Consider the following 53814-nt stretch of genomic DNA (forward strand, 5'->3'; position numbering starts at 1 on the left):
GCTGGAGCCGGGCAGGCTCTACAACATCGGCTTCGCCATCCATGATGATTACAGCGCCGCCCGCTGGCACCACGTGTCGGTGGGCTACAAGCTGGGGCTCGACAACCCCGACGCCGAGATCAATGTCACGGCCCAGTAACCGTGTCCGGTCCGGCGATCCGCTCCCCGCGGATCGCCGGGACCACCGGCAGGAGAGGCGGAACGAACCGCCCGAACACCACAGGAGGTACAGCCAGATGATCAGAATGTCTCCGACACTGCTGTGCGGGATGCTGCTGGTACTCGCCACCGGGGTCCGGGCCGGTGGTGAGCCGGTGGAGATCACCATTCGCGACTACGCGTTCCAGCCCGCGGCGATCACCGTGCCGGCCGGCACCACGGTGCGCTGGGTCAACCGGGAGAAGCGCCAGTATCACAGCGTCTGGTTCGAGGCGCTGGGCGAGCCGGAGCCCGACTACATCTTCCCGGAGGAGTCCTACGAGCGCAGCTTCGACTCGCCGGGCGAATTTCCCTACCGCTGCGGACCCCATCCGGAGATGCGCGGCATGGTAACGGTGAGCGAGTGAGCGGGTGCCCGGCATGATCCCGTTGCGACTTGCCCGCCCGGGCGTCGCCCTGCTGCTGCTCGGCATCGCGGCCGCCGGCGTGGCCGGGCCGGCGCCGGCCCGGCAGGCGGAGCTGCTGCACATGCTGCGCCACGACTGCGGCTCCTGCCACGGCATGACCCTGCGCGGCGGGCTGGGACCGCCGCTGCTGCCCGAAACCCTCGGTCCGAAGGACCCCGACACGCTCACCGCCACGGTCCTCCATGGCCGGCTGGGCACACCCATGCCGCCCTGGCGCGGCATCCTGACCGCCGACGAGGCGGCCTGGCTGGTGAAGATTCTGCGCGAAGGAGTTCCCGATGCCCCGTAACCTGTCCGGACTGGCCCTACTGTTGCTCCTGGCCCTGTTGGCCGGCGGCTGTGCCACCCACCCGGTCTCCGAAGCGCCGGGCCTGCGCGCCACCGGCGACCTGGGCCTGGTCATCGAGCGCGCCGCGGGCCGCGTGGCACTGGTGGAGACCACCGGGCGCACGAAGCTCGCCGAGATCGAGGGGCTGGGGGATCTCTCCCACGCCTCCATCGTCTACTCCCGCGACGAGCGCTACGCCTACGTCTTCGGCCGCGACGGCGGCCTGACCAAGGTGGATCTCCTGCGCCCGGGCATCGTGCGCCGGATCATCCAGTCGGGCAACAGCATCGGCGGGGCCATTTCCCAGGACGGCCGGCTGGTGGCGGTCTCCAACTACGAGCCGGGCGGGGTGAAGATCTTCGATGCCGACACCCTGGAGCTGAAGCTCGACATCCCGGCCACCTACGGCAGCGAGGGCAAGCGCTCCAAGGTGGTGGGGCTGGTGGACGCCCCCGGGCGGCGTTTCGTCTTCAGCCTCTATGACGCCGGCGAGATCTGGATCGCCGACCTGTCCGACCCGGCGCAGCCCGAGGTGCGCCGCTTCCGGGATATCGGGCGGCTGCCCTACGACGGGCTGGTGACCCCCGACGGCAGGTACTACATCGCCGGCCTGTTCGGCGAGGACGGCCTGGCGCTGCTCGATCTCTGGAATCCCGATGCCGGCGTGCGGCGCATCCTGGCCGACTACGGCCGCGGCAACGAGAAGCTGCCCGTCTACAAGATGCCCCACCTCGAAGGCTGGGCCATGGCGGGCGGCTATGCCTTCCTGCCGGGGGTCGGTCATCACGAAGTGCTGGTGATAGACCGCGACACCTGGACCCAGGTGCGGCGCATTCCCGTCCACAGCCAGCCGGTGTTCGTCATGGGCCGCCCCGACGGCCGCCACGTGTGGGTCAACTTCGCCTTCCCGGACAACGACACCGTCCAGGTCATCGACGTGGCCACGCTGGAGGTGATCCATACCTTCAGGCCGGGCAAGGGCGTGCTGCACATGGAGTTCACCCCCCGCGGCGAGGAGGTGTGGGTCTCCGTGCGCGACCTGGACCGGGTGAAGGTCTACGACACGCAGACCTTCGAGCAGCTCACCGAGATCGAGGCCGACAAGCCCAGCGGGATCTTCTTCACCCCCCGGGCGCACCGGATCGGCCTGTAGCCGAGGCTTCACAGTCCGGGGACCGCGCAGCGGGCCCGGTACGGAGGGAGAGCGGAATGGGACATGCCGGCAGCAGAACACCGGAACCGCGGGAGACGCCCGCGGCCTGGGCCGGGCTGAGCGAGCTGGAGCGCCGCCTGCTCAACGATTTCCAGCGCGACTTCCCCCTGGTGCCCGAGCCCTGGGCGGAGCTGGCCCGGACCCTGGGAACGGAGGCCGCCGTGGTCACCGAGGCGCTGTGGCAGCTGCGCGGCCAGGGCATGGTGAGCCGCGTCGGCCCGGTGTTCCGGCCCCACAGCGTCGGCACCAGCACGCTGGCCGCCATGGCGGTGCCGCCCGAGCGGCTGGAGGCGGTGGCCAGGCAGGTCAGCGCCTGTGCGCAGGTGAATCACAACTACGAGCGCGAGCACCGGCTCAACCTCTGGTTCGTCGTGGCCGCGGCCGATGAGGCGCAGCTCGAACGCTGTCTCCGGGACATCACCCGGGAGACGGGCCTGGAGGTGCTCTCGCTGCCCCTGCTGGAGGCCTATCACCTGGACCTGGGCTTCGACCTCCACGGCAAGCGTCGCCGCCGGCAGCCGCCGCCCGGGCACGCCGCACCGGCGCGGACCCGCCTGCGGGATCCGGCCGATCTCGCCCTGGTGGCGGCCGTGCAGCAGGGGCTGCCCCTGGTGCCGCGCCCCTTCGCGGCCGTGGGCGCCCAGGCCGGGCTGGCGGAGGCGGAGGTCATCGAACGGCTGCGGGCCTGGCATGCGGGCGGTGTCATCAGCCGCATCGGCGTGGTGGTCCGTCACCACGAGCTGGGTTTCCGCGCCAACGCCATGGTGGTGTGGGACATACCGGACGCACGGGTGAGCGAGACCGGCTGGTGCATGGCGGGCTTCGACTTCGTCACCCTCTGCTACCAGCGGCCGCGGCGGCTGCCCCGGTGGCGCTACAACCTCTTCTGCATGATCCACGGCCGTGACCGCGAGGAGGTCCTGGAACAGGTGGCGGAGCTGGAGCGGGGCTGCGGGCTCGAAGCCGCACCCCACGAGGTGCTGTTCAGCGTCCGCCGCTTCAAGCAGTGCGGCGCGCGCTACCAGGGCTTCGGCAACGGCGCGCGGCCGCAGGCGCGCAGCGCATGAAGCTGGACGCCCTCGACCGGGCCATCATCAACGGTCTGCAGGGCGGATTCCCCGTCTGCGAGCGGCCCTACGCCGCGGCCGCCGCGCGGCTCGGCACCACCGAGGCGGAGCTGATCGAACGGCTGGAGCGGCTGCTCGAAGCGGGACTGCTGAGCCGTTTCGGCCCCATGTACCACGCTGAGCGCATGGGCGGCGGGCTGACCCTGGCCGCCCTGCATGCCGGGCCGGAGGCCTACGAGCGGGTGGCCGAACAGGTCAACGCCCACCCCGAGGTGGCCCACAACTATGCCCGCGAGCACCACCTCGACATGTGGTTCGTGCTGGCCACCGAGACTCCGGAGCGCATCGCCGAGGTGATCGCGGCGATCGAGGCGGAAACCGGCTGCCGGGTGTTCAACCTGCCCAAGCTGGAGGAGTTCTTCGTCGGGCTCCGGTTCGAGGTCTGAGAAATGCCTGGCCACAGAGGGCACATAATGCACAGAGAGCAGCGGGAAGACGGAGGATGGGGGTCCCGGATGGGGCCGCCCCACCGGGGGGAGGCGCCGGGGATGGGCTGCGGCGTCATGGGTGCGGATGCCGCGGATTTCCTCCGTGCACTCTGTGCCCTCGGTGGCACAGCATGGCCCAACCCGCGGGTATCGGCCAAATGGCGTTGAGCGAAGCGCAGGATGATCGCGCCATAGACGCGCTGGACCGGGCCATCGTCGCCGCCACCCAGGCGGGGCTGCCGCTGGTGCCGGAGCCCTACCGCCAGGTGGCCGAGGCGCTCGGGGTGGAGGCGGAAGAGGTGATGGCACGCCTGCGGCGCATGCTGGAGAGCGGTGTCATCCGCCGCATCGGCGTGGTGCCGAACCACTACGCCCTGGGCTACCGCGCCAACGCCATGGTGGTCTGGGATCTCCCGGACGCGCGCATCGCCGAGCTGGGGCGGCGCATCGGGGCGCTGGAGTTCGTCAGCCACTGCTACCACCGCCCGCGCCATCCGCCCGAGTGGCCCTACAACCTCTTCACCATGGTGCACGGGCGCAGCCGGGAGGAGACCGAAGCCAAGGTGGGCATGATCGCCGCGATGCTGGGCGAGGCCGACCGCGGCCACCAGCTGCTCTACAGCAGCCGCATCCTGAAGAAGACCAGCCTGCGGCTGGGCGGCTGAGGCTTTCACCCCACGACTTGACCTGGGTAAAGGCGGATAGCGCCGCAGTACACTAGATCACCATACACGGGCGAACAGGCCGGAGGGACCATGTTCCGGGTCACACAGTATCTGCAGTATCTGGAGAATCCCACCCCGCCGGGGCCGCTGCGCGCCCCGCCGGGGCCGGTGGTGATCTGGAACCTGGTGCGGCGCTGCAATCTCACCTGCAAGCACTGCTACTCCATCTCCGCCGACACCGATTTCCCCGGCGAGCTCTCCACCGACGAGGTCTACCGGGTGATGGACGACCTCAAGGCCTTCGGCGTGCCGGTGCTGATCCTCTCCGGCGGCGAGCCGCTGCTGCGCCCGGACATCTTCGACATCTCCCGCCGCGCCAAGGCCATGGGGTTCTACGTGGGGCTGTCCAGCAACGGCACCCTCATCGACGCCGGCGCCATCGACGCCATCGCCGCGGTGGGCTACGACTACGTGGGCATCAGCATCGACGGTCTCGAGCAGACCCACGACCGGTTCCGGCGCAAGGAGGGCGCGTTCCGGGAGGCCCTGCGCGGGGTGCGGCTGTGCCGGGAGCGCGGGCTGAAGGTGGGGCTGCGCTTCACCCTCACCCGCGACAATGCCCACGATCTTCCGGCGCTGCTCGACCTGATGGAGGCCGAGGGGGTGGACAAGTTCTACCTCTCCCACCTCAACTATGCCGGCCGCGGCAACAAGAACCGCGGCGACGATGCGGTCCACCGCATGACCCGCGAGGCCATGGATCTGCTGTTCGACACCGCCTGGCGCCAGATCCAGGCGGGGCGGCCGCGGGAGTACGTCACCGGCAACAACGACGCCGACGGCGTCTACCTGCTGCAGTGGGCGCGCAGCCGCTTCCCGGCGCGGGTGGTGGCGGGGCTCGAGGAGCGCCTGCGCCGCTGGGGCGGCAACGCCTCGGGAGTGAACGTGGCCAACATCGACAATCTCGGCCACGTGCATCCCGACACCATGTGGTGGCACCACGATCTCGGCAGCGTGCGCGAGCGTCCGTTCTCCGACATCTGGATGGACACCCGCGACCCGCTGATGGCCGGTCTCAAGCAGCACCCGCGCCCGGTCACGGGCCGCTGCGGCCGCTGCCGCTGGCTGGCGATCTGCAACGGCAACACCCGCGTGCGCGCCCACCAGCTCACCGGCGACTACTGGGCCGAGGATCCCGGCTGCTACCTCACCGATGCGGAGGTGGCGCCGGAGCAGCCCGAACCGCGGGTGCGGGCGGGATGAGGCCCATGCCGCGAAGAGCCACCCAAGGCGGCAGCCGCTCCGGGAATGCGCCGGCAGCGGCGCGGGCGCCCCTGCGCGAACCCGGGGAGGGCTGAAGGTGGCCGGCCGGGAGCACTGGGAGGAGGTCTACACGGCGAAGGCCGAGGACCAGGTGAGCTGGTTCCAGGAGCGGCCCACCTGCTCCCTGGAGCTGATCCGGGCCACCGGCCTGGGCCCGGCGGAGCGGCTGGTGGACGTGGGCGGCGGCGCTTCGCGGTTGGTGGATGCCCTGCTGGAGGAAGGCTACCGGGACATCACCGTGGTCGATATCGCCGGGACGGCCCTGGCCCAGGCCCGCGCCCGCCTGGGCGCGCGGGCGGCGGCGGTCGCCTGGCGCGCGGCCGATGTCCTGGCCGGCGGCCTGGGCGGTCCCTTCGCGCTCTGGCACGACCGGGCGGTATTCCACTTCCTGACCGCTGCGGAGCAGCGGGCCCGCTATCGGGAGGTCCTGGAGGCGGAGGTTCCACCGGGCGGCCAGGTCATCATCGCCACCTTCGCCCACGATGGGCCGGAGCGCTGCAGCGGCCTGCCGGTGGCGCGCTACACCCCGGAGGAGCTGGCGGCGGAGCTCGGTCCCGGCTGCGAGCTGCTGGAGACGCGCGCCGAGCGGCACCGCACGCCGGCCGGGGCGCTCCAGTCGTTCATTTTCTGCCGTTTCCGGCGCCGGTGAGGGCCCATCGAGCCGCCCCCGGTCCACGCACTGAGAGAGGGTTATGAGGTTTCCACTGATGCGTATCCTGATCCTCCTGGGCGGGCTCCTGGCCGCGGCGCCGGCCTGGAGCACCCCCGACGCCCACACCCTGTTCCTGCAGCACTGCGCCGCCTGCCATGGCGGTGATCGCCTGGGCGCCATCGGCCCGGCGCTGCTGCCGGAGAACCTCGGCCGGCTGCGGCCGCAGGAGGCGGCCAGGGTCATCGCCGAGGGACGCCCCGCCACCCAGATGCAGGGCCTGGGCAAGGTGCTCGACGCGGCGGAGATCGAGGCGCTGGTGGCATACATCTACAGCCCGCTGCCCGCCGTCCCGGAGTGGGGCATGGATCAGGTCCGCGCCAGCCAGGTGGTGCACGTCCCGCCCGGGAGCCTGCCCGACCGCCCGCTGTTCGACGCCGATCCCCTCAACCTGTTCGTGGTGGTGGAGCTGGGGGATCACCACATGACCCTGCTCGATGGCGACCGTTTCGAGCCTATCCACCGCTTCCCCACCCGCTTCGCCCTCCACGGCGGGCCCAAGTACACCCCGGACGGCCGCTATGTCTTCACCGGCTCCCGCGACGGCTGGGTGAGCAAGTTCGATCTCTACAACCTCCAGCTGGTGGCGGAGGTGCGGGCCGGGGTCAACCTGCGCAACATCGCCGTCTCCGCCGACGGCCGCTACGTCATCGCCGCCAACTACCTGCCCCACACCCTCACCATTCTCGATGCCACGGACCTCGCGCCGCTGAAGGTAATCCCGGTCACGGGCGCGGACGGCAAGAGCTCACGGGTCAGCGGCGTCTACACCGCTCCGCCCCGCAACAGCTTCGTGGCCGCCCTCAAGGACCTGCCCGAGATCTGGGAGATCTCCTACGCCGACGAGCCGCGCGCGGGCTTCGCCGGCGGCTGGATCCATGACCACCGGGCCGACTCCGGCGATGGTGCGCCGGCGGAGCGGTTCCCCGTGCGCCGCATTCCGCTCGACGATTACCTGGACGACTTCTTTTTCGATCAGGACTACCTGATGGTCATCGGCGCCTCCCGCGACGGCGGGCGGGGGCAGGTGGTGGATCTGGACACGGCGCGGAAGATCGCCACCCTCGACATCCCGGGCATGCCCCACCTGGGTTCGGGCATCACCTGGGAGCGGGACGGGCACACCGTGATGGCCACCCCCAATCTCAAGGAGGGCTCGCTCAGCTTCATCGACATGGGGAGCTGGAAGGTGATCAAGCGGCTGGAGACCCTCGGCCCCGGCTTCTTCCTGCGCAGCCACGAGAACAGCCCCTATGCCTGGACCGACGTCTTCTTCGGGCCCAACCGCGACGCGGTCCACGTCATCGACAAGCAGACCCTGGAGATTGTCAAGACGCTGCGTCCGGCGCCGGGCAAGACCGCCGCCCACGTGGAGTTCACCCGCGACGGCCGCTACGCCCTGCTCAGCATCTGGGACATGGACGGCGCGGTGGTGGTCTACGACGCGCGGACCCTCGAGGAGGTGAAGCGCATCCCCATGGTGAAGCCATCGGGCAAGTACAACGTCTGGAACAAGACCCGCTACACCGAGGGCACCAGCCACTAGGCGCCTGTCGCAGTCGAGGCCGTTGCGCGGCCCAAACAATTTCCTGCCATCGCTCGAGTCCGACGGGCTTCCGGCCCCGGGGTGCAACACGGTGCACTAGACTTTCAGATGAGATTTCTCCGCAAGCGGGGTCAGGTATGGACAGATGTTGCCGTCGGGGCCCGCTGGCAGCGGCTATCCTGCTGTGCGCCGGTATTGCCGCCGCCGATGAACCGCCCGGGGTGACCCTCGGCGCCACGGTCATCTTCAACACCAAGTGCGCCAACTGCCACGAGGGGGAGTGCAGCGGGCGGTTGAGCTTCTATGACCTGCCCAAGGAGTCGGCGGACAACCATATCCGCCGCTATGCCGGCAAGGTGAAAGGCCCCGTGGTGCGTCAGCTCCAGTATCTGCTGGAGCAGATGAAGACGACCTGTCGCTTCTATCCCATGCCCGTGGCCACCCCCCCGGGGCAGCGCTGGGAGGCCAGGGCCCTCGACCAGCTGGCGCTGCCCGACGGGCTGTGGCACTTCGTCCCGCTCGGCCCCCTGGGATGTGGGTCATGGCGGGTGGAAGTCACCGTGGCCACCAATGCCATCATGCGCGCCGAGATCATCGCTGCCGATTTCGACTTCATCGATGACGAGTATCTCTACCTGCGCGCCGGCACCACCGGTGTGCTCGCCTTCGACGTGGAGCGTCCCCAGGCGCATTACCTGCGCATCGAGGCCCGGGTGCCCGTGGAACTCTCCTCCGTTGCCGTGATTCCGGCGGAGTGAGGATGCCATCCGCCGTGGAGAAACCCGGATTCGACCGGCACGCCCCGCCATGATCACCGTTGGCCTGCTCGGCTGCGGCAACATCGCCGGCCTCATCGCCGCCCACCGGCCGGGGAACATCCGCATCGCCGCGGTCTACGACCGTCACGTCGAGCGTGCCGACGATCTCGCCGGGCGCCTCGGCGCACTCGCCTGTCACGATTTCAATGAATTCATGGCCGCCGACTACCGGGTGGCGGTGGAGGCCGCCTCCATCGGCGCGGTGGTCGACCACGGCGAGGCCCTGCTCGACTCGGGTCGCGACCTGGTGTGCCTGAGCGTCGGGGCCCTGGCCGATACCGCCCCGCGGGAGCGGCTGGTGGCGGCGGCTCGGCGTGCGGGACGGGTGCTGCGGGTGCCGAGCGGCGCCCTGTTCGGCCTCGACAACGCCAAGGTGGGGCGGATCTCGCGGCTCACGCGGGTCCTGCTGCGCACCACCAAGCCGCCGCGCGCGCTGGGCCTGGAAGCCGGCGCGCGGCAACTGCTGTTCCGGGGCGCGGCGGGCGAATGCATCCGCCGCTATCCGAAGAACGTCAACGTGGCCGTGGCCCTGTCGCTGGCCACCGGCCGGGAGGCGGAAGTGGAGCTGTGGGTGGATCCGGCGGTGGAGCGCAACACTCACGAGGTGGTGCTCGAGGGCGAGTTCGGCGCGGTCGTAATCACCGTGCACAATTTGCCGAGCCCCGACAATCCCGCCACCAGCAGGCTCGCGGCGCTGTCCGTCCTCGCCCTGCTTTCGGATCTGGACAACCCGCTGGTGGTCGGTACCTGAAATGCCCTGTACCTTGACCCGTCTACCGCTGCACCCTTTACCGTGCCCGCTTCCGACAACCACACGACGAGGTGATGAGCATGAGTGAGGAGGTGATGAACAAGGAGCGCTGGGTCGAGGTCTTCGTGGCCGCGGGGCTGGACGAGCCGCAGATGCGGCGCTGGCACGCCGAGTTCGAGCGGCGCTACCCGGCCGGCCACCGGGATTTCCTCGAGTGGCTGGGCCTGCCAGCCGCCGAGGTGGCCGCAATCCGCAGCGACATCGGCTGAAAGAAGCGGGGCGGTGCCGCCCGGTGCCGCCCCGCCGTCCTCGGGAGACGACTCATGTTCACCATTGGCCGGCTGGCGCGGCGGTTCGGGCTGTCCCGTGCCACGCTGCTCTACTACGACCGGATCGGATTGCTGCGTCCCGGTGCGCGCTCGAGTGCCGGCTATCGGCTCTACACCGCGGCCGACTGCCGGCGCCTGGAGCAGATCCGCCTCTACCGGGAGACGGGGCTGGCCCTGCAGGAGATTCGCCGGCTCCTCGACGCGCCGGGTGGCGCTCACCGCGGCGTGCTGGAACGGCGGCTGTTGCAGCTGAATGCAGAGATGCAGTCCCTGCGTCGCCAGCAGCGGGTTCTGCTCGGACTCCTGCGCGGTGGCGGCGCCACCCCCCCGGCGCGGGCCATGGACAAGGGGCGCTGGGTGGCCCTCCTGCGGGCCGCCGGCATGGGCGAGGCGCAGATGCGGCGCTGGCACGTGGAGTTCGAGCGCGCGGCGCCGGAGGCCCATGCCGATTTCCTCGAGTCCCTGGGCCTGGATGCCGGCGAGGTGGAGGCGATACGGGCGTCATCGCGCGCGGGGTGATGCCGGCAGCCGTTGCGGCGGCGGTCCAGGGCGGGAGGGAGGCTCACGCGCGGTGCGGTCACGCCGGCGGCGGCTCCTCCGCCGCCATCTCCCGCAGTCCCCGCAGCGCCGTGTCCAGGGCCTCCGCCCGGTTGTGGAGGGGGTAGACCACGTAGGCCGGCATGGTGAATACCGGGCTGTTCGCCACCTGCCACAGCCGCCCCTGTTCCAGCAGGGGGCGGACCATGCGGGCCGGGAAGTAGGCGGAGCCGCCGTTGCGCAGCAGGTACTGCATGGCGAGCCAGCCGATGTTGGCGGTGAGTGCCGGGGGCGGGGTATCCGGGTAGCGGGTGGTGAACTGGGCGTGGAACTCCTGGCCCCAGTCGATATGGACGTAGTCCGCATCCGGCCAGCCGCGTTCGGGCGCGGTGCCCACCAGCAGCAGCGATTCGTCGAACAGCCGCTCGGTGCCGAGCCCCGGCCGGCTCTCGGGGGTGTACATGACTCCGATGTCGACGGTGCCCTGCACCAGCCCCTGGATCATCTCCTCCTCCATGCCGATCTCCATGCGCAGGGAGATGTCCGGCGCCATGCGCCGCATCCACTGCGCCCAGCGCGGCAGGAAGCCCTCCCACAGGGCGATGCGTCCCGCCAGGGTCAGGCTGCCGCGGAAGCCCGCCGGGAGGCCCACTTCGTGACAGGCCTGCTCGAGGGTCTGCACCAGGGCCTTGGCGTGGCGCAGGAAACGCTGCCCGGCGGGGGTGAGCTCGGCGCCGCCCCGGCCACGCTGGAACAGCCGTGCCCCGAACCGGTTTTCCAGCGCCTGGATGCGCGCGCTGACCGTGGACTGGGTGACGTGCAGGCGGGCGGCGGCGCCGACGAAGTTGCCGGCGGCAGCCACGGCGAGGAAGGTGCGGGCGAACTCGATGTCCATGGCGGCTTCTCACTTGTATCGTATATTCCGATATTAAAATACAAAAGATATCGTTTGTCCGATGAAAGTGCCGATCCTACCCTGTGCCCAATGAATCACCGGCGGATGGTTGCCGGTCGGACAGAGCGAGGAGGGTTGAAGATGATTGCGGATACCAGCGGAAACACGGTCGTCACCGACGACGAGGGCTACCTGGTGGACCCGGCCGCCTGGGACGAGACGGTGGCCAGGCAGCTTGCGGACCAGGAGCGGGTGGATCTGACGGACGAGCACTGGCAGGTGCTCCGCTTCATGCGCGGCTACTACGAGGAACACCGGATTATACCGGACGCCCGTTTCGTCATGCGCTTCCTGGCCGATGAGCTGGGTTACGGCCGCAAGGCGCAGAACTACCTGTTCAAGCTCTTCCCCTACGGCTACGTGAAGCAGGCCTGCAGGATCGCCGGGATGAAGCGCCCGCGCGCCTGGAGCACCGGCTGACCTGCCGGGCCCTCGGGGGCAGGCCGCACAGGCAATCGGCGCCTGCCAGGCCGGGACATCCGGATGAACCGGCACTCCCCCAGGCGGCGGGTGAGGTTCGGTTGCACGAGGCGGTCGCGCGGAGATCCAGCGCCGGGCCGGATTGAACCGGCGGCGGTCCGCTGTTGTCGATCCAGCCAGGGCCCTCGCCATTTTCCAGTGCGCAGGGGCGGGTCCGGCGCAAGGCCCGGGGGCATTCCCAGGGCCTTGCGCCGGCAGGACGACCACAACTCCAGGGAGACCGCATGGGCGCCACCCAGAAGCTGCGCGAGATCGGGCAGAGCCTATGGCTCGACAACATCACCCGCGGGCTGCTGACCCGCGGCACCCTGCGGCGCTACCGCGACGAACTCGGGGTGACGGGCCTGACCTCCAATCCCACGATTTTCGACCACGCAATCCGCAACGCCGACTTCTATGACGAGGCCATCGGCCGGGAGCGCGCCGCCGGCAGGTCCGGCGAGGCGCTGTTCTTCGCCCTGGCCCTGGAGGATCTGGGGCGGGCCGCGGACCTTTTCCGCCCGGTGCATGACGCCACCGGCGGGGTGGACGGCTGGGTATCGCTGGAGGTCTCGCCGCTGCTGGCGGACGATACCGCCGGGACCGTTGCCGCGGCGGCCGCGCTCCATGCCCGGGGCGGGCGGCCCAATCTCTTCATCAAGATTCCAGGCACTCCCGCCGGCATTCCCGCCATCGAGGAGGCGATCTTCGCCGGAGTGCCGGTGAACGTCACGCTGCTCTTCTCCCGCGAGCACTACCTGGCGGCGGCCGAGGCCTACCTGCGCGGGATCGAGCGGCGCATCGATGCCGGTCTCGATCCGCGGGTGGGTTCCGTCGCCTCGCTGTTCGTCAGCCGCTGGGACGTGGCGGTGCAGGAGGAGGCGCCCGCCGGTCTGCGCAACCGCCTCGGCATCGCCGTCGCCAGGCGCACCTACGGGGCCTACCGCGAACTGCTCGCCTCACCGCGCTGGGACCGGCTGGCCGCGGCCGGCGCCCGACCCCAGCGCCTGCTCTGGGCCAGCACCGGCACCAAGGACCCCGGGGCCCCGGAGACCCTTTACGTGGAGGCGCTAGCGGCACCGGACACCATCAACACCCTGCCCGAAAAGACCCTGCTCGCCTTCGCCGAAGGGGGGGCGGTGAATGCCGTACTGCCGGAGGACGGTGGCGATGCCGAGGCGGTGCTGGCCGAATTCGCGCGCACCGGCATCGACGCCGCCGCACTGTCCGAACGGCTGCAGCGGGAGGGCGCCCGGGCCTTCGTGAAATCCTGGAACGCCCTGCTGGCCCTGCTTGGGGAGAGGGCGCCGACGTGATCGGGACGCCGGGCTCGCGCTGAGGGTGGCTGCGTCCGGAACCGGGGATCGCCGCCGGCGCCGCCCCGGGCCCGGGCCTGGTGACGTTGCCCCATGACCGGGCACGGTCCGGTCCCGACGCAATCCACGTTCGATCCCGGAAGTGTCCCTTACTCGCCCTTGCCGGTGAAGCGGACGATGCGGCGGCGGTCCTTCTTGCTCGGGCGGTGTGCCGGTGCCGGCGCCGAGGCCGCCAGGAAGCGGCGCTGCTCGGCCAGCGCCTCGCGGGCGGCGATGCTCTCCGGGGTCTCCTCGTAGAGCTGCCGGGCGCGGCTGGCCGGGCCGCGGCGCTCGTCCAGCCCGCGCACCACCAGCGTCCGCCGGCAGGGGTCCTGGGTCACCTCGATGGTGGCGCCCTCCTGCACCAGCCGGCCCGGCTTGCTGCGCTCGCCGTTGTAGTGGACCTTGCCGCCCTCGATGGCTTCCTGGGCCAGGGCCCGGGTCTTGAAGAAGCGGGCCGCCCACAGCCACTTGTCCAGGCGCACCCTCTCCGGCGCCGGGCCGGCGGGGGCATGGTCGTGTTTCCTCTGGTGGATCTTCTGGCGGGGCATGGTTTCGTGAATGCGTGAATGCGTGAATGCGTGAATGCGACGTGGTGGTGGGGCTTTCCCGCCCCGGCGTTCGTTCTCCAGGCGGGTTTCGATCGGCCCCGCTACTCCTGGACCTTGCCGTAGAGGCGGGCGTAGAGGCCGTCGGCGCGGATGAGCTCGTCGTGGTGGCCCTCCTCGATGATGTGTCCGGCGTCGAAGACATAGACCCGGTCGGCCTGCCTCACCGCGCTCAGGCGGTGGGCGATGATGAGGGTGGTGCGCCCGGCCAGGTACTCCCGCAGGGCCGCATGCAGACGCGTTTCGGTCTCGGTGTCGAGCGCCGAGGTGGCCTCGTCCAGGATCACCACCTTCGGATCGGTGAGCACCATCCGCGCCACCGCCAGGCGCTGGCGCTGGCCGCCGGAGAGGCGCACGCCCTGGCGCCCCACCTGGGTGTCGAGCCCGGCCGGCAGCCGCTCCACGAGCGCCCTGAGCTGCGCCACCTCCAGCGCCCGCCACAGGGCGGCGTCGGACGCCTCGCGCCCGAGGGTGAGGTTCATGCGCACCGTGTCGTTGAAGATGGCCGGGTGCTGCAGGACCGTGGCCACGTTCTCGCGCACCACCTCCAGCCCGATCTCGGTCACCGGCACGCCGTCGAAGCAGACCCGCCCGGCGGTGGGGGTGTAGAGCCCCAGCAGCACCTGCACCAGGGTGGTCTTGCCGCCACCGCTGGCGCCCACCAGCGCCACCTTCTCGCCCGGGGCGATGGCGAGCGTGACGCCGTCCAGCACCGGCGGGCCGTCGCCGTAGGCGAAGCTGACGTTCTCCAGCCGCACCGCGGTGGTGAGCTTGCCGCTGAAGGGGTCGCGCAGGTGGGGATAGTGGGGCTCCTCGTGGAGGTCGAACAGGCGGTTGATGCGCCCCAGGGCCCCGGAAGCGGCGCTGTGGGCGTACTGGATGCCGAGCACCTCCTGCACCGGCCCCATCATGAACCAGAGGTAGCCGAACACCGCCATCATCTCGCCCACGCTGAGGCCCGAGAACAGCACCATCAGCATCGACAGCGCCCGGAACACGTCGAAGCCGAACAGGAACACCACGAAGGAGAGGCGGGTCGCCGCCTCGCTCTTCCAGGTGTAGGCCGCCGCGCGGTCGCGGATGGCGCGGGCGCGGCGGTCCACCAGCCCCAGGTAGTAGCGCTCCCGGTTGGCCGCGCGCACCTGCTGGATGGCGTCGAGGGTCTCGGTGAGGCACTCCTGGAACAGCTCGAAGGCGCTGTTCTCGCGCTTCTTGAGCTGCTTCACCCGCCGGCCCATGAGGGTGGTCAGGTAGATCACCAGCGGGTTCAGGAACAGGATGAACAGCGCCAGCTGCCAGTGCATCCACAGCAGGATGGCGGCGGTGCCGGTCAGGGTCAGGACCGCCACCAGGAACTTGCTCAGGCCGGTGCCGAGAAACTGGTCGATGGCCTCCACGTCGGTGACGAAGTGGGAGGCGACGGTGCCGCTGCCGAGGATCTCGTACTCCGCCATGGAGACCCGCTGGAGTCGGCCGAGCAGGTCGCGGCGGATGCGGTAGGTGATGTCCTTGGCCATCACCGCGAACTGGCGCATCTGCCACACGCCCAGCCCCAGGGCGGCGACGCGCAGGACCAGCGTGAGGGCGAGGACGGCGCCGATATAGAGCAGCGGTCCGTGCCAGGCGGCGGGAAAGAGACGGTCCATGAACGCCACCGCCGCCCCCGGTTTTCCCAGCAGGACCTCGTCCACCAGCAGCGGCATCAGCAGCGGGATGGGAACGCTCGCCAGGGTGCCGAGAACGGCGATGAGGTTGGCCAGTATCAGCTCGCGCCGGTGGGACAGCACCAGCTCGCGGATCCGCGCCCACGAATAGGGCGTTCCCTCCGTCGCGGCCGGTACGGGCGGCGGGGCGGGGAAGGGGCGGATGTCGGCGCGGGTGGTCTCCAAGGTTTCGTTCCGGCTGCGGTGGGCGTGTGGGCCCATTCTACCCCCGTCGGTTCCCCGTTGCCGTCCTGGCGGCTTCACGCCCGCGCCCGGCCGGCGGCGGCCGGGGCTTGGCAGCGGCGGCGGGATGTGTCAGCGTGGGCGGAAGAGGAACGGGAGCGCCGATGAACCGGAAACAGACCAGAACCAGCCCGCTGGTGCCGGCCGGGGAGATGACCGCGGAGAACAAGTGCGGCTTCTGCCACGGCAGCAAGTGCTGCACCTACATCACCCAGCACATGGAGACGCCGCGCTCGAAGAAGGACTTCGAGTTCCTGCTCTGGCAGATCTCCCACCGGGGCGTGCAGGCCTACAAGGACGAGGACGGCTGGTACCTGCTCATCAACACCCCCTGCACCCACCTGGAGCCGGACGGGCGCTGCGGCATCTACGCCAGCCGTCCGCAGATCTGCCGCGACTACTCCAACGATTTCTGCGAGTACGACGCGCCGGCGGAGGAGGGGTTCGAGCTCTTCTTCGACGGCTACGAGGCGCTGCTCGCCTACTGCCGCAAACGCTTCAGGCGCTGGGGGGCATGATGTCGCGGAAGCTGGTGATGGCGTCGAACTCGGTGATCTCCCGCAGGGGCTGGCGCGAGTCCGGGCGCCGCACCGCCAGCAGCTGGCCGATGCCGTAGCGGCGCGCCGAGCGCAGTACCGCCAGGCTGTCGTCCACCAGTATCGTGCTCCCGGGTTCGAAGGGCTCCACCGTCTGCAGGTGGGGCCAGAAGTCGGGATTCTCCTTCGGCACGCCGAAATCGTGGGCGCAGACGATGCGATCGAAATCCTCCCCCAGGCGGGTGCGCTCCATCTTCAGGGTCAGGCTCTTGGTATGGGCGTTGGTCACCAGCACCGTCCGGCGTCCACCGGCGCGCACCGCGCGCAGGAAGCTCTCCACGTGGGGGTGGACCTGGATCAGGTGCTCCACCTCCTGCTTCAGCACCGCCACGTCCATGCCCAGCTCCCGGGTCCAGTAGTCCAGGCAGTACCAGTCCATGGTGCCCTCCACCTGGCGGTAGCGGGCCAGCAGCGTCTCCCGCGCCTCCTCCAGGGAGAGGCCGGTGTGCTCGGCGTAGCGCCGGGGCATGTGCTCGAGGAAGAAGTGGTTGTCGAAGTGCAGGTCGAGCAGCGTGCCGTCCATGTCCAGGAGCACGGTGCGGATGGGGTTCCAGTCGATCATGGCGGCTACGGTAACCCGCCCGTGGCGACCGGGCAAGGGTGGTAAAAGGTTTCTGAATAGACAGGATTTACAGGATTGAGACAGGTAAGAGGCCAGCCTTGGGAACGGGTGTGCCGATGCCCGAATCTTCAGCACACCCTTTGAGCAGGCCCACCAATTAATCCCGTCAATCCTGTGAATCCTGTCCATTTCAATATCTTTACCCACCGCGGGCCGGGTCGCGCGCGGCGGTATCCTCCGCCGCCCCGGCCGGGGTAAGATCGCCGCCTCTGGTTGTCACACGAGAGCGGTCCGGGGCGACCGGCCGCCAGCGAGGAGCGGATGCGCGACAAGCCGCAGATACTCGGATCCCGCATCGTGGCCCGCAGCCGGCTGTTCCAGGTCGAGGAGCTCGACCTCCGTTTCGCCAACGGGACGGAGGTGAGCTACGAGCGGCTCCGGGGCGCCGGCCGGGGTTCGGTGCTGGTGGTACCCATGCTGGATGCGGACAATCTCCTGCTGGTGCGGGAGTACGCCGCCGGCGTGCACCGCTACGAGCTGGGCTTCCCCAAGGGGCTGGTGGAGCCGGGCGAGTCCCCGCTCGAAGCCGCCAACCGCGAAATGATGGAGGAGGTGGGCTACGGTTCCCGGGCCCTGGAGTACCTCACTTCGTTCACCGTTGCACCGGGTTACCTCGAATTCAGCACCGACGTGGTGCTGGCCCGGGAGCTGTATGAGCAGCGCTGCCCGGGCGACGAGCCCGAGACCATCGAGGTGGTGCCCTGGCGCCTCAGCCAGGCCGCCGAGCTGCTCATGCGCGAGGATTTCACCGAGGCCCGCAGCATCGCGGCCCTCCTGCTGGTCAAGGAGAAACTCAATCATGGCGGCTGAAGACCGCACCTCCCCCGACAACTGTGCCGAGCTGCTCGATTCCGTGGTCTCGCTCGCCCGTGACGCGGGGGCCCGCATCCTCGCCGTCTACAACCGCGGCGGGGAGCTCGACGTGCAGCAGAAGGACGACCGCTCCCCCCTCACCGAGGCGGACATGGCCGCCCATCACGCCATCGTGGCCGGTCTCGGCCTGCTGACGCCGGAGCTGCCCGTGCTCTCCGAGGAGTCCGCCGCGATCCCGTTCGCCGAGCGTGCGGCCTGGAGCCGCTACTGGCTGGTGGACCCGCTGGACGGCACCAAGGAGTTCATCAAGCGCAACGGGGAGTTCACCGTGAATATCGCCCTGATCGACGGCCACCGGTCGGTTCTCGGGGTGGTCTACACGCCGGTCAGCGGCCTGACCTACTACGCCTGCCGTGGCCAGGGCGCGTTCAAGATCGAGGGCGGCGGCGAACCGGTGCCCATCCATGCCCGGCCCCGCCGCGGCGGGACGCCGGTGGTGGTCGGCAGCCGTTCCCATCCCAGCGAGGCGTTCCAGCACTTCCTGCGGGCCATCGGCGAGCACGAGGTGATCTCCATGGGCAGCTCGCTCAAGTCCTGCCTCGTGGCCGAGGGCAGGGCCGATATCTATCCGCGGCTGGGGCTGACCTCCGAGTGGGACACCGCCGCGGCCCAGTGCGTGGTGGAGGAGGCCGGCGGCGCCCTGGTGGACACCGGGATGCGGCCGTTGCGCTACAACACCAAGGAGTCCCTGCTGAACCCCCACTTCCTGGTGGTGGGCGACCCGGACTATCCCTGGCGGAAGTTTCTCCCGGCGGCCTGATCCGGCAGCGTGGAACATCGCCACCGTCCCGGGGTCAGAGCAGGAGTGGCGCCTGTGGCGCCGCCGCCATGACCGACACAACGGAGGATTTGCGATGTACGGATTCTATGTGACGCTCCCGGGCCCCCTGGAGGCCGTGCAGGGCCGCGTGGTGGAGGCGCTCAAGGAGGAGGGTTTCGGGGTGCTCACCGAGATCGATGTCCAGGCCACCCTGAAGGCCAAGCTCGGCGTCGAGCGCCGCCCCTACCGGATTCTCGGCGCCTGCAACCCGGCACTGGCCAACCGGGCGCTGGAGGCGGATCCCGACATCGGCCTGCTGCTGCCCTGCAACGTGGTGGTCCAGGAACAGGAGGACGGCCAGGTAAGGGTCGGCTTCATGGACCCGGCGGCGGTGCTCAACCTGGTGGAGCAGCCGGGCGTGGACGAGCTGGCCGGCGAAGTGCGCGGCCGACTGGAGCGGGTCCGCGACCGGCTCGGCGCCTGATCCCGGCGGCCATACAAACGACAACGATGGAGGAGGGTGGCGGATGAACGGCAGAAAGACACTGGCGGGGCTGCTGACAGCCCTGCTGCTGGGCGGGCCGGGCCTTGCGGCCGCGGCCGATGTGCTGGTCTACAAGAGCCCCACCTGCGGCTGCTGCGGCGCCTGGGTGGAGCACATGCGCGCCAACGGCTTCAACGTGGTCACCCGCAACGTGGAGGACCTCGCGCCCCTGAAGCAGCGCCTCGGCGTGAGTCCCCAGGTGGCCAGCTGCCATACCGCGGTGGTGGACGGCTACGTGGTGGAGGGGCACGTTCCCGCCGACGTGGTGGAGAAGCTTCTCAGCGAGCGCCCCGCCGTGACCGGCATCGCGGCCCCCGGCATGCCCGTCGGCTCCCCGGGCATGGAAGTCCCCGGCCAGCCGGCCCGGCCCTACACCGTGGTCAGCTTCGACGACCAGGGCCGCGTGCGGGAATACGCCCGCCGCTGAGCCCTGCTGGTCGCAGTATGGATGTTCACCACGAAGGCACGAAGGACACGAAGAAAAAGCTAAAGGCAATCTACCGCAGATTACGTTGATTTACGTTTAAATCAATATTTGGTGACGTCACCGGGGGAGCCGGGCTGACGTGATTCGGCCGGCTTCTGGCAAGCCCGATCGGACACGCTGCGCGCCCCAGTCGCGTACACATCCGGATAACACACAAAAAATCTGCGTAAATCAACGTAATCTGCGGTAAAAAAATCTTTTCTTCGTGTCCTTCGTGCCTTCGTGGTGAAAGCTTTTCCACCGGCCGGCAGCGACGCCTGCCCTCAGGCGGCGGGGCGGGGGAGGGTGAGGCGCGCCTCGAGGCCGCCGCCGGGGCGGTTGCGGAGGGTGAGTTCGCCGCCGTGGGCGCGGGCGATGTTGCGGGCGATGCCCAGGCCGAGGCCGCTGCCGCCGGTGCTGCGGCTGCGCGAGCCCTCCAGGCGGTAGAAGGGGTCGAAGACCCGTTCCAGCTCCGCCTCCGGGATGCCGGGTCCACGGTCCAGCACGCGGATGGAGAGCTCCGGTCCCGCCTCCTCCAGCTCCACCTCCACCGCGTCGCCGTACTTGCGGCCGTTCTCCAGCAGGTTGCCCAGGCAGCGTTTGAGCGCCAGCGGTCGTCCCGGGTAGGGGGCGGCGGCGCTGCCGCGCACCGCCACCGTGGCGCCGGCCGCCTCGGCGTCCGCCTGCAGGGTCTCCACCAGGGCATTGATGTCCACCGGCCGGGTCGCCTCGGCGGTGTCGGTGCCGCGCATGAAATCGAGCGTGTCGCGGACCATGGCCTCCATCTCGTCCAGGTCGCCGCGGTACTTCTCCTGCAGCGCCTCGTCGGCGAGCAGCTCGGTGCGCAGGCGCAGGCGGGTGATGGGGGTCTTGAGATCGTGGGAGACGGCGGCCAGGACCCGGGACCGGTCGCCGATGAAGCGCACCAGCCGCTGCTGCATGCGGTTGAAGGCACGGGCGGCCCGGGCCACCTCGGCGGGACCGTCCTCGGGCAGCGGCTGGCGCTGCATGTCCCGCCCCAGCTCGTCGGCGGCCGTGGCCAGGGTGGTCAGCGGGCGGGTCAGCCAGCGTACTGCCAGCAGCGCCGTGAGGACAGTGGCGCCCAGCAGGATGGCCAGGCTCGCCAGCAGCTTCCATGGCCAGGTGAAGATCTCCTCGGGCAGACGGTGATCGAAGGTCACCCAGGTGCCGTCGCCCAGCTGCACCTGGGCCAGGAAGGCGGCCCGCCCCGGCGGCGCCAGCCCCGCGGCGGTCATGTGCCGGTACATCATCCCCCCCATTCCCCGGCCGGGGCCCCAGCCCGGGCGGCCGGGCGGGAGGGCGGCCAGGGCGGGCTCGCCCACGGCGACCCGCAGCGGGCGCCCCTCCAGCAGGCGGCCCAGCACGCCCGAGAGAAACACGCCGCGGCTGTCGCCGGCCTCCGCGCCCGCCGGGGGCCAGGCGACCGGTGCCAGGGTCAGGCGCAGGGGCGCAACATCCAGGGCCTGCACCGCGCGCCGGCGCTCATCCGGGCCCATGGGATCGAGCAGCCGGACGATGCCGGCGATGCGCTGGGCCGAGGCCAGGCCGGTGGCCTGGTAGAGCACCGTGCCCCGGTCGGCGAGCAGCACCGCGGCGCTGAGCAGCTGGGCGAGCAGCAGCACGCCCGCGATGAGCAGGATCAGGCGGCCGGACAGGGAGCGGGGCAGCAGCGGGGTCATCTCAGTGCTCCGGGTGGACCTCGGCGGCGAGGATATAGCCCTCGCCGCGCACGGTCTTGATCAGCTCCGGCTCCCTGGCGTCCTCGCCCAGGCGCCGCCGCAGCCGGCTGACCTGCACATCGATGCTGCGGTCGAAGGGGTCCCAGTCCCGGCCCTGGCAGAGGTCCAGGATCTGGTCGCGGCTGAGCACCCGCCGGGGGTGCTCGAGGAACACCGTCAGCAGCCGGTACTCGCCGCCGCTGAGCGGCACCACCACGCCCGCCGGGGAGACCAGCTGGCGGCCGGTCACATCCAGGGTCCAGTCGGCGAAGCGCACCCGGCGGGTGTCGGCGGGGAAGCCTTCCATCCGGGCGGCGCGCGCCCGGCGCAGGACGCCCTTGATGCGTGCCAGCAACTCGCGTGGATTGAAGGGCTTCGGCAGGTAGTCGTCGGCCCCCATCTCCAGGCCGATGATGCGATCCATGTCCTCGCCGCGGGCGGTGAGCATGATGATGGGCACCTCGGAGCGGGCCCGCAGGTTGCGGCACAGCACCAGCCCGTCGTCACCCGGCAGCATGATGTCCAGGATCACCAGGTCCACCCGGCTCTGCTCCAGCAGCGGCCACATGGCGCGGCCGTCGGCGGCGGTCGCCACGCGGTAACCGTTGCGGCCCAGGTAGTCCGCCAGCAGGCTGCGGATCTCCGGGTCGTCGTCCACCACCAGGATCTGTTCGCTGCGTTCCATGGGTGCATTGAAACCCGTTCACGGCCGTTTGCAAAGGTGCATCGGGTAACGGCGCGTAACGGGAGCGGCTCCGGTTACATTGGGTTACAAAAAGCCGGGTCCGGGACATCCGCGGGTTACACGCAAGTGGTCTCCTGTACTCAGTGGAAGGCGGAGTGCCTTCGACAACCACGAGGAGAGCCACCATGAAACGCACCACCAAGTACGCCGCCGTCGCCGCGGCACTGGGCATCGGCCTCGCGGCCGCCACCGCCCTCCAGGCCCAGGGACCGGGTTATGGCTATGGACCCTGCGGCGCCGGCCAGGCCTGGGGCCAGGGCACCGGCCAGCAGGCGCCGGCCGGACCCGGTTATGGACCGTGCTGGAACCAGCAGGGCATGGGGCCCGGCATGATGGGTCCCGGCTACGGCCGCGGCCCGGGCATGATGGGTCCCGGCTACGGGGGACGCGGCATGCGCGGCCCCGGCATGATGGGTCCCGGCTATGGCCGCGGCATGACCGGCTCCCGCGGCGGGATGGGCGCCATGGGCCTCACGCCCGACCAGGCCCAGGCGCGGCTCGACTACGTGAAGTCGCAGCTGCAGATCGGTCCGGAGCAGGAGGCGGCGTGGGAGCGCTATGCCGCCGTGGTCAGGGAGCAGGCCGCCGAGCAGCAGTCGTTCTTCGAGAACCGCATCCAGCGCATGCAGGCCGCCCGGGCCATGCCCCTGGAGGAGCGCATCAAGTTCCGCGACCAGATGATGCGCAGCCGCTTCGAGTCCCGCGACAAGACCGACAAGGCGGCCCTCGATCTCTACGGCGACCTGACCCCGGCGCAGCGGCAGACCGCCGACTGGCTGCTGGGCGGCCGCTGGTGAGCACTGCTCCGGAACCCTTGCCGGCGGGCCGAGTCCAATGAACATGTTGTCCGGACCGGCAGCATGCCGGTCCGGAACGGCCCGGATGGAGAAGGGATCCGCCCACGGTGGTGGCCGCGCCGGTCCCCGCAGCCGTCGATCGGTGCCGGAAGGGAGCCGTCTCTTACCGAGTCCTTTCACCGCACACCGCACCGGCTCGCAGCTCTGTCTCTCGATGCGCCGGCCGCGTCTTTGAGTCAACCCCCCGCGCCCTTCCGTTGCCGGCCATCACCGCTATCCGTAGCTCGGGTCGGGCGCGGGTGAGTCCGGCATGATGTCTGCACGCCGGCCTGATGGCGGGTTCGGACCGTTCTTCGGTCACGGCCTGTTTGGATTGCCGTTCTGGATTCTGGTCGTTGCATTGGCCATTCTGGTGGAGAAGGCATTGGCCGCCGGTGGTGGTCGATAACCGTTGGGCGCGCACCGCGGGTGTCCGCCTGGGGATTCTGATGAGGGAGGTTTCCCGATGTTGAGAAAGAATCTGCTTGCAACGCTGCTGTGCGCCGGCTTCATGGCCCCGGTGGCGTCGGTTCTGGCCGCAGAGGCTTCCGCACCGGCTCAGGCGGCGGGTGAGCCGCCGGTCACCGCCGGGGTGATGGGACCCGGAATGATGGGGCCTGGAATGATGGGGCCGGGCATGACGGGACCCGGTGCGATGACGCCCGGAGCGGCGGGTGCTGCAGGGGACGCCGCGGCCGATGCAGGCCAGACGCCATCCGCCCCCCTGGCCGGCGCTGGGAATGCCCTGCCCTGTATGTCGGGTCCCGGGGCCATGGGCCCGGGCATGCAGCGGGGCATGATGGGGCCATGCATGCAGCGGGGCATGGCGGGGCCGGGGATGCAGCAGGGCATGATGGGCCCGGGCATGCAGCGGGGCATGGCGGGGCCGGGCATGCAGCGGGGCATGATGGGCCCGGGCATGCAGCGGGGCATGATGGGCCCGGGCATGCAGCAGGGCATGATGGGCCCGGGCATGCAGCGGGGCATGATGGGGCCGGGCATGCAGCGGGGCATGATGGGGCCCGGGATGGGTTCCTCCGCCCTCGGGAGCGATGCGCGGGTGGTGGAGCTGCTGGAGCGCATCGATGCCCGCCTGGCCCGTATCGAGGCGGCGCTCGGCGGTTTGGGCGGCCAGTTGGGCGGACCGATGCCGCGGCCGTGAGCGGCGCCGTGGAGCAGGCCGGACCGCTCGTGGTGGAGCGCCGGCTGCGGCTCGGGGGCACGGCCGGCCCCGAGGCCGCGGCGGTGGCCGGGGAACTGGAGGGCGTCGTCGAGGCCCGCACCGGGAACGGCGGCCTGCGCATCCGCTACGATCGCGCCCGCTGCGACTTCGGGGCGCTGGTGACGGCGCTGCGGGCGGCGGGCTGCGCGGCCGAACCGGGCTGGTCCGGCCGCTGGCGCACCGCCTGGTTCCGCTACCTGGACCGCAATCTCCGTGACAGCGCGCAGGGTGGCGGGGGAGCGTGCTGCAGCGATCCCAGGGAGATCTACGCCAGCCGGCGCAAACGGTAAAACCTTGTCACGGAACGCCGCAGCGGGTGCGGCTTCCGTTATCCTCCCGGTGTGCTGCTTCACTCCTGGAGGTGCTTTCAGAGCCCCCCGAAAGCGCCAGGACAAGGCGCAGTACACTAGCTGTCGACACCCCGGGCAACGCACCCGGGGCGCGGATGGAGGAGCGCGAGATGACGTCCAGATGGATGCTGCTGTGCCTGCTCGCGGTGAGCCTGCCCGCAGCGGCCCAGGAGGAGTTCCCCGCCCGGTTCCCCGCCGAGCAGTGGTGGGACGACGGCTGGTGGGAGACGGGCCGGCTGGAAGTCCCGGAGAACCATGCCGTGACCACCCGCTGGAGCGCCTATGCCAGCGGCGAGGTGGAGGTGCCCGTCCTCATCGCCAGGCCGGAAGGCGGGGACCGCTATCCCGCCGTGCTGTTCGTGCACGGCCGCCGCGGCCTGGACGACCTGGTGCAGCGGCACGTGCGGCGCCTGGCCGCACGGGGATTCGTGGTGGCGGCCCCGGACGTCTTCTCCGGCCGCTTCATCGAGAAGCTGCCCATCGAGCACGACTACGCCCTGGAAGGGGACGTGGAGGCGGGGCTCGACTTCCTGCTCGCACTGCCCGATGCCGGCACGCGCAAGGCCTGCCTCTACTCCCATACCCGGGGCGGCTACATGAGCCTGAAGGTGGCGGTGAGCCGCGATCGCCAGCACCGCGACGTGGCCTGCTACGTCTCCTACTACCCCCACCTGCAGGATCCCAACGCGCCGGAGCCCATGCAGGTCTACCGTTACGCGCCGGAGGCGGATGCGCTGGAGATCCCGGCGCTCATCTTCATCGGCGAGAACGAGCAGTACCAGCGCCGGCGCAGCATCGAGACGGCGGTCCGCGCACTGCAGGACAAGGGCCGGCCGGTGCAGCTGTTCATCTACCCCGGGGTGGGACGGGGTTTCGACTTCCGTCCCCCGGCGGTCCGGACCTTCGCCGACGACCTGGCGGCGAAGGACGCGGTGCAGCGGGCCGCCCGCTTCATCCGCCTTCAGCTGCGGGAGTGAGGCCCGAAAACATCCGCGCGCCCGTCACCCGGAACGGGGGGCGATGATTGTGGCGCGTGGCGCCATGCCCTATCCTCGGCGGAGTTTCCACCAGCCGAGGAGGGGTTCTTCATGCGGACCGAGGCCGCCGGCCGTCGCACCCGCGCACCGGCTCCCCAGTCGCCCCGCTGGCTCTTTCCCCCAGGCTACCGGGGGTTCGCGGGCCGGCGCTGGGTGGCCATCACCCTGCGCTCGCTCCACCTGCTGGGCGTGGCGGGCCTGGGCGGGCTGTTCCTCTACGCCGCGCCGCGGGAGGCATGGCTGCCCTACCTCTGGCTCACCGTGGCCAGCGGCGGGGCGCTGGCGCTGCTGGAGGTCTGGTCCCACGGCGTATGGCTCATCCAGCTGCGTGGGGTGGCGGTACTGGTGAAGCTCGCTCTGCTGGCCCTCGCTCCCTGGCTGGCGCCGGCCGCCGCCCCCTGGCTGCTGGCCGCGGTGATCGGCATCTCCGGGGTCTTCTCCCACGCCCCGGCCACGGTGCGCTACTACTCCCCCTTCCTCGGCCGCCGGGTCGAAGTGCCGGAGTGATCCATTGGGGGTTCGTCCGCAGGACCTGTGGGTAGATGTTTCATTTCGGCGCGGCGCGCATGAGGTACGGGATCACCCGCATCGTCAATCGGCTGGAAGAGAATCGCGGCTCCCTTGGCGTTCTTGGCGTCTTGGCGAGAGGAAAGCCCTTTTCCTGTGCCCCCTGTGGCTCACTGGCGGCTGGAGGGCGCCGGCTCCAGGGTGAAGACCTCGCCCAGGGCCTGGCGGATCTCGGCCAGGGTGAGGTGCCGGGCGTTGCCCACCGGGTCCTGCAGATGGCCGCAGGTGAGGCGCAGCACATCGGGTTGCAGCGCCGAACCGAGATGGAAACGGGTGGCGTAGGTGACGTGGCTGGGCTGGCCGTCCTCGCTCCAGTCCAGGGCGGCCAGCCGCACCGGCGCCGGCATGCCGAGCACCAGGTCGATGCGCCGCTCCACCCGGGTGACGGTGAAGGTGTCCGGGACCACCTCCAGGGGACGCGCCACCCGCAGCCGGTGCTCGAACTTGCACCAGGGCTCGAACTGGTTCACCCCGCCGTGGGGCAGGACCTCGCCCGCCTGCAGCCAGACGCTCACCCCGTTCGGCGGGATGGTGAGGGTCCGGTGCAGGATCAGCCGCGAGCCGGTGGGCGGGACATACCAGGGCGAGGCGGGGTCGCGGACCGCCAGCGGCTGGCAGGCGGCCAGCGCCAGGGCTGCGGCCAGGACGAACATGCGCCGGATCATGGTCAACCTCCTTGCGGTCGCGCTTTGCCGCGGGTGCAGGCGGCAAGGGACCGAATAACCGCAGATTACGCTGATTTGCGCGGATTTTTCACCGGTTCGGCAATGGGATCTATCCCCTGGTGCTCGCTCCCGGGTCCCCATGGGTTTCGACCGGTTGCGCAATCACCAGTATGGTCGGACGCGGCCCCCGTCGCGACATGGGCGGCGACAATCAGTCTGACCTGCCGCCCATCGAATCCCGTCCCGTTGCACACATCCACCACGGGGGCGGTTTCGGGTATGGTATGGCTCTTTGACAGCTGACTGGGGAAGATGCTCCATGACCATCCATCTGCAACTGATGCCGGTGCTCGCACTGGCGGCCGGCATCGCCATCCTGGTGGTGCCGCGGCTGCTGAACTACATCGTGGCCGCCTATCTCATCGCCATCGGGGTGATTGGACTGATCCGCTGAGGCGCCGAGCGGTGAACGCCCCGCTGCTTTACTTCGCCTACGGCTCCAACCTCCACCCGCTGCGGCTGCAGCGCCGGACGCCTTCGGCCCGCCTGGCGGGGCTGGCGGTGCTGGAGGGACACCTGCTGCGCTTCCACAAGCGCAGCGATCGGGACGGATCGGCCAAGTGCGACGCCTGGCGCACCGGCCGGGCGGGGGACCGCGTGCTGGGGGCGATCTACCACCTGCATCCCGGCGAGGTGGAAACGCTCGACCGCTTCGAGGGCGTGGGCAGCGGCTACCTGCGGGAGGTGGTGGAGGTGCTGGTGGACGGCGCGCCCCGGCGCGCCTTCACCTACCGGGCCCAGGCCAGCCATATCGATGCCTCGGTGCGGCCCTACGACTGGTACCGCGAGTACGTCCTGCGCGGGGCGCGCTACCATGGCCTGCCGTCCGCCTACCTGCGCCGCATCGAGTCGGTGGCTGCAATCCCCGATCCGGATCCCGAGCGGGGCCCGCGGGAACTGGCCCTGGCCCTGGACCTGGAGACTTTCCACCCATGAACGTGGTTTTCTTCGCCATCGTGCTGACGGCGTTCCTGGCCGCCGGCTGGAGCCAGCTGGCCTGGGATCCGGCCGGCGGCGGCACGGCGCCCATGGAGGCGCTGTCCACGGCGATGGTGGACAGCGCCGCCGGGGCGGTGGACCTGGCCATTGGCCTCGTCGGCGTGATGACCCTCTTCCTCGGGCTGATGAAGGTGGCGGAGGCGGGCGGCATGCTCACCTTCATCGCCCGCCTCATCCGGCCCCTGATGACCCGCCTGTTCCCGGACGTCCCGGCCGAGCATCCGGCCATGGGGGCGATGATCCTCAACCTCTCCGCCAACGCCCTCGGACTCGGCAACGCCGCCACGCCGTTCGGCATCCGCGCCATGCAGGAGCTCGACCGGCTCAACGACCGGCCCGGCGTGGCCACCGATTCCATGGTGCTGTTCCTGGCCATCAACACCTCCAGCGTCACCCTGCTGCCCACGGGGGTGATCGCCCTGCGCGCGGCGGCCGGATCCGCCGACCCGGCGGCGATTCTCCCCACTACGCTGTTCGCCACCCTCTGCTCCACCGCCGTGGCCATCATCGGCGCGCGGATCTACCGGCGCTTCTTCCCCCTGCCGCCGCTCACCGCCGCGCCGCCCCGGGAGGCGGGGCCGGAGGCCCCGGTGGCGGTCGGCGACGGGGCGGCCGAGCCCCTGCCGGAAGAGGCCGGCCAGGCCTATCCCGTGTGGATCTCGTACCTGGCCCTGGCGACGCTGGTGGCGCTGATTCCGGTGACGGTGGCCTATGGCGAGGTCATCTCGCCCTGGATCCTGCCGGGGCTGATGCTGGGCTTCCTGGCCTTCGGCGTGGCGCGTCGGGTGCGCATCTACGAGGTGTTCGTGGAGGGGGCGAAGGAGGGTTTCCAGGTGGCGGTGCGCATCATTCCCTACCTGGTGGCCATCCTGGTCGCGGTGGGCATGTTCCGCGCCAGCGGCGCCATGGATGCCCTGGTCTCGGCCATCGGCGGCGTGACCTCGGGGGTGGGCCTGCCGGCCGAGGCGCTGCCCATGGCCCTGCTGCGGCCCCTGTCCGGCTCCGGCGCCTACGGCATCATGGCCGCCATCATCAACGACCCGGCCATCGGCCCCGACAGCTACGTGGGCTACCTGGTCAGCACCCTGCAGGGCTCCACCGAGACCACCTTCTACGTGCTGGCGGTCTACTTCGGCGCGGTGCAGGTGCGACGCCTCCGCCACGGTCTGGCCACGGCCCTGACCGCCGACGTGGCGGGAATCGCCGGGGCGGTGGCCGCCTGCAGCTACCTCTTCGGCGGGGCGGGGTGATTCTTTGCCACGGAGGGCGCGGAGAGCACGGAGGTTGGGATTTCGTGCCCGGGAGCGATAAAGGCAACCGGGGCGCATGGCTGGGGCAGTCATCCTCCCGGTCGATCTGTCACTGTGTTCTCCGTGCCCTCTGTGGCGCGGTCTGTCCTGCCCTTCAGGTCCAGCTGGTGCGGCCGGTGGTGTGGATCTGGCGCACGTTGCTGGCGGCGAACCCGCCCTCGTCGCGATCGCTCTCCCGGAGGTAGAACTCGAAGATGTTCTCGCGGTTGAGGAGCTGATCGGGGCCGATGCCCTCGGCCAGCTCGTTGGCATGGCAGAAGACGCTCTCGTAGGGCGAGCCCGGCTCCCGGGTGTCGGTGATCCAGATGTTGGGATCGATGCGCTTCATGAAGCGCAGGAAGCCGTAGCCCTTGTCCGGAAACCACTTGATGCACACGCCGCGCACCACCGCGCCGGCCTGGCCCCAGTCGTTGCGCGGTTCGTAGCTGACCGGCAGCAGGTCGGGGACCAGGAAGCCGTTGTGGTAGGCGTCCACCCGGCGCTGCAGCTCCCGCGAGACGTTGCGGAAGGCCAGCAGCTCGACCCGGCAGCCGCGGTTCTGCAGGGCGCTGACCACCTGCAGGAAATCCCCGTCGCCGGTAACCAGCAGCACCGTGTCCAGGTTCTCCGCCTGGAGCATGGCGTCCACCGCCATGTCGAGATCGGCGTTGGCCTTGGTGGTGACGTTGCCGTCCTCGTCGGTGTAGCGGCGCACCTGCTTCTCGATCACCTTCCAGCCGTAGTCCCGCACCATCTGCTGGTAGGATCGGGCCTTGCGGGCATACTCCGGGTCGTGCTCGGCCCGTTCCGGATCGTAGGCGAGGTAGGTGTTGAGCCGCAGCAGGGCGCCGCCGTCGCGGGCGGCGAAACGCCGCAGCACGTCGTAGCGGAGCTGGTAGCCGCCGTTGATCTTGATGTTCTCGGCATCGACGAAGACGCCGACCTTGTGAAAACCGGACACGTGGTGGTTCCTTCTGGTTTTTCGATTTATGGAATGCGGATGCGTCAACCGACCGGTTGATATTATCCCCCCATGCCTGCACGGGGTCACCCGCAACCCCCGGCTGCGTCCCTTCCATGCATCCCTTGCGCCGCCGTGGAGCCTCGGGCAGCATTGTGCGCCAGATCCTCATCCGCGGAGTACAGCCATGTCAGCCATCACCTGGGAGCATCGCGTCAGCCCGGCGAAACTCGAGATCATGGGCGTCGAGGCGTGGCCCGTCTGGGAAAAGGAGGTGTCCACCTTCCCCTGGACCTACGATCGGCAGGAGACCTGTTACTTCCTGGCGGGCGAGGTGGTGGTGACACCGGAGGGCGGTGAGCCCGTGCGCCTCGGGCGCGGGGACGTGGCGGTATTTCCCGCGGGCATGAGCTGCACCTGGGAGATCCTGAAGCCCGTGCGCAAGCACTACCGGCTCGGCTGAGTACGCCGGATGCGCCCGCTCCTCAGCCTGCCGTCCCTCCTGCTGACCCTGGCGCTTCCCGCCGCCGCGGCGGAGTCGGTTGCGTTCGATGCCTGGCTGTCCGCGCTGCGCGCCGAGGCGGCCGGGCGGGGGATCTCCGCGCCGGTCCTGGATGCGGCGCTGGCGGATGTGGCGCCCATCCCGCGGGTGCTGGAGCTGGACCGCAAGCAGCCGGAGTTCACCCTCTCCTTCGCGGAGTACCTGGAGCGCGTGGTGCCGGACCGGCGGGTGCGCCAGGGGCAGCGGCTGCTGGCGCAGCACCGTGACCTGCTGGAGTCGGTGGCCGCCCGCTACCATGTCCAGCCGCGCTTCATTGTCGCGCTGTGGGGCATCGAGACCGACTTCGGGCGCCTGACCGGGGGGTTCCCGGTGGTGGGGGCCCTCGCCACGCTGGCCTGGGAGGGACGGCGCCGGGCGTTCTTCCGCGGCGAGCTGCTGGATGCCCTGCAGATCCTGGAGGAGGGGCACGTGACGCCGGCGGCCATGCAGGGCTCCTGGGCGGGCGCCATGGGACAGCCCCAGTTCATGCCCTCCAGCTTCCGGCGTTTCGCCGAGGATTTCGACGGTGACGGCCGACGCGACATCTGGGGTACCCGGGCCGACGTCTTCGCCTCCGCCGCCAACTACCTGGCCCGCAGCGGCTGGCGCGACGACCAGACCTGGGGCCGCGAGGTGCGCCTGCCGCGGGGCTTCGACCGCTCACTGCTCGGCCTGGAGACGGGGAAACGGCTGAGCGAGTGGCAGGCCCTGGGTGTGCGCCGGGCCGACGGCCGCGACCTGCCCACCCGTGACCTGCCCGCCTCCCTGGTCCGGCCCGGCGGCGACACCGGCCCGGTCTACGCCGTCTACGACAACTACCGCGTGCTGATGCGCTGGAACCGCTCCACCTACTTCGCCACCGCCGTGGGCGTGCTCTCCGACCGCATCGGCGGGCGCTGAGGCAGCTTGAAAAATCGGCGCCAAGGCGCCAAGAACGCCAAGGTATGGTTGCGTGAGTGCGTGAGTGCGTGAGTGCGTGAGTGCGTGAGTGCGTGAGTGCGTGAATGCGTGAATGCGTGAGTGCGTGAATGCGTGAATGCGTGAATGCGTGAATGCGTGATGCGGTTGCGCGGGCTCTCGATTTCCAGGGACGCTCTACACTGAACACTGAACACTGAACACTGAACACTGAACACTGAACACTGAACACTGAACACTGAACACTGAACACTGAACACTGAACACTGAACACCCATCACTCCAAACGCACTCACGCCTTGGCGGTGAATCCTCAAGGCGTAACCCCGTTATCCCCCGGTGAGGCGGCGGTCGAGCCAGTTGCGGGCGAGGCGGTTCTCCAGGCTCCAGGGGGAGACGGATGCCAGGGAGTAGGGGCGGCCGAGGGCGATGGCGTCGGCGGCCAGCAGGCCGCTGCGCACGGCGGGGCCGATGCCCTCGCACAGATCCCGGGTGGCCAGCCCGGCGGCGTCGCCGGCCAGGAAGGCGTTGTCCAGGCGCAGGGTCTCCACGCCGTGGCGCAGGTAGTAGCTGTAGCCGGCCGGGTCGTAGTCCTCCCGCTCCACCAGCCCGCCCCGGGCCAGTTGGCCGGTGAAGTTGTTCCAGTGGTCATGGATGGACTCGCCGCGCCGCTTGAGCCGGGCGGCCATGGCGCCCACGCCCAGGTTGAGGTGGCCACCGGCCTTGGGCACGTACCAGCTGTAGCCCGGCAGCCGCTTGTGGAAGAACCACAGGTGGCAGTCGGCGTCGGACCACTCGTAGGGCAGCTCCTGCTCCAGGGCCAGGGCCTGGAGCTCCCTGGCGCGGGGGTTGGCCTCACGGAACAGGTTGCGGTGGACCGGGCAACGGGTGCCGCCGGCGCCCACGACGTAGTCGCAGCTGAAGCGATCGTCGATGACATAGCCCCCGCCCTCGGCACGGATGCTCTTCACCTGGTGCTGCACCACCGGGGCCCCGGAGCGTTCCAGCAGCCAGGCGTCGAACTCCACCCGGCGGATGGAATGCTGGGTCGCCGCCATGGCGAAGCCGAGCGGCCCCAGGTGGACGCGGATGCGCTCGAAGGTGAGAAAGCTGTGGGGATAGCTCTCCGGGTCCAGTTCCAGGTCCCGCAGGCACTCGGGGGTGATCCAGCCGGCGCACAGTTTTTCCCGGGGGAAGACGGCCTGGTCCAGGACCAGGCACTCCACGCCGTGGCGGCGCAGCCGCCAGGCGCAGCTGGAGCCCGCCGGCCCGCCGCCGACGATGATGGCGCGGCAGTGTTCCGTGCCGCTCATTCGTAGAGGTGGCTGCGGGTCCAGGGGATGGCGTTGCCTCCGGTCCGGGCGAAGGTGACCTGGAACAGCTGCAGGTTGCCCGCGTTGAAGGCCGCCATGGAGCCGGCCAGGTAGAGCCGCCAGGCGCGCACGAAGTTGGCGTCGAAGCGCTTCTCGACCTGGTCGGCCACCTGCTCGAACCGCTCCAGCCAGTGCTTCAGGGTGAGGGCGTAGTGCAGGCGCAGGTTCTCCACGTCGAGCACCGAGAGGCCCCACGGCTCGAACAGGTCCAGCATCTCCTTCAGGCTCGGTGGGTGGGCGCCGGGAAAGATGCGCCGCTCGATCCAGCCGTTCATCAGGCCCGGCCGGTCGCGGCCGATGGTGTGGATGAGGCCGCGCCCCTCGGCGGTCAGGATGCGGTCTATCACCCGCCCGAACTCGGCGTAGTTCTCCGTCCCAACGTGTTCCAGCATGCCCACGGAGACGAAGGCGTCGCACTCGCCGCCGATGTTGCGGTAGTCGTCCTCGATGAATTCGACCCGGTCGGCGAGGCCCTCGGCCCGGGCCCGTTCACGGGCATGGGCCAGCTGCTCGGTGGAGATGTTGAAGGCGCGGACCCGGGCGCCGTAGTGGCGCGCCATGTGCAGGGCCAGCGCACCCCAGCCGCAGCCCGCCTCCACCACCCGGTCGCCTGGCTGCAGGCGCAGCTTGCGGCAGACGTGATCGAGCTTCGCCACCTGGGCCTGCTCCAGTCCCATCTCCCGGGTGGGGAAGTAGGCGCAGGTATAGATCATCTGCTCGTCCAGCCACAGCCGGTAGAAGTCATTGCCGAGGTCGTAGTGGTGATGGATGTTGTGGCGGGAGCGGGCCAGGGTGTTGCGCGGCGGGTGATTCGGGCGGTACAGGCGGCGCAGCAGTCGGTCAGCCGCGCTTTCGGCGGGGCGGTACCAGGTGCGGTAGACACACTCCAGGAAGGCCGGCAGATCGCCTTCCACCACGATGGTCCCACGGCTGTAGGCCTCACCGAACTCGACTTCCGGGTTGCGCAGCAGCCCCCACAGGGCGGTACGGTCCAGCACCCGGATCCGTCCCCGGGGTGTTCCACCGCCTCTGTTGACCTCGTGACCATCCCACAGCGCCAGGGTGATGGCGGGATCGCCCATGGCGGCCAGCATGTGTCCTGCCAGCCAGCGCTCAAGGGCGGAGGAGGGACCGCTGACGGTCCGGCTGGCTGTGGTCGGGGCGGAGGCCACCCCGGTGCGGGTATGGGCCGGTTCGGCGTGTTCCACTCGTTCCATCATCGCAGCTCCGGTCGGTTGTCCAACAGGCCGTTGTTGTTTCCAAGTCAGGATGTTGAGATTGAAACCATGGCGCTCTCCCACCCGGCCGCCGGGAGGGCACAAAGCAGCGCATGCTCTCCTGATTGCTCAGCGATTCCCTAAGTTAAGGAAAAAACGCCTCGATAATCCACCCGGCCGGGTCACCTGGCGGCGTGATCCGGTAGCCATTTCCGGGGACTGAAGCAATTTTTTTCAGTGGGGAAACGAAGCGGCGTGGTCATATGCCTGCCCTGCGGTCATCGCCCGGCAGTGCCCGTGGCGATGGGCGACGCCCCCCGGCCGACGGCCCGGGACCGGAGGCTTCCCGGGCGGGGGTGTGTGCGAGGGATGTGCCGCCGGCGCGAGGCCGGCGGCACCTAGTGTACTGCGCCACTCCTGGTGGTGCTTCCAGAGCCCTCCGGGGACGTCAGGACAAGGCGCAGGCGACGACCCCTGGGGGGCATGCGTACCGTGCCTCCAGTGGGGAGGCAGGAGACGAATCCGCCCTCTGCCCCGTCTGCGCCGTCACGGGTGCAAGCTGCAGAGCTCAGTAGGGGACGCCCCAGTAGGGGTAGCCGCCCCAGTACGGATAGCCGCCGTAGGGATAGCCGTAGTAGGGGTAGCCGTACCACGGGGCGCCGTAGCCATCTCCCCAGCCACCGGCACCCATGTGGAAGCTGAAGTCACCCCAGCCATCACCCCAGCCGTCCCAGGGGCCCCAGCCGCCCCAGGGCCCCCACCAGGCATTAGCGGACTGCATCGGGAGGGCGAGCGCAACACAGACGGCAGCCGCAGCCAGAACATTCTTCACGCTCTTCATGGCATGTACCTCCATTCCAGCTTGAACGAAGAAACCGGAAGAGGGGCCCGCCATGGGAGGCGGAATCTTCCCCGCTTCCTGCAAGATAAGTAATAGCTAATATTCTTGCGGAGTCAAGTGGAATAGATCACCGCCAAGGACGCGAAGGGGAATGAATGCAGGGCATGGGGGGACAGGGTGATGTGCCGGTTGCCAGCAGCCGGTTCAATCCCGTGGGCGGGCGGTGACGATGGCCAGCACCACGGCGCCGACGATGAGGGCCAGGATCAGCAACTCCGCGAACACGAGCATGGGATCAGTGCAGGAAAATGCGGAAAACGAGTTCGATGAACAGGCCGAGGATGAACAGGCCGCCCACGAAGGCCAGGAGATCCTCGGCGCTGGAGAGGGCCACCTTGATGAACACCGCCAGCCAGAGCAGGGCGGCGGCCATGCCCGGGATCAGGGCGGCGTTCTGCCAGGGGGCCCCTGCGGCGGCAACGTAGACAAGGGCGGTGAGCAGGCTTGCGAGGATGGCCCAGAGCAGGGCGCTGGCCAGCAGCGGGCCAGTGCCGGCCGCGGCCCGCAGGCTGTGCATCCAGGCCTGGAATGCGTGTCGCATGGCGGTGTCCGGGATGCGCCGGTTGCCTGTTGCTCAGGCGTCCGGGGCATAGTCCTTGGGGGGTTCGGGCTCGCCGGGGCGGGTGGTCGCCTGTTTCCCGGCCGGCTCCTCCTTGTCCCGGATGCCCGGTGCGTAGCCATGGGGCGGCGGCTCCGGGGGAGGCTCGGTCGCTTCCGGCTTGGGTTGCGGCGGGTGCGGCTGGTGGGTCGGATGCGGCGCGGGCCGCGGCGGCGGGCCCTCCGCGGTGCTCTGCTCGCCGATCAGCCGGGGTTCGGCGAACTGCAGGGCCGGGTTGACGGCCTCGTCACCGCAGAGACTCTCGGCGCCCTGGGCCAGGTGCTGGTAGACCGCCTTGTAGCTCTGGGTCATGGCGTTGACCAGATCGGCGGTGCGGCTGAAGTGGTCGGTGACCTCCTCGCGGTAGTGCTTGTGCTTTTCCTGCAGTTCCGCGATTTGGGCCAGCAGTTGCTGCTGGCGCCTGCGTCCGGGGATGAACAGGTAAGTCAGGGCGCCGCCCACGGCCAGGCCGATGACGAAAATCAAGATGCCTGGCAGCCAGGCGATGCTCTGTCCTTCCACCCCGTCTCTCCAGTCCTTCCCAATGGGTTCTAGTGGCGTTGTCGCGCTCCAGGGGCAAGTATACCGGCTTTGACGCCCGAATCGGCAATCGCCGCTTCAGCGCCAGCCGGTCTTGGTGGGTGGGATGACCGCGTTGCGCGCACCCGAGAGGTGGGCGTAGTCGAGCGTGACCAGGAACAGTTCCACGCCGCTCAGATCGGCGCCGGTCAGGTTGGCGTTGCGCAGGATCGAGCCGGTCAGGCTGGCGTGGCTCAGGTCGGAATCGGTGAGGTCGGCGTCGCGCAGGTTGGCCTCCTGGATGACGGTGTGATCGAGCCGGGCCCCGTGCAGTATCGCTCCGCGCAGGTTGGCCAGGTTGAGCACCGCCGCCTTGCTTCCCGTGGTGGCGCCGAGATGGGCGCGGCTGAGATCGGCATGGATCAGGTTGGCGCTGTTCAGGTGCGCCCCGGAGAGCATGGCGTCGCACAACTCGGCCTCGCGCAAATCGGCGTCGATCAGGAGGCTCCCGGTGAGATCGGTGAACCGCATGTTGGTCATGCACAGCGTGGCACCGCGCAGGTCCGCCTCGTTCAGCCGTGCGTGTTCCAGGTTGGCCTGGTGCAGATCCGCCAGGCGCAGATCGACGCGCCGCAGATCCGCCCCGGAGAAGTTGCACTCCACCAGGACCGCCGCGCCGCCATGGGTCCCGTCGCCGAATTTCGCGCCGGTGAGATCGGCGCCGCTCAGGTTGGCGCGATTGAGGTGGGCGCCGCGCAGGTCGGCATTGATCAGGCGGGCGCCGACGAGGTTGGCGTCGCGGAGGTTGGCATAGACCAGGTGGGCGCCCTCCAGGTTCGCCTCGTGCAGGTCGGCATGCTCGAGGTTCATGTCCGTGAGGTCGGCGCCCGCGAGGCTGTCGCCCGCGAAGGTGGCGATGATCGATCCGGTGATGCGGTTCCTGATCTCCATGGAGGCTCCCCCTGCGACACGCCGGTGTTGCCCGGCTCGTGTTTTATAGGTTGCTTATATGTCCCGCTGTTATGAATTGTAGTGTAGTGCGTCACTCTTGGAGGCGCATTCAGCGAGTCGCCGGCCGGTCAGATGCAAGGCGCGCTTGCGCAGGAATGGCAGGCCCCCTTTCAAGCAAGCGCAACGCCGCAGATGGCCGGCCGGCGGCTCGCCCGGAGGGAGCCCCCCGAAAGCGCCATGACGGCGTTGCAGCGCTTGACAAGGGAACAACCATTGCCTGCGCACTGCGCCTTGTCCTGGCACTTTCGGGGGGCTCTGAAAGTGCCTCCAAGAGTGACGCACTACACTAGCACATGTGCCCGTCGCCAGTGGTCCGGGACCAGGCCGTTGATGATGGAACGGATCACTGGTATGGATGGGCTAGATTCCGCCAATGAGTCGCCGGTCATGGGTGCGCTGCTGCTCCTTCTTCTGCTCTGTCTGTCGCCGCCGGTTTCCGCGCCGCTGCTGGCCGCGCCGGAGGAGTCGCTCGATCCGCTCGATTTCGACGACCGCCCCCTGTCCCAGGAGGTCCGGCACCCGGCCTGGTTCAAGCTGAGCTTCCTGGACCTGCGCGAGGATCTGCGCGAGAGCGTGCAGGCGGGCAAGCGGGGGCTCATCGTCTATTTCGGCCAGAAGTTCTGTCCCTACTGCCGCAACCTGATGGAAATCAACTTCCGCCAGGAGGATATCGTGGCCTACACCCGTGCCCATTTCGACGTGGTTGCCATCGATATCCACGGCTCGGGCACGGTGACCGACCTCGCCGGGCGGGAGTGGGACGAAGGGGCGTTCGCGGAGGCGCAGAAGGCCAATTTCACGCCCACCCTGGTGTGGTACGACAGCAGCGGCGGCGAGGCGCTGCGGCTGCGCGGCTACTACCCTCCCTACCAGTTCCGCGCCGCCCTGGAGTACGTGGCCGACGGCCACTACCTGGTGGAGAGCTTCGCCGACTACCTGGAACGGGGCGCGGGCGTGTTCAGCTCCGATCCGGACCTGCTCACCGAAGAGCCCTTCTTCTCGTCCGGGCCCTACATGCTCGACCGCTCCCGGAGACCCGCGCAGACGCCGCTGGTGGTGTTCTTCGAGCAGCCCCGCTGCCACCCCTGCGACGTCCTCCATGCCGGACCCCTGCAGGACCCGGCGATCACCGCCAGGCTGCGGGAGCTGGAGGCGGTGCAGCTCGACCGGTCGGCCGAAACGCCGGTCATCACCCCCGCGGGTGAGCGCCTGACCGCCCGCGAGTGGTCGCGGCGGCTCGGCCTGTTCTACACCCCCACGCTGCTGTTCTTCGATGAGCAGGGCGCCGAGATTCTGCGCGTCGACTCGGTGGTGCAGTTCTACCGCCTCGGCAACGTGCTCGAGTACATCACCAGCGGCGCCTACCGCGACTTTCCCGACTACCGCCGCTGGCGCGACAGTGGCGGCGACCGTCCCGGCGGCTGATGCGGCTGTGGATTGCTGCCACGGAGGACGCCGGGCGCACAGGGCCTTGTGAACGACGTAAACGATGTTGCGGCCTGTCGTCTTCTCGGCGAGCCCTGTGATCTCTGTGGCCGTGCCTTGATTCATTGCGAGGTGATGAATGGTGGAACCATCCGACTTTCCCTGCGGCAAGACCCCGGTCATGATTCCGGGTCCGGCCGGTGAGCTGGAGGCGCTGTGCGGCTGCCCGCGGGAGCCGGCCGGCGCCACCGCGGTGATCTGCCATCCGCACCCGCTCCACGGCGGCACCATGCACAACAAGGTGGTCTACACCGTGGCGCGGGCCCTGGAGGATCTGGGCCTGTATACGGTGCGGTTCAACTTCCGCGGGGTGGGCGCCAGCACCGGGGTCTTCGACGCCGGCCGGGGGGAGACCGAGGACCTGCTGGCGGTCCTGCGCTGGGCGGCCGGGCGGCGCCCGGGCGACCGTTTCTGGCTGGCCGGCTTCTCCTTCGGCTCCTATGTCGCGGCCCGGGCCGTATCGCGGTGGGCCACCGAACGGCTCATCAGCATCGCCCCGCCCGTGGCGCGTTTCGATTTCAGCGAGTTTCCCCGCCCCGACTGCCCGTGGCTGGTGGTGCAGGGGGACGCCGACGAGGTGGTGGACCCCGGCGCGGTGTTCGGCTGGCTGGAGGGGCTCCAGCCCGCGCCCGAGGTGATCCGCATGGAAGGCGCCGGCCATTTCTTCCATGGCCGTCTCATCGAGTTGCGCGAGCAGCTCAAGTCCGCCCTGGGAGCCTGAGGGCGGTCGCCTCATTCAGCCGCTCTATCCTTACGAATAATCCGTTTATTTCCACCCGCTCTCCGGTTGTGCTACCTATTGGACCCACGCGCACCTGCAGGCGCAATCCATAAGCGGTACATAACGATATAGAGATGGAGGGTTGTACGATGGTGGAGTTCTACAAGCGGCTCGTGTCGAAGCCCCTGCCGGCGGGTACGCCGGTCTACCGCGCCGATCGGGTGCTGTCCGGGACGGTGACCCTGGAGAGTCCGGCGCTGGACGTGATGACCGACCTGAAGCGGGTCAAGGTGGTGACCATCACCGCCGACGCCAACCTGGACGATGCCATCAACCGCATGGTCTGTGCCGGCGTGCGCATGCTGCTGGTGGTGGACCGCGACGACGCGGTGATGGGGGTGCTGACCTCCCGTGACCTCAGCGGCGAGCGCCCGGTGGAGTATGCGTCCCGTGAGCGCGTGGCCCGGGAATCGATCCGGGTGGGCGACATCATGACCCCCCGCGAGCAGATGGAAGTGCTGTGCATGGATGATGTGGAGCGCAGCCGGGTGGGCGACCTGGTGGAGACGCTCCGTCTCGCCGGCCGCCAGCACGCGGTGGTGGTGGAAAAGGCCGGGATCGCCGGCCAGATGGCCATTCGGGGGATCTTCTCCGTCACCCGCATCGGCCGCCAGCTCGGGGTGGAGATCCAGCCCACGGGCCTGGTGCAGAGCTTCGCCGAGCTGGAGATGGTGATGAACGCCTCCACGCTGCGCGCCGCGGCGGTCTGATCCGGGTCTTCACCGTTCGTTCTTCACCACGAAGGCACGAAGGACACGAAGAGAACGAGGACGAAAAGATTTGACCGCAGATTTCGCTGATTTACGTTGATTTTTATCGTCCACCACCGGATTGCACGCTGACAACCCTGGTTGCGGTGTTTAAGGTCGAAAGTGCCATCGGCTGGAAACTGGCAGCCGTGGTCATTCGCGCAACCATCATCCGGGCACAAAAAATCTGTGTTAATCAGCGAAATCTGCGGTTAACTGTCTTTTGTTTTTCCTTCGTGCCTTCGTGGTGAAAACAATCAGTCATTCACGCGGCGGGTTGAGGGGCAGGACCACTTCCACCACCTCCTCGGCCTCGTTGTAGCGGGTCCTGAACCCCAGGCGCCGGCTCAGGTTGAGCATGGCGCGGTTCTGGGGCAGCACCTGGGCCATGATTTCGCCCGTGCCCCGCTCCCGGCAGTAGCGCACCATCTTCTCCAGCAGGCTGTGTCCCAGCCCCTCCCCCTTCTGATCCGAACGGACCATGATGCCGAATTCCGCGCTCTGGTTGTCGGGATCGGTGATGGTGCGCACCACGCCCAGGGTTTCCGGTTTGCCGTTCGCGTCGGTTGCGGTGGCGATGAAGGCCATTTCGCGGTCGTAGTCGATCTGGGTCAGGCGCGCCATCTCCGTGTGGGGCAGGCTGCGGATGGAGCGGAAGAAGCGGAAGTAGATGTCCTCGGGGGTGAGCTGGCCGAAGAAGGCGTAGTGGGCCGGCTCGTCCTCCGGACGGATGGGGCGCAGGGTCACCTGGCGCCCGGAGCGCAGGGTGGTGCACTCCTCGAGCTCCTGGGGATAGGGGCGGATGGCGAGCCGGGCCGCGCCGGTGACGGTGGCCGGAGCGATGCGCATGCGCGCATCCAGCGCCAGTACCCCCTGGTGATCGGCGAACAGCGGGTTGATGTCCAGCTCCACCACCTCGGGCAGATCGGTGATGAGCTGGGAGACCTTGATGATGGTCATCTTCACCGCGTCGAGATCCGCGGCCGAGCGCCCGCGGTAGCCCTCCAGCAGCTTGGAGATGCGGGTGCGGGAGATGAGCTCGCCGGCCAGGCCCATGTTCAGGGGGGGCAGCGCAACCGCCCGGTCGCCGATGACCTCCACCGCCACGCCGCCGTGGCCGAACAGGACGACGGGGCCGAAGATGCTGTCGTCGGTGGCGCCGATGATGACCTCGTGCGCCCCGGGACGGCGCGCCATGTTCTGCACCGTGAAGGCGATGGCGAGCTCGGGGTAGAGCTCCCGCACGCGCTTGATCATGCCCTCGGCGGCCTTGCGCACCTCCCCCGGCGTGTCGAGGTCCAGCACCACCCCGCCCACGTCCGACTTGTGGACGATCTCGTGGTTCAGCACCTTCAGCGCCACGGGAAAGCCGATGGCCTCGGCGATGGTGACCGCCTCGTCCACGTTCTTCGCAATGCGGGTGTCGACGATCGGCACGCCGTAGGCGGCCAGGACCTCCTTGGCCTCGGGTTCGGTGAGCACGGTGCGCCCGGCATCCAGGGCATCGCGGATGATGTGCTGCGCGGTCTCGGTGTCGGGGGTGAAACCCTCCGGGATGGAGGGGGGGGTCTCCATCAGCAGTTCCTGGTTGCGCTTGTAGCGCACCATGTGCATGAAGGCCCGCACCGCCATGTCGGGGGTTTCATAGGTGGGTATCCCGGCGCGGGCGAAGAGCCGGCGTGCCTTCTCGGCGGTGTTGTGCCCCAGCCAGCTGGTGAGGACGTTGCGGCGCGAGCCGCGCACCACCTGGGCCACGGCGCGGGCCGACTCCTCGCCGGCCGCCACGGCGGTGGGCACATGCATCACCAGCAGCGCATCCACGTTGGGATCCTGGAGCAGGATGCGGGTGGCCTCGCGGAAACGCTCGGGCGGGGCATCGCCGATGATGTCCACGGGATTGCCGTGGGACCAGGTCTCGGGCAGCAGTTCGTCCAGCGACTGCAGCGTCTCCTGGGACAGCTCGGCCATCCGGCCGCCCATGGTGATGAGGGCGTCGGTGGCCATGACGCCGGGTCCGCCGCCATTGGTGAGGATGGCGAGCCGATCCCCCTTCAGCGGCTGCATCCGGGCCAGGGTCTCCACCGCGTCGAACAACTCCGCCACCGTGTACACCCGCAGCATGCCCGCACGCTGCAGGGCGGCGTCGTAGACGTGATCGGCCCCGGCCAGCGCGCCGGTGTGGGAGGCCGCCGCCCGGGCGCCCTCGGGGACGCGACCGGACTTGATGGCCAACACCGGCTTGTTGCGGGCCGCGGCCCGGGCCGCCGAGATGAACTTGCGCGCGTCGCGGACCGATTCGATGTAGAGCAGGATGGCCCGGGTGCTGGGGTCGCTGGCCAGGTAGTCGAGCACGTCGCCGAAGTCCACGTCCGCCGCGTCGCCCAGGGAGATGAAGTGGGAGAAGCCGATGTTGTGGGCCTGGGACCAGTCCAGGACCGCCGTGCACAGGGCGCCGGACTGGGAGACGAAGGCGACCTTCCCCGGCGGCGGCTGCACGTGCGCGAAGCTGGCGTTCAGTCCCACCCCGGGCACCAGCATGCCCAGGCAGTTGGGCCCGAGAATGCGCAGGCCGTGGGGACGCGCGGCCTCGAGCGCCGCCTGGCTGAGGGTGCGGCCCTGTTCGTCGCGGTGCTGGGCCATGCCGGCGCTGAGGACCACGGCGGCGCGGGTGCCCCGCACGCCCAGCTCGCCGATCAGCGCGGGCACCGTATGGTCCGGGGTGGCGATGATGGCGAGATCGGGGGCCAGCGGCAGGGCGGCCACGTCGGGATAGGCCAGTACGCCGGATACCGCCTCGTACTTGGGATTCACCGGCATCACCGGCCCCTTGAAACCGCCCATGAGCAGGTTCTGCATGACCAGGTTGCCGATGCTGTGCTCCCGGGTGGATGCGCCGATGACAGCGACGGAGCGCGGCTTGAAGAGGGAGTCGAGGTTGCGGACGCTCATGGTGGCAGGGGTCCTGGGAATGTCTGTGCGAACGTGTGGGCAGGTCTGGATTGTGCGCTGCAATAAACGATTATAGCGCCCCTTGCCGCCGGGGACAGTCCGGCTGTCCGTCCGGGAGTGGAAATGCCGGACCTCCGTCGGCGGGGGCGATTGCAGCAAAGTGTAGTTGACTGCGCCGGGCGAGTTCCCGTGCCGCCGTCCGGACGCGCGGACCCACGGTCCGGCAGGGCGGGTTTCCGTGCGGTTGCCCGGGTGTGGGATGATTCCCGCTCCAGGTTCGCGTCCAGGCCTACGATGCCCGATGATTCCCCTCCACGACGACAATCCCACCCGGAGCCGGCCGGTCGTCACGGTCGCGATCATCGTGGCCTGCGCGCTGGCCTTCCTCTGGCAGTGGAGCCATGGACCGGAGGCCCAGCGGGCCATCATCTATGCCTTCGGCGTGATACCGGCGACCCTGTTCGGGGAGCGGCACCTGCCGCCGGAACTGGCCCTCGTTCCCCCGGGCGCCACGGTGTTCACCTCGCTGTTCCTCCACGGCGGCTGGCTTCACCTGCTCGGAAACATGCTCTTCCTCTGGATCTTCGGCAACAACGTGGAGGATGCCATGGGCCACGGGCGCTTCCTCGCCTTCTATCTGATCTGCGGTACCGCGGCGGCCCTGGCCCAGGCCCTGCCCGATACCGGATCGGTGATTCCCATGGTGGGGGCGAGCGGTTCCATCGCCGGTGTCCTCGGGGCCTACCTGCTGCTCTTTCCCCATGCCCGCATCCTGGTGCTGGTGCCCATCGGTTTCATCCTGCAGGTGCTGCGCCTGCCGGCGGTGGTGGTGCTGGGCTTCTGGTTCCTGCTGCAGTTGATCAGCACCCTGACGGCCGAGCCGGGGCAGGGCGGCGTGGCATTCGCGGCCCATGCCGGCGGGTTTCTGACGGGCCTGGCGCTGGTGCCGCTGTTCCGCCGCCGCGGCGTCCCGCTCCTCGCCCCGCCCCGCGATCGGCGGCGCTGAAAGAACTGCTACGAAAAGGATCTCACCACGAAGGCACGAAGGGCACGAAGAAAAGGCGGAATGACAATTGACCGCAGATTTCGCTGATTAACACAGATTTTTTGTGCCCGGATGATGGTTGCGCGAATGACCATGGCAGCCAGTTCCCAGCCGATGGCACTTTCAACCTTAACACCGCAACCAGGGTTGTCAGCGTGCAATCCGGTGGTGGACGATAAAAATCAACGTAAATCAGCGAAATCTGCGGTCAAATCTTTTCGTCCTTGTTCTCTTCGTGTCCATCGTGCCTTCGTGGTGAGATAAAGCTTTTCAACAGGCAGTCGCCGGAGCGGCACCCGGCGGTTATCCTGTGTCTCCCGAAGCGAGAACGAGCGGAGAGGTGGAGATGGCGATGAAACAGTTCGGCGGCACGGGACTGCTGCTGCGTTTCCTGGTGGGCCTGGTGCTGGTGTTCGCCAGCTACAATCCCGAGGCATGGTCCTACTGGCACTGGGCGCTGGCGAACCTGCCCGATTTCAGCGTGCTGAAGGCGTTCGTGGGTGTGGTGCTGCTCATCGGCTGGACCATCTACCTGCGCGCCACGGTACGCTCCCTCGGCCCCTTCGGCCTGATTCTGGCCGTCGCCTTCTTCGGCACGCTCATCTGGCTGCTGGTGGACACGGGGATCCTGCCCGCCGACAGCGTGCGCGCGGTCAGCTACATCGTGCTGGTGATCATCAGCGGCGTGCTTGCGGTGGGCGTCTCCTGGTCCCACGTGCGTCGGCGCATCACCGGCCAGATCGACGTGGACGAGATCGAGGAAGACTGACAACCGTTATCCCGCGCCAGTACCGCCCGGAACCGGGGTCATGAAGCATGCGGGCAAGTGGATGGGTGCGCCCGCCCGTGGGCGGGCGCACCGGGGATGGCTAGGGTCCTGCAGGGGCGGGGTGTCGGGGCTCAGCGACCGTCACGGCAACAGGTGAACCGCACCAGCAGTCCGATGGCGATGACGGCCGACACAATGCCGGTGACCGTCAGGCTGTCGATGGCAAACGTGATCATGGCAGTACCTCCGGGTACCCTAAATCAGTCTGCGCTTATATTAGCAATTCCTAATTAATATGTCACGCATTATTTTGCGTCCGCTCTTCCGGCGCTCCGGTGCGCGGGCGCGGGGGTGGCGTGGCGTATAGGAGTGCGCGGCGCAGCCTGGCCTACCGTGCCGCCAACCGCAGACCGGCAGGCTACGGGCAGGGATTCGGGTGGGCCGTGTGGAGGGCCTCGATGGCCTTCAGGGTTCCCTCGTCCAGTTGCAGTTCGATGCTGCCGATATCGGACTCCAGCTGTTCCAGCGTGGTGGCTCCCACCAGGGTGCTGGCGCAGAAGGGTCGGCCGTTGACGTAGGCCAGCGCCATCTGTGCCGGGTCCAGCCCCCGTTCACGGGCCAGTCCCACGTAGCCCCGGATTGCGGCATCACCCTCGGGACTGCTGTAGCGCGTGTAGCGCTCCATGTCGCCGAACAGGGTCAGGCGCGCGCCGGCGGGCCTGGCGCCGTCCAGGTACTTGCCCGACAGCACGCCGAAGGCCAGGGGCGAGTAGGCCAGCAATGGCACCTGCTCCCGGTGGGCCACTTCGGCCAGCCCGATCTCGAAGGTGCGGTTCACCAGGCTGTAGGGATTCTGGATGCTGAGCACCCGCGGCAGTGAGAGGCGTTCGGCGGCGCGCAGGAAGGTCATCAGGCCCCAGGGCGTTTCGTTGGATACCCCGATGTGGCGGATCTTCCCGCTTTCCACCAGGTCGCCCAGGACGGTGAGGGTCTCCTCGATGGGGATGGCCTTCTCCCCGGGGTTGTGGACGTAGCCGAGCTTGCCGAAGTAGTTGGTGCTGCGCTCGGGCCAGTGCAGCTGGTAGAGGTCGATGTAGTCGGTCTGCAGCCGGCGCAGGCTGGCGTCGACCGCCGCCTCGATGTTCTTCCGATCGAGACGGGTTTCGCCGTCGCGTACATAATCGATGGCCCGTGCGGGTCCCAGCACCTTGGTGGCCAGCACGATCCGGTCACGTCCGCCCCGTGCCCTGAGCCAGCTGCCGATGTACCGCTCCGTCAGGCCCTGGGTCTCGTGGCGCGGCGGTATGGGGTACATCTCCGCGGTGTCGATGAAGTTGATCCCAGCGGCGAGGGCCGCGTCGAGCTGGGCGTGGGCCTCGCTCTCGCTGTTCTGCTGACCCCAGGTCATGGTGCCGAGGCCGATCTGGCTGACTTCGAGTTCGCTGGTGCCGAGTCGGTTGTAGCGCATGGTTCTGTCCATAAACAAAAGGGCGGAGGTGTCGCAACACCTCCGCCCAGTGTCCGGGTATCCTGCGCCGGCGACTGCGGCGCAGCAGACCAGGCCCGGATCAGCTGCTGGCCATATCCTTCAGCTTCTTCAGCGGGAGGACCTTGACCACCGTCTTCGCGGGCTTGGCGGGAACATCCATGAGCTCGCCGGGCTTGAAGGGATTGGGAACTCCCTTGCGGGCCTTGGTCGCGGGTTTTTTCACGGTCTTGATCTTGAGCAGGCCGGGCAGGGTGAAGCTGCCGACCGCGCGCTTTTTCACGTGGCGCTCTACAAGGCCGCCGAGGCCGTCGAGTACCGCGCCGACCTCCTTCTTGGACAGACCGGTCTCCTCGGCGAGGGTGTTGACGATCTGGGTCTTGGTGAAGGCTTCCTTGACGGCGGTGAGTTTCTTGGCGGGGGCTGCGGCTTTGGGAGCAGCCTTCTTTGCGGAAGCCTTGGGAGCTGCCTTCTTCGGGGCGGCCTTGGCCGCCGCTTTCTTCTTGACTGCCATATGTTCCCTCCTCTCAACAGGTGGTGTGCACGCGCTTCTTATCGCTGAAAATAGCACATGGCAGGCAAGATACTAGGTAAATCGCGTGTAAAATGCCAAGCATCGTCGTTATTTGCCCGCCGTACGCGTACAGGTGTCGTGTGAGAGCGGGACTGCGTCCGCTCCTGCGCGCCCCATCCGGGTGCTGCGCCGGGGGGCGGCCTGCGGGTCCCGGGGCGGGGTCCAGGGTGGTCGATCCGCTGCATCGTCTTCGCCGGTGGCCGACCGGACCTTGCGCGTGCCGCCCCTGTCTGGAGGCGGGGTTCCCAATTCGATCGGCGGCGTCCCGTACCGTCGGCGGTTCCCCGGCACGACCGGCGAGCCTGTCTCCGTCGGGTGGTGGTGGCCGGGTCGCCGCGCCTTGGCCGGAGTGTGGAGTTGCCATGTCCTACTATCGTCATCACGTCTTTTTCTGTACCAACCAGCGCACGGACGGCCGTGCCTGCTGCCAGGATCACAATGCCAAGGCACTGCGCGATCACGCCAAGCAGCGGATCAAGGCGCTCGGTCTCGCCGGTCCCGGCGGTGTGCGCATCAATACGGCGGGCTGTCTCGACCGCTGTGCCGAGGGGCCGGTGGCGGTCGTCTATCCCGAGGGGGTCTGGTACACCTTCGTGGACCGGGAGGACATCGACGAAATCATCGACCGGCACCTGGTGGCTGGCCGGGTGGTGGAGCGGCTGAAGATTTGAACACGGGCGGGGATGGCTCCCGGATTGGTGGCCGGGCCGACGGGGGCGGTCTTCCGGGGCCGCTGGGTACCCGGTTGGCCGCCGCCCCGGGGTGGATGTCCGACAGCAGGGCGCCGGGAGAAGGGGCGGGGTGCGTAGAGGCTCTCCCTTTCCGCTCGTGGTGGCCGATACGGGGAGTCTGCGCGAACCGGCAAGGCGCGTGTCCTGAACGCTTCGCCGAACGCAGGGTGATGACGTCGATTCCCGGCTGGCAACCGGCGCTCCCCTAGCCAAAAAAATATTTTCTCTGCCAAAATTTTTCTTATTTCATGGTTGACTAATATGCGGGGTGGTCGGATAATGCGCACCGAAGCCTTCCGAGGCTTCATCTCTCTCGACTCCTCCATCCTCCTTTGGTGGTTTGACGCGGCCTTCCAGGCCGCGTTTTTTTGTCTTAACAACTATATTCGAGGCTGGCGCGCCGTGGCTGGGTACGCGGCAGCGGGGCTCGTGGCCTGCCCCCAATGGGTGGGCGGCCAGGTCCCGTCGGAGAGGGCGGTTCACTCCCTGTCGGGGATCCGGCGCATTCCCCCGGGTCCGGCTGCCGTTGTCGTGGACCCTGCCCGGCGCGGGACTGTGCGCCACGCTTGGGTCGGCCCCGAGGGTCCGGGGTCCCGGTTGATTGGAGTGGTGGCGGTGCTTGTATCCCGGGTTGTCTTTCTGTAAGATTCCCCGTCTTTGGACAGAGCCACTCACTTTCGTGTGGCTGATGATCTGCAGCGAGACGCGAGTAATGAAGACCTACAGCGCGAAACCCGAGACCGTGAAGCGGGACTGGTACGTGGTGGATGCCAGCGGCAAGACGCTGGGACGACTTGCCACCGAGATCGCCCGGCGCCTGCGCGGCAAGCACAAGCCTGAATACACCCCGCACGTCGATACGGGTGATTACATCGTTGTGGTCAACGCCGAAAAGGTGCATGTGACCGGCAACAAGCTCAAGGACAAGGTCTACTATCACCACACCGGCTTCCCCGGCGGAATCAAGGGCATCACCCTGGAGAAGCAGCTGGTCAAGGCGCCTGAGCGTGTGATCGCCTCGGCGGTGAAGGGTATGCTGCCCAAGAACACCCTGGGGCGGGCCATGTTCCGCAAGCTCAAGATCTATGCGGGCCCCGAGCACCAGCACGCTGCCCAGCAGCCCCAGACCCTGGAACTGTAACGGAATCCCATCATGGCAGAACAGTACTACGGCACCGGCCGTCGCAAGAACGCCACCGCCCGCGTCTATCTTCGTCCGGGCAGCGGCAACATCGTCATCAACTCCAAGGTGCTCGATGAGTACTTCGGCCGCGAGACCGCCCGCATGGTGGTCCGGCAGCCCCTCGAGCGCACCGAGACGACCGAGAAGTTCGACGTGATGGTCTCGGTGGCGGGCGGCGGCACCACCGGCCAGGCCGGCGCCATCCGCATGGGTCTCACCCGCGCCCTGATGGAGTACGACGAGTCCATGCGTGGCACCCTGCGCGCCGCCGGCTACGTCACCCGTGACGCCCGCGAGGTGGAGCGCAAGAAGGTCGGTCTGCACAAGGCGCGCAAGCGTCCGCAGTACTCCAAGCGCTAAGCGCATGGGCAGGGCCGTCCACGGGGTTGCGAAACCGCGTGCGTGTCCCTATCCTTTCGCACCGCATTTGGGGGATCGTCTAACGGCAGGACAGCGGACTCTGACTCCGTCAATCTAGGTTCGAATCCTAGTCCCCCAGCCACTCCGGAAGGCCCGGTTATCAGGCATTGATAACCGGGCCTTTTCATTTCGGGTCGGGCCCGGTTCGGTCCCGTGTCCGGGCCGGCGGCCGGTCCCTCCGTTGGGCGTGGGGGCGACGTCTATTGTTGAGACAATATGTGACCACATTCACACATGCGTTGTAAAAAAACAGCGATTGTGTTGCCTGAACAACGATTCGTGCGCTAATATCGTGGTCATGGGGCGCTCGGGTGCCCGGTTCCTGACTCGTATGGAGAGCCAAATCATGAAAAAGCTGCTTGCCCTGGCTGTCGCCGCCGCCTTCGCCGCGCCGCTGGCCGCTTCCGCCAACCCGACCGTCTATGGTCGCGTGAACGTCAACATGGTCCACGAGGACATCGATGACGGCTCCTCCGACGCCTGGGACGTGCAGAACAACGCCTCCCGCGTGGGCGTGAAGGGCTCCGAGGACCTGGGTAACGGCCTGGCCGCGGTGTACCAGTTCGAGTTCGGCGTCGACGCCTCCGACTCCGGCGACCTGAGCGGCCGCCTGGCCTACGCCGGCCTGACCGGCGGCTTCGGCACTTTCGCCATGGGCCGGCAGTGGACCCCCTACTACGGCTCCGTGGACAAGTCCGACATCTTCCAGACCAACGGCATGAACGACGAGTATCTCGGCCTGACCCGCGTCGGCAACGCCGTGGCCTACGTGACCCCGAACTTCAACGGCCTGTCCGGCAAGCTGGCCCTGGTCATCGACAACGGCGGCGCCGAGGACGTGGGCGACGACTTCGCCGACTGGTGGAACCTCTCGGTGGACTACGACAACGGTCCGCTGAGCGTTGGTTTCTCCTACCTGACCGCCCAGGGCACCGGTGCGGCGGACATCGTCAACGGCTCCCTGTGGGGGCTGGCCGGCAAGTACAACTTCGGCATGTTCGCTCTCATCGGTCAGTATGAGACCCTGACCGACGTGGACGGGATCGATGCCGACGCCTACGCCATCGCCGGCGAGCTCTATCTCGGCAACAACACCCTGCGCGCCAAGTACGGCAAGCAGGACTTCGATATCTATGGCAGCGACTACGATCCCTCCAACTGGGTCATCGAGGCCGAGCACAACTTCAGCAAGCGCACCCGGGTCTTCGTCTCCTACGAGGATTCCGAGGGCAGCTACGGGCTGACCGGTCTGGGCAAGTACCTGGTCGGCGACTACAGCTCCGCGACGGAGCACCAGCGCTTCGGCATCGGCATCCGCCACGACTTCTGATCTCCCCGCGCTGGGCGAAGTGAAGACGGGCGCCTGCGGGCGCCCGTTTTTTTTGCCTCGCGCCACTCCGCGGGTGGTGCTCCGCCTTTTTCGGCAGCAAGCCGGGCTCCCTTGGGTCGAGCGGTCACGTGCCTGCGCGGGTTCGCGTGGCGCCTGGTCGCAGAGCCGATGGATCGCTATGGTGTTGTATATGTAAGACACAATCTGTTTCTTGTTGTTTTTTTATTGCCAATGTGTTGCTTTCCGAGGATGTGTTGTCTATATTCACCCCTGCACAGTTTTTGTCTGCCGGTTTTGTCAACCATCATTCAGGAGAGCACTACCATGAAGAAGCTGCTTACCCTGGCTGTCGCCGCCGCTTTCGCCGCGCCGCTGGCCGCCTCCGCCAACCCGACCGTCTATGGCCGCGTGAACGTCAACCTGGTCCACCAGGACATGGACTACATGGGTGATGTCTCCGGCGACGCCGAGGCCTGGAATGTGGAGAACAACGCCTCCCGCGTGGGCGTGAAGGGCTCCGAGGACCTGGGCAACGGCCTGGCCGCGGTGTACCAGTTCGAGTTCGGCGTCGACGCCTCCGACTCCGGCGACCTGAGCGGCCGCCTGGCCTACGCCGGCATCACCGGCGGCTTCGGCACCTTCGCCATGGGCCGCCAGTGGACCCCCTACTACGGCTCCGTGGACAAGATCGACATCATGCAGGTCGGCGGCATGAACGACGCCTACCTGGGCCTGACCCGCGTCGGCAACGCCGTGGCCTACGTGACCCCGAACTTCAACGGCCTGTCCGGCAAGCTGGCGCTGGTCATCGACAACGGCGGCGCCGAGGACGTGGGCGAGGATTTCGCCGACTGGTGGAACGCCTCCGTGGACTACGACAACGGCCCGCTGAGCGTCGGTCTCTCCTACCTGGCCGCCCAGGGTGACGTGGACGGCTCCCTGTGGGGTCTGGCCGCGAAGTACAACTTCGGCATGTTCGCCCTGGTCGGCCAGGTCGAGCGGGCTGACGAGGATTACATCTCCAACGTGATCAACTCCGACCTGTCCGGCGACACCACCGCCTATGCGCTGGGTGGCGAGCTGTACCTCGGCAACAACACCCTGCGCGCCACCTACGGCCACGTGGACAGCGACGACGGCGACGACGGCAGCACCTGGACCCTGGGCGCCGAGCACAACTTCAGCAAGCGCACCCGGATCTTCGCCGAGTACGAGGATTCCGAGCTGAACCGCATGAAGCACAGCGGGCACTACCACGAGTCCGATGGCCAGCGCTTCGGCGTCGGCATCCGCCACGACTTCTAATCTCCTGACGGAGAGCTGAAGTGAAGACGGGCGCCTGCGGGCGCCCGTTTTTTTTGTAGCAATCCGTGGCGGAACTCCGTTGCGGCGCAATCGTTGTTGCAATCATGTCAATCGTGTAGTAAATAAACAAAAACTGTGCGCAAGAACGCCACAAGGTTTTGTTGCGCGTTTCAGATGCTGGTCGAAACCGAAATCCTGGGAGGGGAATCATGAAGAAGCGCATCATTACGCTGGCCGTGGCGGCCGCCTGCGCCGCGCCGCTGGCCGCGTCCGCCGACGCCGTCATGTATGGCCGCGTGAACGTCAACCTGGTCCACCAGGACATGGACTACTATCCCTGGATCGACGTCGATGACGCCGAGGCCTGGAATGTGGAGAACAACGCCTCCCGCATCGGCGTGAAGGGCTCCGAGGACCTGGGCAACGGCCTGGCCGCGGTGTACCAGTTCGAGTTCGGCGTCGACGCCTCCGACTCCGGCGGCCTGAGCGGCCGCCTGGCCTACGCCGGCATCACCGGCGGCTTCGGCACCTTCGCCATGGGCCGCCAGTGGACCCCCTACTACGGCTCCGTGGACAAGACCGACATCATGCAGGTCGGCGGCATGAACGACGCCTACCTGGGCCTGACCCGCGTCGGCAATGCCGTGGCCTATGTGACCCCGAACTTCAACGGCCTGTCCGGGAAGGTCGCGCTGGTCATCGACAATGGCGGGTCCGAGGATCTGAACGAGGACTTCGCCGACTGGTGGAACGTGTCGGTGGACTACGACAACGGCCCGCTGAGTGTCGGCGCCTCCTACCTGGCTTCCGCCGGTGACTACGAGGGCGGCCTGTTCGGCATCGCCGCCAAGTACAACTTCGGCATGTTCTCCCTCATCGGCCAGTACGAGCACGCCGACGAGGATTACGGCGACAACATCTATGATGGCGCGCTCTATGTCTGGCCGCTGGACGGCGAGATCAACGCCTATTCCCTGGGTGGCGAGGTGTACTTCGGCAACAACACCGTCCGTGCCGTCTACGGTCATGTGGAAGACCGGGACGACGACGGCAGCACCTGGACGCTGGGCCTGGAGCACAACTTCAGCAAGCGCACCCGCATCTTCGCCGAGTACGAGGACTCCGACCTGAACCGGGTCAAGCACGGCGACCACCAGGATTTGGTGGAAGGCCAGCGCTTCGGTGTCGGCATCCGCCACGACTTCTGATCTCCCCGCGGAGAGCTGAAGTGAAGACGGGCGCCTCCGGGCGCCCGTTTTTTTTGATCAATGTTGTGTTATTGCAACGGTTGTTGTGTGTTTATCAGTATGGTGCTATAACAATCGCGTCTGTCGTGTGACACCATAATCCGGCTCATATTCCTGGGAGGGAATTCTAGTGAAGAAACTGCTGACTCTGGCCGTTGCCGCCGCCTGCGCCGCGCCGCTCGTCGCCTCTGCCAACCCGGTCGTCTACGGTCGGGTCAACGTGAACCTGGTCCACCAGGACTACGACTACGAAGTGCCCTTCGGTACCTGGGATGGCGGCGACGCCGAGGCCTGGAACGTGGAGAACAACGCCTCCCGCGTGGGCGTGAAGGGCTCCGAGGATCTGGGCAACGGCCTGGCCGCGGTGTACCAGTTCGAGTTCGGCGTCGACGCCTCCGACTCCGGTGGTCTGAGCGGCCGCCTGGCCTACGCCGGCATCACCGGCGGCTTCGGCACCTTCGCCATGGGCCGCCAGTGGACTCCCTACTACGGTTCCGTGGACAAGATCGACATCATGCAGGTCGGCGGCATGAACGACGCCTACCTGGGCCTGACCCGCGTCGGCAACGCCGTGGCCTACGTGACCCCGAACTTCAACGGCCTGTCCGGCAAGCTGGCGCTGGTCATC

Annotated in this window: 60 protein-coding genes and 1 tRNA gene (1 of these 61 only partly in view); 44 read left to right on the plus strand and 17 right to left on the minus strand. The window is 68.5% G+C overall.

The genetic code is table 11. The features are described from left to right. Positions 1–236 precede the first annotated feature (236 nt). The 13 genes from DFQ59_RS03105 to DFQ59_RS03165 all read left to right on the plus strand — a co-directional run bounded on the left by DFQ59_RS03105 (position 237) and on the right by DFQ59_RS03165 (position 10382). Entirely contained in the window at positions 237–566 is a 330-nt protein-coding gene (locus DFQ59_RS03105; protein WP_114278184.1) for a cupredoxin domain-containing protein, read from the plus strand. A gap of 13 nt (positions 567–579) precedes the next feature. After that, a complete protein-coding gene (locus tag DFQ59_RS03110) occupies positions 580–915 on the plus strand; it encodes a c-type cytochrome (protein WP_114278185.1) in 336 nt (111 codons plus the stop codon). Then, positions 905–2107, plus strand: a complete 1203-nt coding sequence (locus DFQ59_RS03115) for a cytochrome D1 domain-containing protein (protein ID WP_114278186.1) — start codon at positions 905–907, stop codon at positions 2105–2107. Before DFQ59_RS03110 ends, DFQ59_RS03115 begins: the two co-directional genes overlap by 11 nt. Before the next feature lie 56 nt (positions 2108–2163). After that, entirely contained in the window at positions 2164–3234 is a 1071-nt protein-coding gene (ahbB, locus tag DFQ59_RS20170; RefSeq protein WP_170142007.1) for a siroheme decarboxylase subunit beta, read from the plus strand. Next, a complete protein-coding gene (locus DFQ59_RS03125; protein ID WP_211314760.1) occupies positions 3231–3680 on the plus strand; it encodes an Lrp/AsnC family transcriptional regulator in 450 nt (149 codons plus the stop codon). Before ahbB (DFQ59_RS20170) ends, DFQ59_RS03125 begins: the two co-directional genes overlap by 4 nt. A gap of 173 nt (positions 3681–3853) precedes the next feature. Further along, positions 3854–4387, plus strand: coding sequence for a siroheme decarboxylase subunit beta (gene ahbB, locus DFQ59_RS03130; protein ID WP_245937155.1), 534 nt, complete (start codon positions 3854–3856; stop codon positions 4385–4387). 90 nt (positions 4388–4477) lie between these two features. Beyond that, positions 4478–5650, plus strand: a complete 1173-nt coding sequence (gene nirJ, locus DFQ59_RS03135) for a heme d1 biosynthesis radical SAM protein NirJ (protein WP_114278188.1) — start codon at positions 4478–4480, stop codon at positions 5648–5650. A 97-nt stretch (positions 5651–5747) separates the two neighbouring features. Continuing rightward, a complete protein-coding gene (locus DFQ59_RS03140; protein ID WP_114278189.1) occupies positions 5748–6359 on the plus strand; it encodes a methyltransferase domain-containing protein in 612 nt (203 codons plus the stop codon). Positions 6360–6417: 58 nt separating this feature from the next. Then, positions 6418–7965 carry a cytochrome D1 domain-containing protein gene (locus DFQ59_RS03145; protein ID WP_211314761.1) on the plus strand — a complete coding sequence of 516 codons (1548 nt, stop codon included), beginning with the start codon at positions 6418–6420 and terminating at the stop codon, positions 7963–7965. A 137-nt stretch (positions 7966–8102) separates the two neighbouring features. Then, positions 8103–8723, plus strand: coding sequence for a hypothetical protein (locus DFQ59_RS03150; protein ID WP_147275157.1), 621 nt, complete (start codon positions 8103–8105; stop codon positions 8721–8723). Positions 8724–8772: 49 nt separating this feature from the next. Beyond that, a complete protein-coding gene (gene nadX / locus DFQ59_RS03155) occupies positions 8773–9534 on the plus strand; it encodes an aspartate dehydrogenase (protein ID WP_114278192.1) in 762 nt (253 codons plus the stop codon). Between the two features lie 80 nt (positions 9535–9614). Continuing rightward, entirely contained in the window at positions 9615–9803 is a 189-nt protein-coding gene (locus DFQ59_RS03160; RefSeq protein WP_114278193.1) for a MerR family transcriptional regulator, read from the plus strand. A 54-nt stretch (positions 9804–9857) separates the two neighbouring features. Next, positions 9858–10382 carry a MerR family transcriptional regulator gene (locus DFQ59_RS03165; protein ID WP_114278194.1) on the plus strand — a complete coding sequence of 175 codons (525 nt, stop codon included), beginning with the start codon at positions 9858–9860 and terminating at the stop codon, positions 10380–10382. A 58-nt stretch (positions 10383–10440) separates the two neighbouring features. On the opposite strand, the gene DFQ59_RS03170 is transcribed toward DFQ59_RS03165, so the two are convergent. After that, positions 10441–11295, minus strand: coding sequence for a LysR family transcriptional regulator (locus tag DFQ59_RS03170; protein ID WP_114278195.1), 855 nt, complete (start codon positions 11293–11295; stop codon positions 10441–10443). 141 nt (positions 11296–11436) lie between these two features. Between DFQ59_RS03170 and DFQ59_RS03175 the strand changes: the two genes are divergently transcribed. Together DFQ59_RS03175 and tal are read left to right on the plus strand one after the other, a co-directional pair. Further along, complete coding sequence (locus DFQ59_RS03175; protein WP_114278196.1) at positions 11437–11775, plus strand: TusE/DsrC/DsvC family sulfur relay protein; 339 nt, start codon at positions 11437–11439, stop codon at positions 11773–11775. A gap of 284 nt (positions 11776–12059) precedes the next feature. Then, a complete protein-coding gene (tal, locus tag DFQ59_RS03180) occupies positions 12060–13130 on the plus strand; it encodes a transaldolase (RefSeq protein WP_114278197.1) in 1071 nt (356 codons plus the stop codon). Positions 13131–13279: 149 nt separating this feature from the next. Here tal and hslR read toward each other — a convergent pair whose 3' ends face one another. Further along, positions 13280–13720, minus strand: coding sequence for a ribosome-associated heat shock protein Hsp15 (gene hslR / locus DFQ59_RS03185; protein WP_114278198.1), 441 nt, complete (start codon positions 13718–13720; stop codon positions 13280–13282). 101 nt (positions 13721–13821) lie between these two features. Further along, positions 13822–15666 carry an ABC transporter ATP-binding protein gene (locus DFQ59_RS03190; protein ID WP_245937156.1) on the minus strand — a complete coding sequence of 615 codons (1845 nt, stop codon included), beginning with the start codon at positions 15664–15666 and terminating at the stop codon, positions 13822–13824. A 161-nt stretch (positions 15667–15827) separates the two neighbouring features. Here DFQ59_RS03190 and DFQ59_RS03195 point away from each other — a divergent pair, with 161 nt between their 5' ends. Next, complete coding sequence (locus DFQ59_RS03195; protein ID WP_211314762.1) at positions 15828–16241, plus strand: YkgJ family cysteine cluster protein; 414 nt, start codon at positions 15828–15830, stop codon at positions 16239–16241. Here the strand turns inward: DFQ59_RS03195 and yrfG are convergent. Further along, positions 16222–16881: a GMP/IMP nucleotidase gene (gene yrfG, locus DFQ59_RS03200; protein WP_114278200.1), complete on the minus strand. Its 660-nt coding sequence runs from the start codon at positions 16879–16881 to the stop codon at positions 16222–16224. The genes DFQ59_RS03195 and yrfG overlap by 20 nt on opposite strands. 321 nt (positions 16882–17202) lie before the next feature. On the opposite strand from yrfG, the gene nudE reads away from it, so the two are divergent. The 4 genes from nudE to DFQ59_RS03220 all read left to right on the plus strand — a co-directional run bounded on the left by nudE (position 17203) and on the right by DFQ59_RS03220 (position 19545). Continuing rightward, positions 17203–17751 carry an ADP compounds hydrolase NudE gene (gene nudE / locus DFQ59_RS03205; RefSeq protein WP_114278201.1) on the plus strand — a complete coding sequence of 183 codons (549 nt, stop codon included), beginning with the start codon at positions 17203–17205 and terminating at the stop codon, positions 17749–17751. Next, positions 17741–18574 carry a 3'(2'),5'-bisphosphate nucleotidase CysQ gene (cysQ, locus tag DFQ59_RS03210; RefSeq protein ID WP_114278202.1) on the plus strand — a complete coding sequence of 278 codons (834 nt, stop codon included), beginning with the start codon at positions 17741–17743 and terminating at the stop codon, positions 18572–18574. The genes nudE and cysQ overlap by 11 nt, the downstream gene beginning before the upstream one ends. Before the next feature lie 94 nt (positions 18575–18668). Further along, positions 18669–19058 (plus strand): DUF302 domain-containing protein, encoded by a 390-nt coding sequence (locus tag DFQ59_RS03215; RefSeq protein WP_114278203.1) that lies wholly within the window; start codon positions 18669–18671, stop codon positions 19056–19058. 43 nt (positions 19059–19101) lie between these two features. Further along, the gene (locus DFQ59_RS03220; RefSeq protein WP_114278204.1) at positions 19102–19545 is read left to right on the plus strand and encodes a DUF411 domain-containing protein; all 444 of its coding nucleotides are present in this window, start codon (positions 19102–19104) and stop codon (positions 19543–19545) included. A gap of 323 nt (positions 19546–19868) precedes the next feature. On the opposite strand, the gene DFQ59_RS03225 is transcribed toward DFQ59_RS03220, so the two are convergent. Both DFQ59_RS03225 and DFQ59_RS03230 read right to left on the minus strand, forming a co-directional pair. Then, positions 19869–21284, minus strand: coding sequence for an ATP-binding protein (locus DFQ59_RS03225; RefSeq protein WP_211314763.1), 1416 nt, complete (start codon positions 21282–21284; stop codon positions 19869–19871). Position 21285: 1 nt separating this feature from the next. Further along, positions 21286–22008, minus strand: coding sequence for a response regulator (locus DFQ59_RS03230; RefSeq protein ID WP_114278205.1), 723 nt, complete (start codon positions 22006–22008; stop codon positions 21286–21288). 185 nt (positions 22009–22193) lie between these two features. Here DFQ59_RS03230 and DFQ59_RS19720 point away from each other — a divergent pair, with 185 nt between their 5' ends. The 6 genes from DFQ59_RS19720 (at position 22194) to DFQ59_RS03255 (ending at position 26020) form a co-directional block, all read left to right on the plus strand. Beyond that, a complete protein-coding gene (locus DFQ59_RS19720) occupies positions 22194–22865 on the plus strand; it encodes a Spy/CpxP family protein refolding chaperone (protein WP_170142008.1) in 672 nt (223 codons plus the stop codon). A gap of 310 nt (positions 22866–23175) precedes the next feature. Then, a complete protein-coding gene (locus DFQ59_RS19725; protein WP_170142009.1) occupies positions 23176–23313 on the plus strand; it encodes a hypothetical protein in 138 nt (45 codons plus the stop codon). 345 nt (positions 23314–23658) lie between these two features. Then, positions 23659–24066: a hypothetical protein gene (locus DFQ59_RS19430; RefSeq protein ID WP_147275158.1), complete on the plus strand. Its 408-nt coding sequence runs from the start codon at positions 23659–23661 to the stop codon at positions 24064–24066. Continuing rightward, complete coding sequence (locus DFQ59_RS03245) at positions 24063–24416, plus strand: hypothetical protein (RefSeq protein ID WP_114278207.1); 354 nt, start codon at positions 24063–24065, stop codon at positions 24414–24416. Before DFQ59_RS19430 ends, DFQ59_RS03245 begins: the two co-directional genes overlap by 4 nt. A 170-nt stretch (positions 24417–24586) precedes the next feature. Further along, complete coding sequence (locus DFQ59_RS03250) at positions 24587–25453, plus strand: dienelactone hydrolase family protein (protein ID WP_114278208.1); 867 nt, start codon at positions 24587–24589, stop codon at positions 25451–25453. Between the two features lie 111 nt (positions 25454–25564). After that, positions 25565–26020 carry a hypothetical protein gene (locus tag DFQ59_RS03255; protein ID WP_245937157.1) on the plus strand — a complete coding sequence of 152 codons (456 nt, stop codon included), beginning with the start codon at positions 25565–25567 and terminating at the stop codon, positions 26018–26020. Positions 26021–26190: 170 nt separating this feature from the next. Here DFQ59_RS03255 and DFQ59_RS03260 read toward each other — a convergent pair whose 3' ends face one another. Continuing rightward, positions 26191–26745 (minus strand): hypothetical protein, encoded by a 555-nt coding sequence (locus DFQ59_RS03260; RefSeq protein ID WP_114278209.1) that lies wholly within the window; start codon positions 26743–26745, stop codon positions 26191–26193. Between the two features lie 319 nt (positions 26746–27064). Here DFQ59_RS03260 and DFQ59_RS19730 point away from each other — a divergent pair, with 319 nt between their 5' ends. From DFQ59_RS19730 to DFQ59_RS03270, 3 genes are read left to right on the plus strand one after another with little or no spacing between them, the layout of a single operon-like run. Continuing rightward, on the plus strand, positions 27065–27199 hold the full coding sequence (locus tag DFQ59_RS19730) for a DUF3096 domain-containing protein (RefSeq protein WP_170142010.1): 135 nt from the start codon (positions 27065–27067) through the stop codon (positions 27197–27199). An 11-nt stretch (positions 27200–27210) separates the two neighbouring features. Further along, positions 27211–27741, plus strand: coding sequence for a gamma-glutamylcyclotransferase family protein (locus DFQ59_RS03265; RefSeq protein WP_170142011.1), 531 nt, complete (start codon positions 27211–27213; stop codon positions 27739–27741). Further along, positions 27738–29054 carry a nucleoside recognition domain-containing protein gene (locus DFQ59_RS03270; protein ID WP_114278211.1) on the plus strand — a complete coding sequence of 439 codons (1317 nt, stop codon included), beginning with the start codon at positions 27738–27740 and terminating at the stop codon, positions 29052–29054. The genes DFQ59_RS03265 and DFQ59_RS03270 overlap by 4 nt, the downstream gene beginning before the upstream one ends. 154 nt (positions 29055–29208) lie before the next feature. Here DFQ59_RS03270 and DFQ59_RS03275 read toward each other — a convergent pair whose 3' ends face one another. Beyond that, positions 29209–30054, minus strand: a complete 846-nt coding sequence (locus DFQ59_RS03275; RefSeq protein WP_114278212.1) for a LabA-like NYN domain-containing protein — start codon at positions 30052–30054, stop codon at positions 29209–29211. Between the two features lie 187 nt (positions 30055–30241). Here DFQ59_RS03275 and DFQ59_RS03280 point away from each other — a divergent pair, with 187 nt between their 5' ends. Continuing rightward, complete coding sequence (locus DFQ59_RS03280) at positions 30242–30517, plus strand: cupin domain-containing protein (RefSeq protein WP_114278213.1); 276 nt, start codon at positions 30242–30244, stop codon at positions 30515–30517. Between the two features lie 9 nt (positions 30518–30526). Further along, the gene (locus DFQ59_RS03285) at positions 30527–31495 is read left to right on the plus strand and encodes a lytic murein transglycosylase (RefSeq protein WP_114278214.1); all 969 of its coding nucleotides are present in this window, start codon (positions 30527–30529) and stop codon (positions 31493–31495) included. Positions 31496–31842: 347 nt separating this feature from the next. On the opposite strand, the gene DFQ59_RS03290 is transcribed toward DFQ59_RS03285, so the two are convergent. From DFQ59_RS03290 to DFQ59_RS03315, 6 genes are all read right to left on the minus strand, one after another. Next, positions 31843–32826 carry an NAD(P)/FAD-dependent oxidoreductase gene (locus DFQ59_RS03290; protein WP_114278215.1) on the minus strand — a complete coding sequence of 328 codons (984 nt, stop codon included), beginning with the start codon at positions 32824–32826 and terminating at the stop codon, positions 31843–31845. Then, a complete protein-coding gene (locus DFQ59_RS03295) occupies positions 32823–34103 on the minus strand; it encodes an SAM-dependent methyltransferase (protein ID WP_114278492.1) in 1281 nt (426 codons plus the stop codon). The genes DFQ59_RS03290 and DFQ59_RS03295 overlap by 4 nt, the downstream gene beginning before the upstream one ends. Positions 34104–34671: 568 nt before the next feature. Continuing rightward, entirely contained in the window at positions 34672–34944 is a 273-nt protein-coding gene (locus DFQ59_RS03300; RefSeq protein ID WP_281268227.1) for a hypothetical protein, read from the minus strand. A gap of 295 nt (positions 34945–35239) precedes the next feature. Continuing rightward, complete coding sequence (locus DFQ59_RS03305; RefSeq protein ID WP_114278216.1) at positions 35240–35545, minus strand: hypothetical protein; 306 nt, start codon at positions 35543–35545, stop codon at positions 35240–35242. Between the two features lie 33 nt (positions 35546–35578). After that, the gene (locus DFQ59_RS03310) at positions 35579–36124 is read right to left on the minus strand and encodes a Z-ring associated ZapG family protein (RefSeq protein ID WP_170142012.1); all 546 of its coding nucleotides are present in this window, start codon (positions 36122–36124) and stop codon (positions 35579–35581) included. A gap of 96 nt (positions 36125–36220) precedes the next feature. Further along, positions 36221–37072 carry a pentapeptide repeat-containing protein gene (locus DFQ59_RS03315; RefSeq protein ID WP_114278218.1) on the minus strand — a complete coding sequence of 284 codons (852 nt, stop codon included), beginning with the start codon at positions 37070–37072 and terminating at the stop codon, positions 36221–36223. A 411-nt stretch (positions 37073–37483) separates the two neighbouring features. Between DFQ59_RS03315 and DFQ59_RS03325 the strand changes: the two genes are divergently transcribed. The 3 genes from DFQ59_RS03325 (at position 37484) to DFQ59_RS03335 (ending at position 40108) form a co-directional block, all read left to right on the plus strand. Continuing rightward, positions 37484–38557: a thioredoxin family protein gene (locus DFQ59_RS03325; RefSeq protein WP_211314764.1), complete on the plus strand. Its 1074-nt coding sequence runs from the start codon at positions 37484–37486 to the stop codon at positions 38555–38557. Positions 38558–38696: 139 nt separating this feature from the next. Then, a complete protein-coding gene (locus tag DFQ59_RS03330; protein WP_114278221.1) occupies positions 38697–39338 on the plus strand; it encodes an alpha/beta hydrolase in 642 nt (213 codons plus the stop codon). A 134-nt stretch (positions 39339–39472) separates the two neighbouring features. Continuing rightward, positions 39473–40108, plus strand: coding sequence for a CBS domain-containing protein (locus DFQ59_RS03335; RefSeq protein WP_245937158.1), 636 nt, complete (start codon positions 39473–39475; stop codon positions 40106–40108). A gap of 300 nt (positions 40109–40408) precedes the next feature. Here the strand turns inward: DFQ59_RS03335 and DFQ59_RS03340 are convergent, their stop codons facing one another. Then, positions 40409–43096 carry a bifunctional acetate--CoA ligase family protein/GNAT family N-acetyltransferase gene (locus tag DFQ59_RS03340; RefSeq protein WP_114278223.1) on the minus strand — a complete coding sequence of 896 codons (2688 nt, stop codon included), beginning with the start codon at positions 43094–43096 and terminating at the stop codon, positions 40409–40411. Positions 43097–43397: 301 nt separating this feature from the next. Here DFQ59_RS03340 and DFQ59_RS03345 point away from each other — a divergent pair, with 301 nt between their 5' ends. Further along, complete coding sequence (locus DFQ59_RS03345) at positions 43398–44102, plus strand: rhomboid family intramembrane serine protease (protein ID WP_114278224.1); 705 nt, start codon at positions 43398–43400, stop codon at positions 44100–44102. A gap of 385 nt (positions 44103–44487) precedes the next feature. Next, positions 44488–44910 carry a DUF6524 family protein gene (locus tag DFQ59_RS03350; protein WP_114278225.1) on the plus strand — a complete coding sequence of 141 codons (423 nt, stop codon included), beginning with the start codon at positions 44488–44490 and terminating at the stop codon, positions 44908–44910. A 418-nt stretch (positions 44911–45328) separates the two neighbouring features. On the opposite strand, the gene DFQ59_RS03355 is transcribed toward DFQ59_RS03350, so the two are convergent. Then, complete coding sequence (locus tag DFQ59_RS03355; RefSeq protein WP_114278226.1) at positions 45329–46378, minus strand: NADP(H)-dependent aldo-keto reductase; 1050 nt, start codon at positions 46376–46378, stop codon at positions 45329–45331. A gap of 100 nt (positions 46379–46478) precedes the next feature. Further along, positions 46479–46910, minus strand: coding sequence for an HU family DNA-binding protein (locus tag DFQ59_RS03360; protein WP_114278227.1), 432 nt, complete (start codon positions 46908–46910; stop codon positions 46479–46481). 422 nt (positions 46911–47332) lie between these two features. Here DFQ59_RS03360 and DFQ59_RS03365 point away from each other — a divergent pair, with 422 nt between their 5' ends. From DFQ59_RS03365 to DFQ59_RS03405, 8 genes are all read left to right on the plus strand, one after another. After that, positions 47333–47641 (plus strand): (2Fe-2S) ferredoxin domain-containing protein, encoded by a 309-nt coding sequence (locus DFQ59_RS03365; RefSeq protein ID WP_114278228.1) that lies wholly within the window; start codon positions 47333–47335, stop codon positions 47639–47641. A gap of 772 nt (positions 47642–48413) precedes the next feature. Then, positions 48414–48842 carry a 50S ribosomal protein L13 gene (gene rplM, locus DFQ59_RS03375; RefSeq protein WP_114278230.1) on the plus strand — a complete coding sequence of 143 codons (429 nt, stop codon included), beginning with the start codon at positions 48414–48416 and terminating at the stop codon, positions 48840–48842. A 12-nt stretch (positions 48843–48854) separates the two neighbouring features. Beyond that, complete coding sequence (gene rpsI, locus DFQ59_RS03380) at positions 48855–49244, plus strand: 30S ribosomal protein S9 (RefSeq protein WP_245937159.1); 390 nt, start codon at positions 48855–48857, stop codon at positions 49242–49244. Between the two features lie 68 nt (positions 49245–49312). Continuing rightward, positions 49313–49386, plus strand: a tRNA-Gln gene (locus DFQ59_RS03385). Positions 49387–49650: 264 nt separating this feature from the next. Next, a complete protein-coding gene (locus DFQ59_RS03390; RefSeq protein WP_170142013.1) occupies positions 49651–50634 on the plus strand; it encodes a porin in 984 nt (327 codons plus the stop codon). 324 nt (positions 50635–50958) lie between these two features. Next, positions 50959–51939 (plus strand): porin, encoded by a 981-nt coding sequence (locus DFQ59_RS03395; protein WP_170142014.1) that lies wholly within the window; start codon positions 50959–50961, stop codon positions 51937–51939. 209 nt (positions 51940–52148) lie between these two features. Further along, positions 52149–53147 carry a porin gene (locus DFQ59_RS03400; RefSeq protein WP_114278234.1) on the plus strand — a complete coding sequence of 333 codons (999 nt, stop codon included), beginning with the start codon at positions 52149–52151 and terminating at the stop codon, positions 53145–53147. A 169-nt stretch (positions 53148–53316) separates the two neighbouring features. Then, positions 53317–53814: the beginning of a porin gene (locus tag DFQ59_RS03405; RefSeq protein ID WP_170142015.1), read on the plus strand. The gene runs 519 nt beyond the window's last position; 498 of the gene's 1017 nt are visible here — the first part of the coding sequence; the start codon lies at positions 53317–53319; its stop codon lies off the right edge, out of view.

Source organism: Thioalbus denitrificans (assembly GCF_003337735.1).
GTDB classification, from domain to species: Bacteria; Pseudomonadota; Gammaproteobacteria; order DSM-26407; family DSM-26407; genus Thioalbus; species Thioalbus denitrificans.

Bases quoted from the DNA above. Each gene is read 5' to 3' on its own strand.
- DFQ59_RS03105 (WP_114278184.1), top strand. From the start codon at position 237: ATGATCAGAATGTCTCCGACACTGCTGTGCGGGATGCTGCTGGTACTC.
- DFQ59_RS03110 (WP_114278185.1), top strand. From the start codon at position 580: ATGATCCCGTTGCGACTTGCCCGCCCGGGCGTCGCCCTGCTGCTGCTC.
- DFQ59_RS03115 (WP_114278186.1), top strand. From the start codon at position 905: ATGCCCCGTAACCTGTCCGGACTGGCCCTACTGTTGCTCCTGGCCCTG.
- ahbB (WP_170142007.1), top strand. From the start codon at position 2,164: ATGGGACATGCCGGCAGCAGAACACCGGAACCGCGGGAGACGCCCGCG.
- DFQ59_RS03125 (WP_211314760.1), top strand. From the start codon at position 3,231: ATGAAGCTGGACGCCCTCGACCGGGCCATCATCAACGGTCTGCAGGGC.
- ahbB (WP_245937155.1), top strand. From the start codon at position 3,854: ATGGCCCAACCCGCGGGTATCGGCCAAATGGCGTTGAGCGAAGCGCAG.
- nirJ (WP_114278188.1), top strand. From the start codon at position 4,478: ATGTTCCGGGTCACACAGTATCTGCAGTATCTGGAGAATCCCACCCCG.
- DFQ59_RS03145 (WP_211314761.1), top strand. From the start codon at position 6,418: ATGCGTATCCTGATCCTCCTGGGCGGGCTCCTGGCCGCGGCGCCGGCC.
- DFQ59_RS03150 (WP_147275157.1), top strand. From the start codon at position 8,103: ATGGACAGATGTTGCCGTCGGGGCCCGCTGGCAGCGGCTATCCTGCTG.
- nadX (WP_114278192.1), top strand. From the start codon at position 8,773: ATGATCACCGTTGGCCTGCTCGGCTGCGGCAACATCGCCGGCCTCATC.
- DFQ59_RS03160 (WP_114278193.1), top strand. From the start codon at position 9,615: ATGAGTGAGGAGGTGATGAACAAGGAGCGCTGGGTCGAGGTCTTCGTG.
- DFQ59_RS03165 (WP_114278194.1), top strand. From the start codon at position 9,858: ATGTTCACCATTGGCCGGCTGGCGCGGCGGTTCGGGCTGTCCCGTGCC.
- DFQ59_RS03170 (WP_114278195.1), bottom strand. From the start codon at position 11,295: ATGGACATCGAGTTCGCCCGCACCTTCCTCGCCGTGGCTGCCGCCGGC.
- DFQ59_RS03175 (WP_114278196.1), top strand. From the start codon at position 11,437: ATGATTGCGGATACCAGCGGAAACACGGTCGTCACCGACGACGAGGGC.
- tal (WP_114278197.1), top strand. From the start codon at position 12,060: ATGGGCGCCACCCAGAAGCTGCGCGAGATCGGGCAGAGCCTATGGCTC.
- hslR (WP_114278198.1), bottom strand. From the start codon at position 13,720: ATGCCCCGCCAGAAGATCCACCAGAGGAAACACGACCATGCCCCCGCC.
- DFQ59_RS03195 (WP_211314762.1), top strand. From the start codon at position 15,828: ATGAACCGGAAACAGACCAGAACCAGCCCGCTGGTGCCGGCCGGGGAG.
- yrfG (WP_114278200.1), bottom strand. From the start codon at position 16,881: ATGATCGACTGGAACCCCATCCGCACCGTGCTCCTGGACATGGACGGC.
- nudE (WP_114278201.1), top strand. From the start codon at position 17,203: ATGCGCGACAAGCCGCAGATACTCGGATCCCGCATCGTGGCCCGCAGC.
- cysQ (WP_114278202.1), top strand. From the start codon at position 17,741: ATGGCGGCTGAAGACCGCACCTCCCCCGACAACTGTGCCGAGCTGCTC.
- DFQ59_RS03215 (WP_114278203.1), top strand. From the start codon at position 18,669: ATGTACGGATTCTATGTGACGCTCCCGGGCCCCCTGGAGGCCGTGCAG.
- DFQ59_RS03220 (WP_114278204.1), top strand. From the start codon at position 19,102: ATGAACGGCAGAAAGACACTGGCGGGGCTGCTGACAGCCCTGCTGCTG.
- DFQ59_RS03225 (WP_211314763.1), bottom strand. From the start codon at position 21,284: ATGACCCCGCTGCTGCCCCGCTCCCTGTCCGGCCGCCTGATCCTGCTC.
- DFQ59_RS03230 (WP_114278205.1), bottom strand. From the start codon at position 22,008: ATGGAACGCAGCGAACAGATCCTGGTGGTGGACGACGACCCGGAGATC.
- DFQ59_RS19720 (WP_170142008.1), top strand. From the start codon at position 22,194: ATGAAACGCACCACCAAGTACGCCGCCGTCGCCGCGGCACTGGGCATC.
- DFQ59_RS19725 (WP_170142009.1), top strand. From the start codon at position 23,176: ATGATGTCTGCACGCCGGCCTGATGGCGGGTTCGGACCGTTCTTCGGT.
- DFQ59_RS19430 (WP_147275158.1), top strand. From the start codon at position 23,659: ATGTCGGGTCCCGGGGCCATGGGCCCGGGCATGCAGCGGGGCATGATG.
- DFQ59_RS03250 (WP_114278208.1), top strand. From the start codon at position 24,587: ATGACGTCCAGATGGATGCTGCTGTGCCTGCTCGCGGTGAGCCTGCCC.
- DFQ59_RS03255 (WP_245937157.1), top strand. From the start codon at position 25,565: ATGCGGACCGAGGCCGCCGGCCGTCGCACCCGCGCACCGGCTCCCCAG.
- DFQ59_RS03260 (WP_114278209.1), bottom strand. From the start codon at position 26,745: ATGATCCGGCGCATGTTCGTCCTGGCCGCAGCCCTGGCGCTGGCCGCC.
- DFQ59_RS19730 (WP_170142010.1), top strand. From the start codon at position 27,065: ATGACCATCCATCTGCAACTGATGCCGGTGCTCGCACTGGCGGCCGGC.
- DFQ59_RS03270 (WP_114278211.1), top strand. From the start codon at position 27,738: ATGAACGTGGTTTTCTTCGCCATCGTGCTGACGGCGTTCCTGGCCGCC.
- DFQ59_RS03280 (WP_114278213.1), top strand. From the start codon at position 30,242: ATGTCAGCCATCACCTGGGAGCATCGCGTCAGCCCGGCGAAACTCGAG.
- DFQ59_RS03285 (WP_114278214.1), top strand. From the start codon at position 30,527: ATGCGCCCGCTCCTCAGCCTGCCGTCCCTCCTGCTGACCCTGGCGCTT.
- DFQ59_RS03290 (WP_114278215.1), bottom strand. From the start codon at position 32,826: ATGAGCGGCACGGAACACTGCCGCGCCATCATCGTCGGCGGCGGGCCG.
- DFQ59_RS03295 (WP_114278492.1), bottom strand. From the start codon at position 34,103: ATGGAACGAGTGGAACACGCCGAACCGGCCCATACCCGCACCGGGGTG.
- DFQ59_RS03300 (WP_281268227.1), bottom strand. From the start codon at position 34,944: ATGAAGAGCGTGAAGAATGTTCTGGCTGCGGCTGCCGTCTGTGTTGCG.
- DFQ59_RS03305 (WP_114278216.1), bottom strand. From the start codon at position 35,545: ATGCGACACGCATTCCAGGCCTGGATGCACAGCCTGCGGGCCGCGGCC.
- DFQ59_RS03315 (WP_114278218.1), bottom strand. From the start codon at position 37,072: ATGGAGATCAGGAACCGCATCACCGGATCGATCATCGCCACCTTCGCG.
- DFQ59_RS03325 (WP_211314764.1), top strand. From the start codon at position 37,484: ATGGATGGGCTAGATTCCGCCAATGAGTCGCCGGTCATGGGTGCGCTG.
- DFQ59_RS03330 (WP_114278221.1), top strand. From the start codon at position 38,697: ATGGTGGAACCATCCGACTTTCCCTGCGGCAAGACCCCGGTCATGATT.
- DFQ59_RS03335 (WP_245937158.1), top strand. From the start codon at position 39,473: ATGGAGGGTTGTACGATGGTGGAGTTCTACAAGCGGCTCGTGTCGAAG.
- DFQ59_RS03340 (WP_114278223.1), bottom strand. From the start codon at position 43,096: ATGAGCGTCCGCAACCTCGACTCCCTCTTCAAGCCGCGCTCCGTCGCT.
- DFQ59_RS03345 (WP_114278224.1), top strand. From the start codon at position 43,398: ATGATTCCCCTCCACGACGACAATCCCACCCGGAGCCGGCCGGTCGTC.
- DFQ59_RS03350 (WP_114278225.1), top strand. From the start codon at position 44,488: ATGGCGATGAAACAGTTCGGCGGCACGGGACTGCTGCTGCGTTTCCTG.
- DFQ59_RS03355 (WP_114278226.1), bottom strand. From the start codon at position 46,378: ATGCGCTACAACCGACTCGGCACCAGCGAACTCGAAGTCAGCCAGATC.
- DFQ59_RS03360 (WP_114278227.1), bottom strand. From the start codon at position 46,910: ATGGCAGTCAAGAAGAAAGCGGCGGCCAAGGCCGCCCCGAAGAAGGCA.
- DFQ59_RS03365 (WP_114278228.1), top strand. From the start codon at position 47,333: ATGTCCTACTATCGTCATCACGTCTTTTTCTGTACCAACCAGCGCACG.
- rplM (WP_114278230.1), top strand. From the start codon at position 48,414: ATGAAGACCTACAGCGCGAAACCCGAGACCGTGAAGCGGGACTGGTAC.
- rpsI (WP_245937159.1), top strand. From the start codon at position 48,855: ATGGCAGAACAGTACTACGGCACCGGCCGTCGCAAGAACGCCACCGCC.
- DFQ59_RS03390 (WP_170142013.1), top strand. From the start codon at position 49,651: ATGAAAAAGCTGCTTGCCCTGGCTGTCGCCGCCGCCTTCGCCGCGCCG.
- DFQ59_RS03395 (WP_170142014.1), top strand. From the start codon at position 50,959: ATGAAGAAGCTGCTTACCCTGGCTGTCGCCGCCGCTTTCGCCGCGCCG.
- DFQ59_RS03400 (WP_114278234.1), top strand. From the start codon at position 52,149: ATGAAGAAGCGCATCATTACGCTGGCCGTGGCGGCCGCCTGCGCCGCG.